The sequence below is a fragment of the Acinetobacter sp. IK40 genome, assembly GCF_035615075.1.
Taxonomy (GTDB): Bacteria; Pseudomonadota; Gammaproteobacteria; order Pseudomonadales; family Moraxellaceae; genus Acinetobacter; species Acinetobacter courvalinii.
Genome location: NZ_JANBOE010000004.1, coordinates 288,358 through 346,028, shown reverse-complemented (window position 1 = coordinate 346,028; position 57,671 = coordinate 288,358). Strand labels below are relative to the sequence as shown.

Here is a 57,671-nt window from a genome sequence, read left to right as displayed (position 1 = left end):
CGTACGCCACTGACCTGTTGTGCATTCAGCGCCAGATCGTCGCCCAAGACACCCGCAGTTTTTTTGGCTGCCATTTTGCTCATTACAGCAACATCATCCAGAATCGTCGCAATATCATCCAGTAATAATAATAAACCACTCGCCATTTTTAATTCCTCATTTGTATTTATGTCGCTATTGTAGATTCCCTCAATATATTCACAATATTATTTTTCAGAAAAAGTTTCAGCAATCGCTGACGAAAAAAAATTATTTCCCGTACAATAATATCAATCTTATATTTATTAAATCACTGAATCTTGGAACATATCATGAGTAATATTGATCAACGTCCAATCATTTTGACAGGCGACCGTCCGACTGGGCAACTTCATCTTGGACACTTTGTCGGTTCATTACGTTCTCGTGTAGGTCTACAAGACAGTCATCATCAACATCTATTATTGGCTGATGCTCAGGCCATGACAGACAATGCCGATAACCCGGATAAAGTTCGCAACAATATTCTTCAAGTGGCACTAGATTATTTGGCAGTCGGCATTGATCCAAGCAAAACCACAATTTGTGTACAGTCATGCTTACCTGCGCTAAACGAATTGACCATGCTGTACCTCAACTACGTGACAGTGGCACGTTTAGAACGTAACCCGACCATTAAATCCGAGATCCAGATGCGTGGATTTGAGCGTGATATTCCAGCGGGCTTCCTGTGCTACCCGATTGCGCAAGCAGCAGACATCACGGCATTTAAAGCCACCGTTGTTCCTGTCGGCGAAGATCAGATTCCAATGATCGAGCAAACCAACGAAGTGGTTCGTCGTGTTAACCGTCAAATCGGTCATGACCTGTTACCAGAATGTAAAGCGCTGTTATCCAACATGGCACGTTTACCTGGTTTTGACGGTAAAGCAAAAATGTCTAAATCACTAGGCAATACCATTGTGCTGAATGCTTCTGACAAAGACATCAAGAAAGCGGTTAATGCCATGTATACCGATCCGAATCACTTACGGATTGAAGATCCAGGTCAGGTTGAAGGCAATATCGTATTCACTTATTTAGATGCTTTTGATCCAAATAAAGAAGAAGTGGAAGAATTAAAAGCGCATTATCGTCGTGGTGGTCTCGGTGATGGTACAGTGAAAAAACGTCTGGAAGGCGTACTTAAAGAACTGATTACACCAATCCGTGAACGTCGTGCCGAGTTAGAAAAAGATCCGGATTACATTATGGATGTGCTTAAACAAGGCACTGAAAAATGCCGGATTATCACTCAACAGACCTTAGATGAAGTCAAAGATGGCTTAGGATTATTTAAATTCTAATTTATGTTCTTATTCACATAAAAAGCCCGATTTCGGGCTTTTTTTAATATAAACGTTTGATTTAAGTTTGATTTTAGAACTTCCCGATAAAATATAAAACTAACACTTTTTGTCACTTATTAACATGTATTAACAGTTGTTAACATGAATACCGATGAACTTGGTCGGGATTTTAAATAAGATTGCGTTGTAGATTAGCAAACACTAATCTCATGACATTTCTCCTTTCAACCGAAACTGTTTTAAACAGATTCGTTGTTCAACGCAATGACAACCCCAATCATTGCGTTTTTTTTCGCCTGTCATAATCTGAACAATTTAAGTTGAAATTCAACTGTATTAGTTTTATTCTTATAACTGTTTTATTTTTATAAAAAATTTATTAATTATCTCTAAAAGAAATAAGAGAAACGCTGATGATCTGGGATTTATTAACACATCCTTCTAATCTTATTTTTAGCATTGCCTTAATGCTATGTCTATTTATCGGTGTACTCGAATTCATCTTGCTATTATTTGGCGGTAGTTCCAGCTTTCTGGAACAGTTTCTTCCTGATAGCCTGACTGATATTGACCATGCCGATGTTTCACTGGAACAGTCAGGAAATCTGTTTACCCAGCTTTTAGAATGGCTTTATCTGGGCAAAGTCCCATTACTGATCTGGTTAATTATTTTCTTAACCCTGTATGCATTAACAGGCTTGATTATTCAGGATGTTTTTTTCCAGTTTACAGAACAATATGTATCGGCATGGATCATTGCGCCTGCCTGCCTGTTTTTGGCAATGCCACTGGTACGTTATAGCGCGGCATTGATTGCCAAGATTATTCCCAAAGATGAAACCACCGCCATTCGGCATGATGACCTGATTGGCCGTACCGCCCACATTATTTTAGGGGAAGCCAGACCAAACTCCCCTGCTCAGGCCAAAGTCAAAGACCAGTTTGGCCAGATGCATTACGTCTTGGTTGAACCCGAATTTGATATGGTCTTCCATCAAGGTCAGGACGTTATTTTAACGCAAAGAACCAAAATTGGCTTCCAAGCGATTGTTGCTTAGTTTTTATATTTATTACATGAGGGTGTTTAAATGTTGAGTTCAGCATTGACTGAAATTCTAATTATTACAGGTGTTATTTTTGCCGCACTGATTTTTATTGGTATTGTCATCGCGCGTCTTTATACCCGTTCCAGCAAAGAAGTCTCTTTCGTGCGTACCGGTTTTGGTGGTGAAAAAGTCATTTTAAATGGAGGCGCTATCGTGCTTCCTGTTTTACATGAAATTATCCCGGTCAACATGAACACCTTACGCTTAGAAGTAAAGCGTGCCGCGGATCAGGCATTGATTACCCGTGACCGTATGCGTGTCGATGTCATGGCGGAATTTTATGTGCGTGTTAAACCGATTGCAGAATCTATTGTAACCGCGGCACAAACCTTAGGCCGTAAAACCATGTCTCCACCAGAGTTAAAAGATCTGGTTGAAGGTAAGTTCGTCGATTCACTACGTGCGGTGGCCGCTGAAATGGCCATGGAAGAGTTGCATGAGAAGCGTGTCGACTTTGTGCAAAAAGTTCAGCAAGTGGTTTCGGAAGATTTATCCAAGAATGGTCTGGAACTTGAAACCGTGTCTTTAACAGGTCTCGATCAAACCAGCTTTAAATTTTTTAATCCGCAAAATGCCTTCGATGCAGAAGGTTTAACCAAGCTGACTGAAACCATTGAAGACCGCCGTAAAAAGCGTAATGACATTGAGCAAGATGCTGACTTGGCGATCCGTGCCAAAAATCTTGAAGCTGAACGTGCCCGTCTTGGCATTTCACGTGAAGAAGAATATGCCAAGCTAGAACAGGAACGTGAAATTTCCATCCGTAAAGCCGAACAATTGGCTGAGATTGCCTCACAGGAAGCAGGCAAAAAACGTGAAGCTGAAGAAGCACGTATTGCGGCTGAACGTGAAGTCGAAATTAAACGGATTGCTTCTGCACGTGATGTCGAAAACGAGAATATTCAAAAAGCGCAATTAATCCAGAAAGCGCAGGTTGAACAGAAGAAAACCATTGAGCTGGCTGAACAGGATCGTGCCATTGCCATTGCGGAAAAATCCCGTGCCGAATCAGAAGCTAAGGCGCAGGCGGATAAAGCCCGTGCTGAAGCGGTAAAAGCAGAAGAAGAAGTTGTCACTGTCCGTGAAACCCAACGCGCTGAACGTCAAAAGGCAGTTGAACTGGTTGCAGCCAAACAGACTGCCGAGAAAGAAGCGATTGCCATTACCGTTGCTGCGGATGCGGGTAAAAAAGCCGCTGCCGATGAAGCAGAAGCCGTGCGTATTGCCGCAGAAGCGGATGCTGAGAAAATCCGCTTAAAAGCCAAAGGTGAAGCAGATGCGAAAGTGTTGCTGGCTCAAGCCCTAGAGAAACAATATCAAGTCGATGCAGAAGGTGCGCGTGCAGTCAATGAAGCAGCCAACACCCTTTCTGCTGAACAGGTTGAGATGCAGGTGCGTCTGGCCTTATTGAAGCATTTACCAGAAATTATCCGTGAAAGCGTGAAACCGATGGAAAATATTGATGACATCAAGATCTTGCAAGTCAATGGTTTAAATGGCTTCGCTGGCGCTTCTGCAACTTCCGGTGAAGGGGTTGAAAACGGTTCAACCTCATTATCAGATCAGGTGGTAAATAGTGCTTTACGCTACCGTTCACAAGCACCCTTAATTGATAGCCTGATGAATGAACTGGGCCTGCAAGGGGGCGACATCAATGGTTTGACCCAAGGTCTGAATAAACCCAAAGCAGAATAAGTCTGATATGAAATAAAAAAGAGCCTGCTGCAGGCTCTTTTTTTATGGAATTGGTTACTTATATACCACCGTCACTGTGGCTTGTGCATTGACGCTTCCCGCAACGGCGGCAACATTATCTTTCTTATAATATTTTGCATAGAAATTTTTGGTTAAAGCCGGATTTGCTCCAGCTCCCAGCGTTCCGAACAGATATTCAGTATTATAGCTTATCGCATTATTATTCGATGCATCATATATTCGTATACCGACATTACTGGTGGCTGCATTACTATTGTTCAATACGGTGGTGTTATTGCCAACATTAGAATTGTCACTCATGGCAAAATAAAGTGCAGTACTGGCAAGCCCTGAACTGCATGTCGCCGTGATTGAAAAAGGAGTTTTCCCCCCTGCTTCGGTGCCAGTGGTGGGCAAAGCACTGGTGGCAATGGTCGGCAAAGTCACAATCGGATTGTTTAAACTGCAGGTCTTGGTATTCGCCGGGGTCAGGGTCAGTTGTACAAAACCGGACTGACTATCCTGATAACGGTTTGTTCCTTCGGTCAGATCCAGATAGACCTTGCCTAAATCAAGCTGCACCGCTGCTGTACTCTCCGTCAAGGCCGCAGTGAAATAGAACTTGAGATTGACAATATTGACACCTTGCGTGGCGGACTCGCCTGTGGCATTGCTATATAAACTAATGGTTTTGGCTAAAGCTAAGACTGGCTTCCCCGCCTTGGTATCCTGAACCTGAAACGTCACATAGCCATATTGATTGAAATAAGGACTGCTACTGTTGACGATCTTGTAATAGGTCGTACCGGCATAACTCACCGACTGATCAAAGTTGACATGACTGCCTACTGTGGTAAAAGAAGAAGTTTTTCGGTCTGCAAAATTATCAGGAACCTTATTCGAACAATTCACCAAAGAGTAAGCAGGAATAGAAGTCACAAAATTCGTAGCCAAGGTCCAGTTAGAGGTTGAACCGGTGATACTACTGGTATTCATCGCCAAAGGCTGAGTTGGATTAGAAGTACACACGCCGTTATCCGTAGCAAAAGCATGTTGCCCCTGAGCAATACCTAAAACAGTAAATAAGAGCGTAAATCCATATTTTTTGAGCATGTTATTTACACTCCACATCGATCATCTGAATACGATTCACTTGCTTCTTTTTCGGAAGCAGTTTTTCTGGTGCATCAATACGGCAAGCATAGGATTCATTCATGCCCCATTGCACATAGAGATCTTGTTTTAATAATTGCGCTTTTTCTATAAATAGCTGATTTGACTGGCCAAACATGCCTGCTACTTGCCCCGCCTGATTCACTGCCTGCACCCCGATCGGAATCTGCTGATGTTCACCCTTAACTTGTACATTTAATAAAATATTTGAGCTTTGCTCGACATCAAATTTGATCAAGGTTGAACTATAACGGCGTGGAATGACTTCCGCCTGATTCGCAGTTAAATTCACATCCAGAGGCAAATGCTTGGTATCTAAACGGATGGTGTTGGCTTCATAAGGAGAAACATTGGCATAAATTGCATTGCCCCAATAGTCAACTTTACTACCCCAGGCATTCACGACATCAGCGCCATGCGCACCCTTTGCATGAACAATGGTAAACGTGTCCGATAAATTATTGGTTGCGGTAATTCCATAAGGATGAGCGACAACCGCACCTTTGGCACTGAAACCATATTGGGTCTGGTCATTACTCCAGCCTGTTACCACGCCTAGTTGTACTTGAGCTAAGCTGTAATTGATATTGGCTGAAACAGCAGAATTATTTTTTCCATTGTTCCAGTTCTGGGTCGTGGTTAAGCCATAATTGAATTGATTGTTTTCCCCTAATGTTCCAGTGAAACCCACATTCGCTGTGGTTGGATGGCCGACGTTATCTGCATATTGAATATTAGAATACAGATTGGCCTGCTTTTTACGCCACTCTAAAGGTAAAGACAAGCTCAGATAAACCTTATTTTCTTTTCCAGCATCATTTAACTGATTATTATTTTGACTATAACCGATAGAATAGCTCAATTTATTCCAGCGATTACTATAGTTAATACTATATTGCACATAGTCTTTATTGGTATTCCAGTATTTATTTTGGGTGGCATTTAAATAAACAGAGCCCAAACCCTCTTTAAAATTTTGATAAAGTGAAATGTTAAATTGCTGTTTTAATAAATAGGTAAGAAAAAGACTATCGATTTCAGCTTGATTCAAATCATTAAAATTTCGTAAAGACATGGTATTACTTAATGTCATGTATTCACGATCTTGATATTGTGCTGAAACGTTCAGAAAAGTATTCAGCGGACTATAGCTATATTGATAAGCAGCTTTATATTTCCATCCGGCATAATCATTTTTTGCTAAGCTCGCATTTGTTTTTTCCGCATCAAATCTTAGTCCGCCCAGCCTTGTATTTTGCCCAAAACCGAATAAGTAGCTTTGAAAATCATGACTAAGATTGCTGCCAAGATATAAGCTGGAATAATTGCTTAGGCCATATTCGGCACTGAGCTGACCCAGATAATCATCCGATGTTTTATTGTTGATTTTGTATTGACCTGAGGCAAGGTTGTAATTTAACTGCCCCATTCGCACCAAGTTCATATTTCCTTGCATCGGCACAATGAAGCTATGTTTTTCTCCACCATTTTCAGTAACCTGAACCGTTAAATCACCATTATTATTAACCGCTGTGAGATCATTAAACTCAAACTCACCTGCAGGTACGGTACGTTCGTAAATTTTCCGGCCATTCTGAAACACAGAAACCAAGGCATTGGTGTTGGCCAAACCACGGATCAAAGGTGCATAGCTGCGCTGCGACATCGGCAGCATACTAATATCGGAAGCAAGCTGTAAGCCGCGTATTTGCGCCGAGTCAATTGCATAAGTCTGGGTATTAAAGTCCCCCATCTCTAGCCGTGCTTTCAGCGCAGGAATATCTGTAGACAATACATTCAGATAAGATTGATAACCGCCGAGTTGCGTTCCATCTGAGTCAAAACTTCCCGCATGACGAAAGTTAAAACGACTGAAGTTAAATCCACCGGTTAAATTCAGATAATTGCTGCTGACTTGTTCTCGCTGGTTTAATTTACTGGTGTAACGGTTAAAATCGTAACCGAGATAAGCAGCAGTCACCCCCTGCTCAAATCGTTCAGGTGCAATATAACCTTCTGGTCGCTGATTAATGATGGCTAAAGGTAAAGAAATATCCAGAGTTAATGCCGACATATCCAGATCATAGTAGGCATCCGGATTCAGCTCTTTAATGGTCAAGCATGGCTTTTTAGGTAGTTTTTCCAAGACTTCTGGACGTAGATCCAGTCGTTTCAACAATTGCTCATCAATACATAGCACTGCCGTCAGCTCGGCATTCAAATGATCGAATTTAAGTGTAAGTTGCCCCAATGAGCGATGATGATTAATACTGGTATTGAGTGAGTACACACCCGCAGCAACGCCATTGGTCTGGCGGAATGAAGTTAGATCAATGTCCTGATTGCGTCCGCCAAACAATGCACGTGCATCAAAGGTATAAATCCGGTTATTTGATCCATCTCTCGCTTGCAATTTCTGATTTATATTTTCATTTTCTGCTGCATAAGTAGAGTGCATGCATAAAATAATAACGCTATAACTGAATGCATGCTTCATTTATTCTGCGCCATTGATGACAGCTTGATAAGCCTGATTTCCACCATAATCATTAATTAGTAAATAGCTAATATGCTGAGGCTTAAATTGAATTCCAGGTTTAAAACATTCAGTAGAATAAGGTGCAACCATTAATGGATCAGCATAAACAACATTTTCTTTATCCGGATTCAAACTGACATTATAAAAATTTACATAATAAGGAGATGGGTTATTCACCGTCACGCTTTTATTAGTTTCATTATATTTAAAGGTAACACTGGAAAATGCTTTTTCCTGTGAGATTTTTAAATTGACAGGACGATAAAATAGTTTAATACGTGAACGAATCGACACCTGTAATTTATTTTTTTCTGCTGTCTCAACCTGCTCAGATGCAGGCATATCCAAAATATTAAACCAATATAAGCTTTCTCTATCCTGAGGCAAAGCTGAGGTATCTTTCGCAATTAAGCGAAGCATTTGACCTTTATTTGAAGCAATTTGGGCCAAAGGAGGCGTTAAGATAAATGGAATCTTATCCGCCTCTGGTATCTGATGCGGGTCACCATTGTCTAACCATGCCTGAATTAATGCAGGACGATCGTCAGGATTGTTCAATTGAACAGTGACCGTATTCTGGTTGGAAGGAAAAATAATACGCGTCCCTGTAATCGTCACTCCTGCAAATGTTGCAGTAGAGATTGAACTGAGCATTGCAATGCGAAAGGCAATCGATGAGATACGCATATTGTTATATTTCCCCTGAACCAACCAAAATGAAACTACAATTATTTATAAATAATGCTGTAGCTTACTGATGACGTTACTGCACCAGCAGTTGTTGCAGCTGTTGCGAAATAACGGGCAAAGTAATTGAAGTCATTGCTATTTGTACCAGCAGAAACACCTACACTGCTTGACTGAGCTGGTGCTGGCGCATTTACATCAATAACAGTCTGGTTATTCGTCAACAACTGGATATCTACCAGTGTTGCCCCGCTTGTAGCTGTATTAATTAAACGACCTGCTGCATTGACTTTAGCCACTTCTGATTCGAAGTAAGGCGTTGCATTTAAGCTGCTTGCTGTACAACCAGCACCCGATAAGTTGATTTTAAATGCAGTGGTACCCGCCGTTGCATTTGCAGCGCCCAAAGCAGCGGTATTCACAGTTGGTAAAGTTACAGATGCAGATGCATTGCCACTTCCAGCAACGTTAGCACTACAAGTTCCAGCAACAAGCTGACCAGTAAAAGTGATCACGCCAGTTGCAGCAAAAGTCGTAGATGTTGCGCATACAGCCAGGAGAGCAAGCCCTAAACTTAATTTTTTCATTTGAGAGTATCCATAAAAATTTGATTGATTTTTCATTACTTAGCTTCACCCCAAATTGTTTAAAATCTTTGTAAAAAAGCTATGCAATTCAGAAACAATAATATACACAAAAACAACATTTTCAATAAAAATTTGCAAACCAAGTCACACTTTCACATGTTAATACACAATAATACGAGTTTTGTATTTTTCATGATTTAAAACATAAACTTAAAAATACCAGAGATTAAAATGACTCTTTTTTATACTTTTCCTTTTTGGTCAGAAGGTGAATATTTTTGTCACTTTGGTACAAGTTATTGAAATTTAAACAACTCATCTAAATTTTGAAAATGTATAAAAAATAGACAGTCGTTTAATGTTTTAGGTGTATATTCCGGCTGCAATGCTAAATTTTAAGTTTTATTGAGGATCAGTTTTTATGGTCAAACCCACTTATATTTATAGAACCCACCCCGATTTTCAGGCAATAAAAAACCCCAATGTCGCCATTGGGGTTTTTTAAAGATTAAAATCTAACGTATTACGCTAAACCTTTCTCTTTTAAAACTTGCAACATAGTAGAACCAAGCTCAGCTGGGCTACGCGTGTAAGCCATTCCCGCGCGTTCAAATGCAGCGAATTTCTCTTCAGCAGTACCTTGACCACCAGAAATGATCGCACCAGCGTGACCCATACGTTTACCTTTAGGCGCAGTTACACCAGCGATGTAACCGACTACAGGCTTAGTCACGTTAGATTTGATGAATTCAGCAGCTTCTTCTTCCGCTGTACCACCGATCTCACCGATCATGATGATTGCATCAGTATCTGGATCGTCTTGGAACAATTGAAGCGCTTCGATCTGGTTCATACCTGGGATTGGGTCACCACCAATACCGATACAAGTAGACTGACCTAAACCAAGCTTAGTTGTTTGAGCAACAGCTTCATAAGTCAATGTACCTGAACGTGAGATGATACCAATACGACCTGGTTGGTGAATGTGACCAGGCATAATACCGATCTTACATTCGCCTGGAGTGATCACGCCTGGGCAGTTAGGACCAACTAAACGCGTACCGTTACCGTTAGTTTCTAAGTAGCGTTTTGCTTTAAGCATGTCGATTGTTGGAACACCTTCAGTGATCACAACGATCAGGCCAACACCTGAATCAACCGCTTCAACGATTGAGTCTAAAACGAATGGAGCTGGTACATAGATTACAGATGCATCTGCATTTGTTTCACGTACCGCTTCTTTCATTGTGTTGAATACTGGTAGATCAAGGTGAGTTGTACCACCTTTACCTGGAGTAACACCACCAACAACTTTTGTACCGTAGTCTAAAGCTTGTGCAGAGTGGAAAGTACCGTTTTTACCAGTAAAACCTTGTACCAATACTTTAGTGTCTTTATTAATTAATACGCTCATGATTGATACTCCTTACGCTTTAACTGCAGCTACAACTTTTTCTGCGGCATCAGATAAACCGTTCGCAGAAATTAATTTCAAACCAGATTCATCAAGTAATTTAGCACCTAACTCAGCGTTGTTACCTTCTAAACGAACAACAACTGGAACAGTTACGTTTACTTCTTGAACCGCTGCAATAATTGCTTCAGCAATCATGTCACAACGTACGATACCACCGAAGATGTTGATTAAAACACCTTGTACAGACGTATCAGCAAGGATGATTTTGAACGCTTCGATTACGCGCTCTTTGGTTGCACCGCCACCAACGTCAAGGAAGTTTGCAGGCTGACCACCATAAAGTTTAATGATGTCCATTGTTGCCATTGCAAGACCAGCACCGTTCACCATACAACCGATGTTACCTTCTAAAGCAACATAGTTAAGATCAAATTCAGATGCTTTTAATTCACGCTCGTTTTCTTGAGTTTTATCACGTAAAGCAGCAACTTTAGGTAAACGGTAAAGCGCGTTAGAGTCGATACCTACTTTCGCATCAACACATAAAATATCGCCATTTTCACGAACTGAAAGTGGGTTAATTTCAAATAATGCAAAGTCATTTTCTACAAATGCTTGGTAAGCAGCGCCCATAATTTTTACAAATTGGCTCACTTGCTTGTCTTTCAAACCTAAAGCAAACGCAACTTCACGTGCTTGGAATGGTTGTAAGCCAACTAAAGGATCAACTTCAACTTTGATAATTTTTTCAGGCGTTTCTTCCGCAACTTTCTCGATTTCTACACCACCTTCGGTAGAAGCCATGAAAGTAATACGACGGCTAGAACGGTCTACAACCGCGCCCAAGTAAAGCTCACGCTCAACTGGGTAAACGTCTTCAGCAACGATAATGCTGTTTACTGGTTGACCATTTGCATCAGTTTGATACGTTACAAGACGAGTACCAATGATGTTGTTAGCAAATTCGATAACATCTTCTTTAGATTTTGCAACTTTAACGCCGCCAGCCTTACCACGACCACCAGCATGAACTTGCGCTTTCATTACCGCGAATTTACCACCAAGCTGTTCAAATGCAGCAACTGCTTCGTCTGCATTTGTTGCCAAGATACCTTCTTGTACTGGCATGCCATATTCTTTCAATAATGCTTTAGCTTGATACTCATGTAAGTTCATTTAGTTACCTACTATGTTGTTTGTGTGATACAGCCAGATCTTCTTAAAATCAGGCTGCTACATATTGAATAAATGATTGCCTGAAGCAGGCAATCATCATCATTCAAAAAAGTGTGGCGAACCACACTTTATGTTTTATTTACGCTTGCGTTGAATCGCGTGGATTGCACGACCGTCAACAGAAAGCGCTGCTTCATGTACAACTTCAGAGAAAGTTGGGTGACCGAAAGTCATCAATTGCAAGTCTTCAACCGAAGAAACGAATTCAAGCGCGATCATACCTTGGTGTACGATGTCAGATGCATTAGGACCCACAACGTGCATACCTAAAAGACGATCTGTTTTCGCATCAGCAACGAATTTCACAAAACCAGCAGTATCACCAGCAGCCAATGCACGACCATTCACCGCAAACGGGAATTGACCAGCTTTAACTTCATGACCTTTTTCAGCGGCTTGTTCTTCAGTTAAACCGACCCAAGCTGCTTCTGGATGCGTATAGATCACGCTGATGATGGTGTCGTAGTTCACTTGAGCAGCATGACCGTGGATACGTTCAACTGCCATTACGCCTTCTTCCATTGCTTTATGTGCAAGCATTGGACCGCGTACCAAGTCACCAATCGCATAAACACCTTCAACAGATGTTTGGCATTGATCATTGACATCAACCAAACCACGTTCAGTGAGTTTAATACCAGAATCTTCTGCCAATAAACCTTCTGCATAGGCTTTACGGCCTACACAAACGATTAACTTGTCAAAAACTTGTTCTTTGTCTTCGCCAGCTTGGTTATATTTAACCGTTACTTCGCGACCATTGGTTTCAGCACCAGAAACTTTTGCACCAATACGGATATCTAAACCTTGTTTTTTCAAGATTTTTTGATATTCCTTCGCCAATGCTTTGTCTGCCATTGGTAAGAAAGCATCTAATGCTTCAAACACAACAACTTCTGAACCAAGACGACGCCATACTGAACCAAGCTCTAGACCGATCACACCGGCACCGATCACACCAAGACGCTTAGGAACTTCTGGGAATTTTAATGCACCAGTAGAGTCAACAATCAGGTCTTCATCAACAGGAGCAACTGGAATATTGACAGGTACAGAACCCGTTGCAAGGATCACATACTTCGGTTCTAAAACCTGTACATCACCTTCAAACGGTGTGAATTCTACTTTTTTACCTGCAAGTAATTTACCCGTACCTTGTAACCACTCGATACCATTACCTTTCAGTAATTGAGCAACACCACCGGTCAATTGATCTACAACTTTATCTTTACGTGCCAACAAAGTGTCTAAATCAAATTTAACTTCACCCGTGGTAATACCGTGTTCAGCAAGTTCGTGAACAGTGGCTTCATAACGGTGAGAAGAGTCAAGCAATGCTTTAGAAGGGATACAACCCACGTTTAAACAGGTACCACCTAAAGATGGTTTACCATTGTGAATACGTTTTTCGATACAAGCAACTTTGAAACCAAGTTGAGCTGCACGAATTGCCGCTTCATAACCACCAGGTCCACCGCCAATAACAACAAGATCAAACTGTTGAGACATCTTTATCTCCAATGAATCTCCCCTATCTTCTTTTATCAGAGAAGAAATTTCACAAACCCAGAAACTCATCAGACTTGTGAAAGTCCCTCTTGTAATTCAAGAGGGACTTAGGGGGATTTTTAAATAAAAAATTATAGGTCAAGAATGAGTTTAGCTGGCTCTTCTAACAATTCTTTGATTGTTACCAAGAAACCTACCGCTTCTTTACCATCGATTAAACGGTGGTCATAAGAAAGCGCTAAATACATCATTGGCAAGATTTCAACTTGACCATTCACCGCCATAGGACGCTCTTGGATTTTATGCATACCCAAGATTGCAGTTTGTGGCTGGTTTAAAATAGGTGTTGAAAGCAATGAACCGAAAGTACCACCGTTGGTGATTGTGAACGTACCACCAGTCATGTCTTCGATGCCTAACTTACCGTCACGTGCTTTAAATGCATAGTCACGGATACCGTTTTCAACTTCTGCATAGTTCATACGGTCAGTATCACGAAGTACAGGAACAACCAGACCACGGTCAGAAGAAACAGCTACACCGATGTCATAGAAACCGTGATAAACGATATCGTCGCCATCAATAGATGCGTTTACAGCTGGGTAGCGTTTTAATGCTTCAGTTGCCGCTTTAACGAAGAAAGACATAAAGCCTAAACGAGCACCATGACGTTTTTCGAAAGCATCTTTATATTGCTTACGCATTTCCATGATTGGCTTCATGTTCACTTCGTTGAACGTAGTTAACATTGCAGTTTGTTGTGTAGCCGCCAATAAACGCTCAGCAACACGCTTACGTAAACGTGTCATTGGAACACGTTTCTCGATACGCTCGCCTACAGCAACGCTTAATGGTTGAACTGATGCAGCTGGCTTATGGTTCGCAACATCTTCTTTAGTGATGCGACCACCACGGCCTGTACCTTGAACGTCAGCAGCATTGATACCAGTTTCAGACAATGCTTTACGTACTGCAGGTGCCTGGTTTTGATCAACCGGTTGAGTTGATGCAGCAGCCGCAGGTGCAGATGCAGCAGGCGCCGCTTCTGCTGGTGCAGCAGCTTCAGGAGCAGCCGCAGAAACAGCACCAGCTTCGAATTGAGCAATCACTTCGTCAGAAAGAACGGTATCGCCTTCATCTTTGATGATTGCAACAAGGCTACCATCAGCTGGAGCAACCACTTCTAAAACAACTTTATCGGTTTCAATGTCACAGATCACTTCATCACGTGATACAGGTTCACCTACTTTCTTGTGCCAAGTTGCGATCGTACCGTCAGCAACTGACTCTGGAAATACCGGTGCTTTAATTTCGGTTGCCATTATTTAGAATCTCCTGATTGTTCAACTTCAATAGCAAGTGCGTCATTGATGAGCTGAGCTTGTTGTTTTGCATGCAAGTATGGCGAGCCACAAGCAGGTGCGGCAGATGCTTCACGACCAGCATAGCTAATACGGATTTGTTTACCAGATTTAAGAACGTCTTCATACAAGCGAGGAACGATGAATAACCAAGCGCCTTGGTTCTTCGGCTCTTCTTGTGCCCAAACAAGTTCTTGAATGTTTGGATACTCAGCCATAACTTCAGCCAAGCGTTGTTCTGGGTATGGATACAATTGTTCGATACGAACGATCGCAACATGGTTAAGACCAAGTTCACGACGTTTTTCAAGCAAGTCGTAATAAACCTTACCACCACAAAGCACTAAGCGAGTTACGTCTGCTTTATTGATTTGATCAATTTCATCGATCACGGTTTGGAATGAACCGTTTGCCAATTCATCAAGTGTTGAAGTCGCAAGTTTATGACGTAGTAATGATTTTGGTGACATTACAATCATTGGCTTACGAATCGGACGAACTGCCTGACGACGTAACGCATGGAAAATTTGCGCAGGAGTCGTTGGGGTCATTACCTGCATGTTGTCTTCAGCACAAAGCTGCAAGAAACGCTCTAAACGTGCAGATGAATGCTCTGGACCTTGACCTTCATAACCGTGTGGCAACAACATGGTAAGACCACAAACACGCTCCCACTTGGTTTCACCCGAAGCGATAAACTGGTCAATTACAACTTGCGCACAGTTTGCGAAGTCACCGAACTGCGCTTCCCAAACGATCAAGCTTTTCGGCAAAGTGGTTGAGTAACCGTATTCAAATGCCAGTACAGCTTCTTCAGACAATAAAGAGTCATAAACCGCAGTACGTGGCTGATTCTCTTTGATATGGCAAAGCGGAATATAAACTGAACCATCTACCTGATTGTGCAATTTCGCATGACGGTGCGAGAATGTACCACGACCTACGTCTTCACCGGTGATACGTACCAAGAAGCCATCATCAAGCAAAGTTGCATAAGCTAAGGTTTCAGCCGCACCCCAGTTCAATGGCATTTCGCCTGTTTGCATTTTCGCACGGTCATCGATGACTTTTTGAACTTGACGCTGTAATACAAAACCTTCCGGCAATGTATTCATCTTCTGACCAAGCTCTTTCAAACGGTCAATGCTGAATGTTGTATCCCAGATGTCTGTGTATTCATGGCCCAAGTATGGCGTCCAATCCACAAACATTTTTTTGTTCGGCTCACGAACCAGTGCATTGGCAACGTGGTTACCCGCTTCCAGATCAGAACGGTAGTCTTCAACCATGGCATCAGCACTTGCACGGTCAAGAATTTTTTCCTGAACCAGCTGATCAGCATACAAAGTACGAGTTGTTGCTTTCTTGCTGATGACTTGATACATCAATGGTTGTGTTGCAGATGGCTCATCCGCCTCGTTGTGACCGCGACGGCGGTAGCAGAACAAGTCCAGAATGACATCTTTACGGAATTCATGACGGAAGTCATGTGCAATTTGAGTGGCAAAAATAACCGCTTCAGGATCATCACCGTTTACATGGAAAATCGGTGACTGAATCATTTTCGCAACGTCAGTACAGTATTCGGTAGAACGTGTATCACGTGGATCAGAAGTCGTGAAGCCCACTTGGTTATTGATCACGATATGGACTGTACCGCCCACTGTGTAACCACGGGTTTGTGACATCTGGAAAGTTTCCTGATTCACACCTTGACCTGCAAACGCAGCATCACCATGAACGATAACAGGAAGAACGTCATCACCGCCAATGTCTTTACGACGTACTTGACGCGCACGAACAGAACCTTCAACCACTGGACCAACGATTTCCAAGTGCGATGGGTTAAACGCCAATGCCAAGTGAACTTCGCCGCCTGGTGTCATGACGTTTGAAGAGAAGCCTTGGTGATACTTCACATCACCTGAACCTTTTTTATGCAGGCTCTTGCCTTCGAACTCACCGAAAAGATCAGCCGGGTTTTTACCCATGATGTTGACAAGCAGGTTGAGACGACCACGGTGTGGCATACCAATCACAACTTCTTTACAACCGACGCTACCAGCACGTTGAATGATTTCGTTCATCATTGGAATAAAAGACTCACCGCCTTCTACACCAAAACGTTTTGCACCAACGAATTTATTACCGAGATACTTTTCCAGGCCTTCAGCAGCAGTTAAACGCTCTAGGAAACCTTTTTTCTGATCATTGGTATAGTTGAATTTGCCGCGAACACTTTCCAGACGCTGTTGAATCCAACGCTTTTCTTTAGTGTCAACGATATGCATATATTCTGCACCAATTGAACCGCAGTACGTTGCTTCCATGGCTTCAACCATTTCAGACAAGGTTGCTTCTGCTTTTCCAATGGCGAGGTTGCCTGTATTAAATACAGTATCAAGATCAGATTTGGTTAAACCGTGAGCAGATAAATCGAGGTCAGGAACGTCTTCGCGTTTCGCAAGACCTAATGGATCGAGTTTAGCTTTTTGATGACCACGGTTACGGTAAGCAGCGATGAGTTGTAATACACCAATTTGACGACGCTCATGTTCTGTACTTACAGTGCTTTGAACAACAGGTTGAACTCGGCTTGCATTACGGCCCAGAAGGAGGAATTGCTCGCGCACACTGCCGTGTGGTTGATCACCTTTAGGGTATTTATCGAAATATTCACGCCAATCCTCTGACACTGAGGTTGGAGAAGTTAGGTACTGTTCGTATAGCTCTTCAATATACGCTGCACTATCAGCGGAAAGTTCAGTGTCAAGACGCAATGCGTCAGCAACTTCTTGCATTTTTGGACCCATTTCCTATTGCAAAAAATAATACAGGCTGCCTTTTAAGCACACCCATGATTCATAGTGCCAAATTGGTAACACGACACTACTACCCAAGGTAATCCAACCCTGAGACATTATTACTACACATCAGGAGTAATCCCTGTGATGTAACAAATGAGCCATGCACCTTCAATTCAAGGCACATAACTCATTCTTCATACTCGATGAAATCGAGCAATTTTTTGCAAATCATTTTAGAAAAATTAACTAAATTTTTAACTTTTCTAAATTGACTTTTTTACTAAAACCTGTACAAATCTTGAAGGCTTTCTTAATTGATAAGCCCAAGAATCTGCTTATTTTTTGATTCCAGTTGTGGCAGAAATCCTAACATGTTCTCAAGCTTGGATTGATTTTTTTGACACATACCACCTATAAAGCAGCGAAATACACATATCAAATTATATTCTAATATACCGCCCTTTTGATAAAAGTTGCACTCCAATCGATCAAAAATAAACATTCTCTACAAATATTGCACAAAGCGCATCCAGTTTGATTAAAAATAAATCAACCTAGTCACCATATCGATTTTGATGATTTTAATTAGCAACAAAATCCATAAATATTTGAGGCTAAATTTCTCAAATTCAAGTCAGGTTTTACTCAGGCAGTTACTTTTCAACCAGTCGTTAAGCTTTCGCAAAATAAAAAAAGAAGCCCCTTGCGGGGCCCCTTTCTGGCTTAGAAAAAACGAATTAACCCGCTTGATCTAATAACATGTTACGAATGTGACCAATTGCCTTTGTCGGGTTCAAACCTTTAGGACATACAGATACACAGTTCATGATCCCTTTACAACGGAACAAAGAGAACGGATCGTCTAAACGAGCCAAACGCTCTTGTGTTGCTGTATCACGAGAGTCAATGATAAAGCGATACGCATTTAACAATGCAGATGGTCCAAGGAACTTATCAGGGTTCCACCAGAATGATGGGCATGAAGTTGAACAACATGCACAAAGAATACATTCATATAGGCCATCTAAGTGTTCACGCTCTTCTTGAGACTGTAAACGTTCTTTTGCCGGCGCTGGCTGGTTATTGATCAAGAACGGCTGAATCTTGTCATATTGGTCATAGAACTGGTTCATGTCTACAACCAAGTCTTTTACCACAGGTAAACCTGGTAAAGGACGGATTACAATCTTCTCTGGCAAGTCGTTCAAGTTCCACAAGCACGCCAAACCGTTTTTACCATTGATGTTCACACCATCCGAACCACAAATACCTTCACGGCAAGAGCGGCGGAATGTTAATGATTCATCCTGCACTTTCAACGCAAGTAACGCGTCAAGCAACATACGGTGCTTGTCGGTTAACTCAAGTTTGAAGGTTTGCATGTACGGCGCTTTATCCTTATCAGGATCATAGCGGTAGATTTCGAATGTACGAGTGCCTCTACTCATCTTGGTTCTCCCGATTAGAATGTACGTGGTTTAGGTTCGATTGCTTCAACCGTTAACGGGCTGAAACGCACTGGCTTATATTCAAGACGGTTGTCTGATGAATACCATAAAGTATGCTTCATCCACTCATCATCACGGCGACCGTAAGAGTAAGTTGGGTGATCCGGTGCTAACTCATAGTCAACCACGGTATGCGCACCACGACATTCTTTACGTGCAGCAGCAGAAATCAGGGTCGCCTTCGCAACTTCATACAAGTTTTCAACTTCTAACGCTTCAACACGTGCAGTGTTAAATACGCGAGACTTGTCTTTTAAATGAATGTTACGTACGCGTGGTTCAATCGCCAGGATTTCTTTCACGCCTTTGTCAAGCAACGCTTGGGTACGGAATACACCTGCGTGATCTTGTACGATGTCACGGATTGCATCAGCAACTTCTTGTGCATTTTCACCAGTCGTTGATTCATCCAGTTTACGTACACGCTCTAAGGTATTAACCAATACATCTGTTGGAAGCGGTGCATAGTCATCGCCATGATGTTTGGTCACGTAATCAATGATGTGTTCGCCCGCCGCTTTACCAAATACCACAAGGTCAAGCAATGAGTTGGTACCTAAACGGTTTGCACCATGTACCGATACGCAAGAACATTCACCAATCGCGTAGAAACCTTTTACCGGCTTCACATAGTCACGCGTACCTTTATAAGAATACTCTTTAGTATCCTTATCGTAGTGCGCAGAGAATTCACCCTCTTCCACACCATGCGGCACAACCACTTGACCATGAATGTTGGTTGGAATACCACCCATTTGATAATGGATTGTTGGTACTACCGGAATCGGTTCTTTGGTACAGTCAACGTTTGCGAACTTCTTACCAATCTCATAAACAGATGGCAGACGTTTCATGATTGTTTCAGCACCTAAATGCGTCATATCTAGCAAGATATAATCCGCTTTAGGACCACAACCACGACCTTCTTTAATTTCCTGGTCCATAGAACGTGATACGAAGTCACGTGGCGCCAAGTCTTTTAAAGTCGGTGCATAACGTTCCATGAATGGTTCGCCGTCTTTGTTACGAAGAATCGCACCTTCACCACGGCAACCTTCGGTTAACAATACACCTGCGCCCGCAACACCCGTTGGGTGGAATTGCCAGAATTCCATATCCTGTAATGGAATACCTGCACGAGCAGCCATACCAAGACCGTCACCAGTATTGATATATGCGTTTGTAGATGCGCGATAAACACGACCCGCACCACCGGTAGCAAATAAGGTTGCTTTAGCTTGGAATACCGCGATGTTACCGGTTTCCTGGTCAATGGCAGTCACACCAAGCACATCACCCGCTTCGTTACGGATCAAGTCTAATGCAATCCACTCAACGTAGAACTGGGTGCCCATTTTCACGTTGCTTTGGTACAAGGTATGCAATAACGCATGACCTGTACGGTCGGCAGCAGCACACGCACGTGGAACCGCTTTTTCACCGTAGTTAGCAGAGTGACCACCGAATGGACGCTGATAGATCGTACCATCTTGGTTACGGTCAAACGGCATACCCAAGTGTTCAAGCTCGTAAACAACTTTTGGCGCTTCACGGGTCATGAACTCGATTGCGTCCTGATCGCCTAACCAGTCAGAACCTTTAACCGTGTCATAGAAGTGATAGTGCCAGTTATCTTCTTGCATGTTACCTAACGACGCACCAATACCACCTTGGGCAGCAACCGTATGCGAACGTGTCGGGAATACTTTGGTCAATACCGCAACTTTTAAACCCGCTTGAGCAAGTTGGTAAGCAGCGCGCATACCAGAACCACCACCACCGACGATAACAGCATCGAAAGTGAGGTTTTGAATATTTGAATAATCTTCTTTAGGGTTAATAGCGCCCATGATCTCTTCCTATCAATTTGCCCAGAAAATCTGGATACCCCAGATTGCGTACACGATCACTGAAATAATGACAGCAGAAGTAAGTACAAGGCGTAAACCTGAAGCTGAAGGACCCATTTGACGAGTCGTTACATAATCAGTAAAGACTTGCCACATACCAATCCAAGCGTGTGCAACCAGCGATAATACTGCTAATAAAGAAAAGATCTTCATTGGCAAAGTCAGCATAAAGCCAGCCCATTGTTCATAACCAAATCCGCTATGGCAAAGGATCCAGCCTAATAAAACAATAGTGTATGCAGCTAACACTACAGCACTGATACGCTGGATATACCAATCGCGTGAACCTGAACCTGTTAAACCTGTAGCACTTTTCATTAGAACATAATCCATACAAAGGCTGCGACGATACCGATCACAGATAAGATCAATGAAACTGTAGCCGCGATACGACCGCTTTGTAATTCTTCAGCGAAACCGAGGTCAGCAAGTAAATGCTTGATTCCTGCGATTAGGTGGAAAATTAATCCAGCTACAAATACCCATACGACAAAACGTACAAGGATATTTCCGAAAACGACATTTTTAACGTAGTCAAATCCTTCTGGTGAAGATAAAGATTTATCCAAAATCCATAAAAGAACAGCGACTAATAAGAAAACGATTACACCTGATAGACGGTGTAGAATTGATGCAATAGCCACGGGTGAGCGTAAATTTACCGCTAACACCTGACCCATGGACAAATTGACAGGTCTGTTGCTTTTCACAGCGGGCATCCTGTAGGTAGAAACTCCATCCGGAGTTTGTTTGAATTAATTCAAAGGAAAGCTGGCATTGTTAGGCAAGCACAGCACATGCCTAACCTATAAACGACATCGAATTATAAAACGTGAAATATCAAAATACAAACAATCAGCTTTCGCTTTAGTCGAAAAAAACTTTAAATAAGAATCATTCACATGCATAATAATGACCAAAAAAACCACATGCTCAGACAAAAAATACTATCTAGTTGTTTTGTAATGATAAAATTAAGATACTATTTTTTATGGATAGTTTCTAATTTAATAAATTCTTTTCTTATATTTTCTCAAAATAATTCGTTTTTAAGTTTTTATTTGTCCAAATAATCACAGTTTATGCATACTTCAAAATAATAGTGCTCATTTATATATTAAATATAATCAATTAATAATCTATTTTTATAAGTGAGACGTAGAAATCGATCAGTCATTTTTCATACAATCAATTGCACCAAAATGAATCAATTATTAGTTTAAAAGTCACGTTTTTAATTGTTTTTTTAATGACCAGTACAGGCTAAGCATAGGGAAACACAGGCTTTTGAAAAGCGATAAGTATTTATTTTATAAGCAGCAAAATATTGCCTCTCTAAAAATTTACTTACAATTGGACTGATGCTTCATTTTTTTTCTGCACCTAAATCTTAATTTGACATATTATACTCGACCGGTGCTGTGATTTTACTCAGTTTTTTCTTCGATACTGAATGACTAATTGACTGTAGCAACGTCATTTTTTATCCCTAAGTATAATTGACAAAATTTTAGTAGCCACTAATCTTATAGCAAATTTTGACACCGTCTGATTCGCACATGACAAGATTAGTATTTCGAGTCAGATAATCATTCACCAGGACAGGAGATCTATTGAATGTCTGCAGCAACTGGCAAAAAAGCCGTATTACAGCTTGATGGCAAAGAAATTGAATTACCAATTTACAGCGGCACATTGGGCCCAGATGTAATTGACGTTAAAGATGTATTAGCATCAGGTCACTTTACTTTCGATCCTGGTTTTATGGCGACAGCGGCTTGCGAATCTAAGATCACATTCATTGATGGTGACAAAGGTGTGTTATTACACCGTGGCTATCCGATTGATCAATTAGCGACTCAAGCAGACTACTTGGAAACTTGTTATTTATTATTAAATGGCGAACTTCCAAATGCTGAACAAAAGACAGAATTTGACGCTAAAGTACGTAACCATACCATGGTTCACGATCAAGTCAGCCGTTTCTTCAATGGTTTCCGTCGTGATGCTCATCCGATGGCGATAATGGTTGGTGTTGTTGGTGCGTTATCTGCGTTCTATCACAATGGTTTAGACATCGAAGATGTAAATCACCGTGAAATTACTGCGATTCGTTTAATCGCAAAAATCCCTACCCTTGCAGCATGGAGCTACAAGTACACTGTAGGTCAACCATTCATTTACCCACGTAATGATCTTGGTTATGCAGAAAACTTCTTACACATGATGTTTGCAACGCCTGCTGACCGTGATTACAAGGTAAATCCTGTTCTGTCACGTGCAATGGATCGTATCTTCACGCTTCATGCTGACCACGAACAAAATGCATCTACTTCTACAGTTCGTCTTGCCGGTTCTACTGGTGCGAATCCGTATGCATGTATCTCTGCTGGTATCTCGGCACTTTGGGGACCTGCTCACGGTGGTGCAAACGAAGCTGTACTTAAGATGCTTGATGAAATTGGTAGCGTAGAAAACGTTGCTGAATTCATGGAAAAAGTGAAGCGTAAAGAAGTTAAACTCATGGGCTTCGGTCACCGTGTTTACAAAAACTTCGACCCACGCGCTAAAGTCATGAAACAGACTTGTGATGAAGTTCTTGAAGCTTTAGGCATCAACGATCCACAATTGCAACTTGCTATGGAACTTGAGCGTATTGCGCTTAGCGATCCGTACTTCGTAGAACGTAAGCTTTACCCGAACGTAGATTTCTACTCAGGTATCATCTTAAAAGCGATTGGTATCCCAACAGAAATGTTTACGGTAATCTTCGCGCTTGCACGTACAGTAGGCTGGATCAGCCACTGGTTAGAAATGCACAGCGGTCCGTACAAAATCGGTCGTCCACGTCAGCTTTACACAGGCTCGACGCAGCGCGACATCAAACGTTAATTCATATTAGCGTTGATAAAAAAGGATGCTTATGCATCCTTTTTTTGTTTTATCCGTTATGCTTGAGAAAAATAACACCTATATATCTTTATATACGTCCCACTAAAACATTGAAGCAATGAACAAAAAGTCCGCTGTTTTATACGAAACAACAATCACAGCATACGAAATGAAGATTCCGTCATTTGTGCTGTTTTTGGCGCTAATCCTTCTGAGCTGGTTATTTTTGGTTTACTGCTTCTACGATTTTAGCCTTTATTATTTTTATCAAATTCTCCCCTTCTTTGCCCAATTGCTTAATATTGCGTTGATGTTGGGTCTATTGCTACCTGTTCTTTATCTATATAACCAGCTTTATCAAAAATATTTAAAACAAACGATTACGTTTAAACTCTATCGGCAAGGTCTCGGTCTAGAAAAATCAGCGCAGACTTATTTTTATCCTTGGCAAGATTTAATTCATATTCAACTGCGACAACATCATGCCCAGATCCATAGCTTAAACCTGCTGACCAAAACAGTACCTTATCGGCAATATTTTTATTTCAATTCATGGATGTGGCCTGCCACTTTAACCCAACAACACAGTGAGTTTTTACAGTTTTGGAAAAAACTGGAAGCTCTCGCTAAACAGCAACAATTACAACGTACCAGCAATGCAAGTATCAACAAGAAAACCCATGTTGACATCATTAGCATAATTGCAGATCAACAGGCGCTAGCCTCTTTTCAGAGAAAACAAAGATGGCTTACAGTTGGATTAATCCTTGTTATTTTAGCCAGTTTTAGCCTTTTTATGGGCTGCCTCCTCTGGCATGAATTTAACGATGGCAGCGTTGATTTGCCTCATCAACAAACCCAGTCAATCTCCGGCACCAATTTCGAAACATTCCAGAATCAGGTCTATATTTTTAAACAAGGCCAAGGCACATTTCTACTTCCCGCTGCGAGTGCCAATCAATTTACAGGCTTGGCTTTAAGTCATCTTGCTGATCGTGCCGATGAGCTGTATAGCAATGTCGGTAAAACACCACAACATGTTTACTGGCAAGACCACATCTTGTCTCAATTAAATCCTGCACAAACAAACTATTTAGGCAATGATTTCACCAAAGATGGTCAACAGGTTTACTTTCAGGATAAGCCCCTAGCCAATGCAAATGCAGCTGGTTTTACTGCGATATTACATCCACAATTTAATGCACTCGGCTATTTCTATGCCAAAGATGATCAACAGGTCTACTACAAAACAAAAACATTAACAGACTTAAATCCGCAACAGAGCCAAGCATTTCCAAATAACAGCCAATATATTCACGATCAACAGGTGGTTTATTATCAAGATAAAAAGCTGGGCAAGTTAAATGCGCAACAGACGCAGATTTTTAGTGGCAGCAACCGTTTTAGTCAAAACCTACATCTAGCAACAGACGGTCGAACTTTTTATTTAAATGAACACCCACTACCTCATATCGCTGAGCATAAGTTTTGGGGAACAACGCCTGTTGATTTATCACACCTGCAACTCATTGGTAGCCAAAGCAGTGAGCCCTATCCAGGAAATTTCAGTTATATTTTTGCAGATCAGCAAAACATTTATATCTATGATGAGTTTTATCAACGATTAAAAGTGCTCTATCATTTTCCTCAACCCATACAACTACAAGCTCTGGAGGATCGACGCTTTAGTGATGGAAAAAACATGTATAGCATCACTGAAAAGATCTACCGATCTAAAGGGCGTTCTTCTGGAACGACGACACATGGTTTTAAAATCAGCTTGATTCGTGAACAAGATCAACAGATCATGGCACAATATTTTTCCCGTAACCCTAGCGCTTTAAAACTATCCAACCTGTTTCATAACAGGGAGATCAACTAATCTCAAAATATGAACAAGATGAGCTAGATGTCTATCAACAAACCTCATGATCAATAAGATTTTCTATAACAAGTGCTTGCTTAAATCTCGTCTTCTTCCAGCTCTAAAGCACGCATTAAAGTATTACTGATGCCATCGGCACGTAACCATGCCAACTCATAACTCGCTTTTGCCAAGGCCAGTACCCGACGTTCAAACTCATCCCAGATCGGTTTTACCTGTGTATCAGCAATCCCAAGCCCACTCTCATGGGCCAAATGTTTATTCTTCTCGCACAGCTTTAAAGCATGATACAGCTTACGACCTGTAGTGGCGCTGTCTAAGACCCGAATTCGCTTATTTTGAATAAAGCCTTCAACATGCTGTACGTTTGCATGCGGCAATAAAGGCACAAGGATCTGATCGAGCTGCGCATCTAAACGCTTCCACACCATCAAACGCTGCTCGGCCGTATAGGTATTCCACTGAATTACCTCGTGATTAAAGCGACGACAACCACGACAGACCAGATCACCAAATACCGTTGAACAGCGCCCTGCACATGGGGTCAATGATGGAATTCGACGATCATTACTCAAAACCAACTCCTATAAAACCATATTTATTTTATGGTTTTCTCGCTTATTTTCAGATTTCACGCTAAGATATGCGCCTTATTTTCCTATCTTAATACATTTGGAGTTATCCATGAACGCTACTGTAGAACAGCTTGCACCTGTAGAACAGCAAGCGACCAATAATTGGGTTGTTGCGGCACTATATCAATTTAAAGAAGTTTCAGATGCAGCAGGTCTGCAACAACGTCTTTTGGACTTGGTGAATCGCATCAATTTATGTGGAACTCTGATTGTTGCTTCTGAAGGAATTAACGGTACGGTTGCAGGTGACCGCGCTGCCATTGATACAATCCATCAATTTCTTTTGGACGAAGGTTTTAACGCAATGGAATATAAAGAGTCTGAAAGCTCTGAAAAACCATTCCGTAAAATGAAAATTAAGCTCAAAAAAGAAATTGTAACTTTAGGTGTTGAAGTAAAGCCACGTGACTTGGTGGGCCACTACCTTGATCCTAAAGAATGGAACGAGCTGATTAGCCGTGATGACGTGATTCTGATTGATACCCGTAATGATTACGAATATAAGGCAGGTACATTCAAGGGTGCGATTGACCCAAAAACAGAAACATTCCGTGAATTCCCGGAATACGTCAAGCAAAATCTTGAACAGCACAAAGACAAAAAAATTGCGATGTTCTGTACCGGTGGGATCCGTTGTGAAAAATCAACTTCTCTCCTGCTTCAAGAAGGTTTCAATGAAGTCTACCACCTGAAAGGCGGTATTCTTAAATACCTCGAAGAAACGCCTGCTGAAGAAAGTATGTGGGAAGGTGAATGCTTTGTATTCGACGGCCGTACTGCTGTTACCCACGGCGTTGAAGAAGGCGAAAACATCAAATGTCACGCTTGTGGCTGGCCACTGACTAAAGTTGAAGCTGAACTGCCAAGTTATGAACATGGTGTGTCTTGTGTTTACTGTATTGATAAAACCAGCGATAAGCAAAAAGCAGGCTTCCGTATGCGCCAGTCACAAATTGCCGCTGCTAAACGCAAGCGTCTGTAAACGACAAAAAAAGATTTCTCCAGGCCATAGTTAAACTATGGCTTTTTTATGGGCTTGATAAAATGATGTAACGTTTCACTGCTTGAGCAATCGCCCCGGCACAACTATGCTAAAAACAACAATCAAATGAATTATATAAAGGCGTTATGGGACTGGAACAATGGGTGCTTTCCATCATGGAAAAACTGGGATATTTAGGTATCGCATTTTTAATGTTTCTGGACAATGTTTTTCCGCCTATTCCTTCAGAAATTATTATGCCTTCAGCGGGCTATACCGCCTCAAAAGGTGAACTGACGCTCATCGGTGTCATCATGGCAGGTAGCACAGGTTCCATACTCGCAGCGATGCTGCTGTACTGGATTGGACGCAAAGTTCCTCAACCTCGTCTGGTCAGGCTTATAGAACGATATGGCAAGTACTTGCGTATTCAGGTTGCCGATTTAGATAAAGCACTGGAGTGGTTCAATAAGCATGGGCATCGTATTGTATTCTTTGGCCGCATGATTCCGGCAGTGCGGTCTTTAATCAGTATTCCTGCGGGCATGAGCCGAATGCCGTTTAGTAAATTCATGCTCTACAGTACAGCTGGGACCGTGATCTGGACCAGTTTTCTGGCTTATTTGGGTTTTCACTTCAGTCAGAATCAGGCATTGATGAGTCTAATTATGCAAAGGATCAGCACTATCATTTTGCTGATTATGATGGTGTATATTGCATGGTGGGCAGTTAAAAAGTTTTATCTCAACAAAAAACCTAGAGCTTAATTCAAACGCCACCAGATTAATCTGATGAATCTAAAACCAAGGGATTGAAGGCCGCCAACCATAACTGGCTGTTGTGCATTTCATCTCTCAGCCAATCTCTCAACAATAACTTTCGGACATCCTCTTCAAAAGGTTGTGCTGATAACAGATAGTAAGACGAACCATCAGCATAGCCAGATGTCATCGGTTCTAGCAGATGATATTTAATTTCCCGTTCTACCATATAAGCCGAAACCACAGTTGCACCCAATCCTGCCAAACAGGCTTCAATACACAAATAAAAATGCTCAAGAGGAGCGGGTTTAAAATGCTTTAATTGTGTTTGATGTTGCTTAAATTGCTGCCATAACTGCGGCCTCGACTTGGAAATAAAGATCTGGTTTTCCGCAAACTGTGTATGCTTTGCTTTTACAGATAACATCTGCTCTTCTGCAATCTTTTCACTATAAATTGCATTCCCCCAATCAAAATCATCTCGCCTCAAGGCCAGATCAATGTGTTGTGTCCTAAAATCCACCTCTCCTCCTGCCGTGAGCAGGCTCACTTCAAAGGCGGGATAAAGCTGTTTAAATTGTGCCAAACGTGGAATCAGCCATTTCATGGCAATCGTCGGTTCACAGGACAACACTAAATTCTTTTTTATTTCAGTTTGCTTAAGCTGCACTAAGCATTGGTCTATCTGTTGAAATACATGCTGACAGCATTCAAACAGCAGCTCGCCTTGCTGGGTTAAGCGTAATTTTCGTGCTTCACGAATAAATAAGGTAAAACCAAGCATCTCTTCCAGGCTTTTAAGCTGCTTACTGACTGCACCTTGTGTCACACATAAATGTTCTGCGGCGCTCGTCATACTTTGATAACGAGCGACATAGTAAAAAAATTTAAGCGAATTCAAAGACAAACGCTCAATCATTCCAAAAACTCATGCATGGACCAGAATAAATTTCGTTTTTAAATATAACAAGAATATGAAAAATATAGAAATTGTTAAAATAATGCGCACAGGAATAGATGAGTGAATGAAATAATTGCGGTTGGCTTGGTCACCTTACTTGCCGTCATGAGTCCAGGTGCAGATTTTGCCCTGGTCAGCCGAAATAGTTATCTCTATGGCCGCCGCTTAGGACTCAGCACAGCTTATGGTATCGCCTGTGGTGTCTGGGTACATGTTGCATACAGTGTGATTGGATTAAATTTTTTACAGCATCACATTCCCGGTTTAATTCAAGTGATCCAATATATTGGAGCGACCTATCTGATTTATATTGGCTATAAAATATTTACCCAAGCAGCAGTGATATTCAAAGAAAGCCATATTGATCTTACTCGCTGGCAAGCATTTAAGCATGGCTTTTTCACCAACAGCCTGAATCCTAAAACCACATTATTCGTCATGAGTATTTATTCTCAACTCATGAACAGTGAAAATAGCAATGCTAAGCTTCTTGGCTATGGTCTTTTTATGTCTGCAAGTCACTTATTATGGTTTTGCCTGATCGCGCTTTTCTGTGCCACACCCAGTATTAGAAATAAAATTCTGTCTCAACAGATTATTATTAATCGTCTGATTGGCATTGTACTCAGCGGATTAGGATGCAGTTTATTTATCGCGACTTTTTAATTAAACACATCATGATGATGGCAGCATAAAATAGTGTTATCTGATTTTAATAATAACAGCCAGCATTAAAAAAACGTCCACTCGGGACGTTTTCATATTTCTTTTGCTAGAGCAGCTTTTTTAAGCTGCTCTGGATGCACCATTACGCTGGCGTATGATACATCAGGTAAAGTTCATTTAAGTTTTCAGGAATTTCTTCTGCCAACTCATCCATCAACTGGCCATTACGGCGGAAAGATTCCATTTGTGGATCTTCTTCATCGATCCCGCTAAAGACCATGATCGGTAAAGTTAAATCAATCAACTGTTCTTCAAACTCAGGTGCAAACCATGCATCTTCATTCAGGAACATTGCATCGACAAAACCCACACTCCAATCGCCCAAGCTTGACTCGACATCCGCTTCTTCGATTTCAAATGGAAACTCGATTCCATTTTCATTGGCTAAATCCTGACGAATCGATTCCAACCAAAGCTTCACCTGCTCAAGCACTTCTGCAGGAAGTTTCTTATGGTTACCTTCGAAAAGTTCATCTAACCAACGATCAAATTGTGGACCAACGGCAATTGCACACAAAAAGCCATGAGTCGCTGCAAAATCTAGACCGTATTCGTTTTGATCACCGTCAAGATAATTACTCAATAAGTCTAAATCTAACGTGCTCATTCTTTGTTTAATCCAATTTTAAAAATACATCGGCAACAGCATAACATTTTCGGGCGTGAAGTCTTAGCAATTTCGCTTAGTCTTCGTCGTCAAGGTCATCATCGTCGAAATCATAGTCAAAATCTTTTAATTCTCGTTCTAAACGACGTTGAGCTAAAAGGTCATCAATTAAACGGCGCTTTTCTAATGATTCTTTAGCGCTGATTTTTCCTGATGACTCATCAAAACCAACATCATCTTCACCGTAGTTATCATCATCTAGTTCAAAATCTGTAGAAGACACTAAGTACCTCTAATGAAAAAATGTTAATGGGTCTAGCCGCTATTTATCGGTCTTGGCCCACCTTGTCAAGTTTTATTTGTTTTTTTTACTATAAAACCGTGTTTTGTACTTTTTTTCGGCAGTTTTTTTGTGTATTTATAATCCAAGGACATCAACAATCAAAAAAGTTCTTTAAACAGGAATTACGCTTGAAAAATTATGACTTAACCCCATATTCAATGAACAAACGTGCAATCCATTCTATTTTTTATTTAGAGCAAACGGATCAAATCCAAAACATTCACCGTGAATTGTGCTATCATGCACGGTTTTTCACCGCCACAGATTCAACAAAAGAGTAAGCAAAGATGAGCGATATGAATTCCCCTACTTCGCAAGTAGCGGCTCTGATTAGCCGAGGCAAAGAGCAAGGTTATTTAACTTACGCTGAGGTTAACGATCATCTACCAGACTCAATTACGGAAAGTGAGCAGATTGAAGACATCATCCAGATGCTTCAAGACGTTGGTATTCCAGTGCATGAACGTGCGCCAGAAACTGATGACACCATGTTTGGTGAATCCACCGAAGCTGCTGACGAAGTTGCCGAAGAAGAAGCTGCTGCCGTATTAGCATCGGTTGAAAGTGAGCCTGGTCGTACCACTGACCCTGTACGTATGTATATGCGTGAAATGGGTACCGTTGAACTTCTTACACGTGAAGGCGAAATTAGCATTGCAAAACGCATCGAAGAAGGTATTCGTGACGTTTTACACTCGATTGCTTACTGGCCAAATGCTGTTGAAGTTGTTTTACAAGAATATAATGATTTTTTAACTGGCGAACGCCGTCTTGCCGATATTCTTTCTGGTTATTTAGACCCGGAAACTGATGAAGATATTCCAGAAGTTCTGGAAGAAGCTGAGATTGAAGAAGAAGCTGAAGAAAAAGATTCTTCATCTAAAGCCAAAGACGTCAAACTTGATGATGATGACGAAGAAGAAGAATCTGAAGGTGATGATGACTCTGAAGGTGATTCAGGTCCAGACCCAGAGGTTGCTAAAGTTCGTTTCTCGGAATTAGAAGCGGCTTGGAATGAAACAAAAACTGTTGTGGCAAAACATGGCCGTAACAGTGAAGAAGCGAAAGCGGCACTCGAAGCACTTGCTGCTGTGTTCATGATGTTCAAATTTACCCCGCGCCTATTCGAAATCATTTCAGAAATGATTCGTGGTACCCATGAACAGATCCGTTCAAATGAACGTGAAATCATGCGTTATGCAGTGCGTCGTGGCCGTATGGACCGTAACCAGTTCCGTACCACCTTCCCTGAGCAAGAATCAAATCCTGCTTGGTTAGATGAACAGATTGCCAAAGCACCTGCCGAAACCAAAGCACATCTGGAAAAAGTACGTCCAGACGTATTGGCATTCCAGCAAAAGATTGCCGATATCGAGAATGATCTTGGCCTAAACGTTAAAGACATCAAAGAGATTTCTAAGCGTATGGCAGTTGGCGAAGCCAAAGCACGCCGTGCCAAGAAAGAGATGGTAGAAGCAAACTTACGTCTGGTGATTTCGATTGCGAAAAAATACACCAACCGTGGCTTACAGTTCCTTGACTTGATCCAGGAAGGTAACATCGGTTTGATGAAAGCCGTAGACAAGTTTGAATACCGTCGTGGTTATAAATTCTCGACCTATGCAACCTGGTGGATTCGTCAGGCGATTACCCGTTCGATTGCGGATCAGGCCCGTACCATTCGTATTCCAGTACACATGATTGAGACAATCAACAAGATCAACCGTGTGTCACGTCAGCTTCTTCAGGAAATGGGTCGTGAACCGACTCCTGAAGAGTTAGGCGAACGTCTGGAAATGGACGAAGTCAAAGTTCGTAAAGTTCTTAAAATCGCGAAAGAACCGATTTCGATGGAAACACCGATCGGTGATGATGAAGATTCGCATCTTGGTGACTTCATTGAGGACTCTAACATCACTTCTCCAGTGGATGCAGCGACCTCAGAAGGCTTAAAAGAAGCGACCCGTGAAGTACTTGAAAACCTGACTGAACGTGAAGCCAAAGTATTGAAAATGCGTTTTGGTATCGATATGCCAACCGACCATACTTTGGAAGAAGTCGGTAAACAGTTTGACGTAACACGTGAACGTATTCGTCAGATTGAAGCGAAAGCGTTACGTAAGCTGCGCCACCCTTCTCGTTCTGAACACTTACGTTCATTCCTGGAAAACGACTAATCTTTTGGGACCTCTTGAGTGAGGGTTAAGGCCCTTCCTCAAGACTTGAAGTTCAACACTTCATCCCCATCTATGTATTAGATCAAAAGCGCCTGCACTGATGCAGGCGTTTCAAATTAAGAGGTTGCTCATGTTAGACCGCACTCCTTCTCGTGAATTACAAGAACATCTTTGGGTCTTCCCAATGGACTATCCAATCAAATTGATTGGTAATGCAGGGGATGAACTTCGAGTCGCTGTTGTTGATATTTTGCAGAAGCACTTCCCTGAATTTGATGGCAACTCAGTAAAAGTTCAGCCTTCACGTACAGGTAAATACCACTCTTTAACGGCTCAGCTACGCTTTGAAGAGCTGGAACAAGTTCATGCACTCTATGCTGACCTTGCAGCCTGTCCTTTAATCAAGACAGCGCTTTAATACAGAAATCCAAAATGCGAAAGTGTTTTGGATTTTTTTACGTTAAAAATAACAGCCTATCTATGCTTAAACGGCTATTTATCTGCTCAAAATCATTCCATAATTAAGCCACTCCCCGATTAAAAGCTGCAAAGGAAATTCTGCTGTAATGAGTGCTGTAAAACCGACCTTAATCATTCGTTGTTTGAATGATCTGCAAGATTACACGACACGTTTTGAAGCCATGAAAGACTTCACAACCCAGCGTGATGAAAACACCCCTGACGAAGTCTGGTTATTACAACATCAGGATGTCTTGACCCAAGGACAAGCAGGTAAGGCAGAACATATTCTGATGCACAGTAATCTTCCGGTCGTTCATACCGATCGCGGCGGTCAGGTCACCTGGCATGGCAAAGGTCAACTGGTGGCCTATTTCCTTCTGGATCTGAATCGCTTGAAGTGGCATGTCCGTACCTTGGTCAGCTTTGCTGAGCAAGCCATGATCGATCTGCTCAAGCAATACAATATTGAAGCTTATGCCAAACCTGATGCACCCGGAGTCTATGTCGATGGACGTAAGATCGGTTCACTGGGCTTTAAGATCCGTCGTGGACGTAGCTATCATGGACTTGCGCTGAATATCGATTGCGACCTTACCGGCTTTCAAACCATTAACCCATGCGGCTATGCAGGTTTAGAAATGGTGCGCTTGCAAGACTTACTGCAAGATTATCCAAGCTTTGAGCAGCTTTGCGATACGTTCATTAGTTACCTAAAAAATACGGATTTCTTTAATGACCTTGTAGTCATATCTGAATAATTTACTTTTCAATCCAATTAAAATAAATTAGAGTAAATACTCTAAATTAGCCGTGCATAATTTTAACAAGGGACGAGCAAGTGATTTCAACCAAAGCAGTGAAGCCCACTTTGCAATTTGCCTATGTCAAACTCATGATGGACGTTGTGGGTCGTGGCCTCGTAATGGCAAGCCAAGTGGATCGTGAAGTTCAAGAGGAAGTGTCCAAGTTTCCTGTTGGTTTTATCCTTTCAATGAATGTTTTTCCAAATGGACCTGCGTTTGTGGCATGTGTGACCGAAGAAAAACAGTTAGAGTTGTTGTCAAACTATAAAGGCAAGCCTGATTTGACCATTACTTTCAAGCATCTGACCCATGCCTTTCTGGTGTTTTCTTTTCAGGAAAGTACGGCACAGGCCTTTGCCAACGACCGTATGATTGCTGATGGTGATGTCTCCAGTGCCATCCGTCTGGTGCGCTGCCTGAATAAAATGGAAGCCTTGATCCTACCAAAACTGATCGCTTCACTGGCAGTCAAACGTTACCCTGCTGAATTGACATTCAAACAAAAATTCACAGGTGCAAAAAATATCTATCTTAAAGTCGCAAAATCTTATCTGAAACGGAGCGCATAACATGGCTAAGCCTTATTACGAGTTTTTCTGTCCTGTAAAAGTCATTGCTGGTAACGCTGCGTTAGAGCACATTCCTTTTGAACTTGCGACTTTAGGCGCAAAACGCCCCATGATCATTACCGACAAAGGCGTGCGTGCCAATGGTTTACTCAGCCCGATCGAGGCGGCTTTTAGCACTACGGATGCGGTGATTGGCGCAATCTTTGATGATGTACCACCCGATTCAAGTCTGGAAGTGGTTCGTTTAGCCGCAGAACTGTATCGCAAGCAAAAATGTGATGCGATTATTGCGATTGGAGGTGGCTCAGTCATCGACACCTCTAAGGCAACCAACATCCTGGTGTCTGAAGGCGGTGATGACCTGTTGCAATATTCAGGTGCACACAACCTGCCTAAACCATTAAAACCTTTCTTCGTGATTCCAACCACCTCAGGTACCGGTTCAGAAGCGACCATGGTGGCGGTAGTTTCGGATACGCAACGCAATGTAAAACTGGCTTTTGCCTCTTACTACCTGATGCCACATGCAGCGATTCTCGATCCACGCATGACCCAGACCTTGCCACCGCATCTGACTGCCATGACGGGTATGGATGCATTGACGCACTGTATTGAAGCATATACCTGCTTGGCAGCCAATCCATTGAGTGATGCCTATGCCAGTGCCGGCATTAAAAAGATCAGTGAAAACCTGTTCAAAGTTTTGGATAACCCAAGCGATGCACAAGGTCGTTTAGAGCTTGCTCAGGCATCTACCATGGCCGGGATTGCCTTCTCGAATTCAATGGTTGGTCTGGTTCATTCACTCGGCCATGCGCTAGGTGCGGTAGCTCACCTGCCCCACGGCCTATGCATGAACCTGTTCTTGCCATATGTGCTTGAATATAACAAAGAAATTAATGGCGACAAGATTGGTGAACTGTTACTGCCACTTGCAGGCGCCGATATTTATGCGCAAACGCCAGCAAGTTTACGTGCCGACAAAGCCATTGCCACTGTACTTGCAATGCGCGACCGCTTATTTAGCCTGACCAAGCTTCCACGTACCTTGCGCGAAACAGGTAAAATTACTGAAGCACAACTGGATGAAGTAGCTGAAAAGGCGTTAAATGATGGTTCTATCATCTACAATCCAAAAGAAGCCAACCTGCAAGATATCCGTGCAATCTTGCAAAAATCATGGTAATTCATTGAATTAATTAATTTTAAACAAAATAAAGCCTCATCATTGAGGCTTTATTTTATTTTGGTGAATCGATATTCATCTTTTTGTTTACCCTTTTGGCAAAAAAGTTGCTAAAAAAATTGTAAAAGTACTGCCAATTTATAGCGTTTTACGATAGATTGGCGCACTTCGTTTTTTCTGTAGGGGGGATCATTTCGTCTCAAATGATCCTTAAACCATAGCTGATCCTTGATCAACGATTATGAGGATAACGCCGTTGACAAATATCTCTGGGACTCCATCGGTAGCTAAGCTGCAAAAGACACTTGGTCTTTGGCATATTATTATTATTGGTTTAGCTTACATCCAACCCATGACGTTGTTTGACACTTTCGGACTGGTTTCCGAAGAAAGTCATCACCATGTTCCCACCTCTTATATTGTTGCCCTGATTGCAATCTTATTTACTTCAATCAGTTATGGTCACATGATCCGTCGATACCCTTCATCAGGATCGGCTTATACCTATGCACAAAAATCAATTCATCCCAATGTAGGTTTCATGGTGGGTTGGTCATCCTGGCTGGATTATTTACTCTCGCCGATGGTCAATATTATCTTGGCGGTGATTTATCTGGAAGCCTTGTTCCCAACAGTAAATCACTGGGTCTGGGTGGTTGTCCTCACAGCATTCATGACAGGGATCAACTTGCGTGGTGCCCGTTTTGTTGCCAACTTCAATAGCTGGATTGTACTGGTGCAGCTGATTGTGATTGGTACCTTTACCTATCTGGTTTATGACAAATTACAGATGGGGATTAATGCAGACGGCGCGATTACGGCTGAAACCCGTTATCAGTTGTGGAGTCTGGAACCGTTCTGGAATGAACTCACGTCAGTGGGTGCATTAATCACAGGTGCGACCCTGCTCTGCTTCTCATTTACAGGTTTTGACTCACTCAGCTCTTTGGCAGAAGAAACCAAAGATACAGAAAAGACCTTACCGAAAGCGATTTTCCTGACGGCATTATTTGCTGGTGTTATTTTCATTATTAGCACCTACTTTATGCAGATTTACTTCCCGAATGATCCAAAGTCGTATTTCACCAATATTGCTGAAACTCAACCCGAGATTCTGCTTTTGGTCGGCGGTTCATTATTCCAGTCTTACGTATTGGCTTTTGCCATTGTAACGGTCATGGCTTCCGGGATTTCTGCACATGCAGGCGTTTCTCGCCTGATGTACGTGATGGGTCGTGATGGCGTAATCAATAAGAAGATTTTCGGTCATATCAGTCCAAAAACCTTTACCCCGTCGTATAACATTATCATTGTCGGTTTAGTCGCATTGACTGCGGGCTTTATGGATCTGGATATTGTGATTTCAATGATTAGCTTTGGTGCACTGACAGCATTTACCTTTGTAAACCTGTCTGTGATTTCTCGTTATGCCTTACGAGATGGTCGCACTAAAACACTAAAAGACATTATCAGCTTTGTGGTTATTCCTTTATTCGGCTTTATCAGCATCTTTGCGATGTGGCTTGAAATTGAAGAATCGGCATTGAAGTTCGGTTTATGGTGGGCCATGTTTGGTATTTTATACTTGGGTTATAAAACCAAGGGCTTTAAATACAACGCACCACAACATAATGAATTTGATGATAAACATTAATTCTCATCACATTAAAATAAAAAAGGCGCTTAATGCGTCTTTTTTATTATCTTTCATTTTAACCATGCAACTTTTCAACAATTGCTTTCACACGTTGAGCGTAAAGCTTCGCGGTCTCTAAATCACCTGTTGGAATCTCATCCACACTGGCATCTGACGGTGACTGAACCAGCAGACCAACTGAACCACCCAAATTATTAATATCTTCACGTTTAGCCGCTTTGGTATTGGCAGGTAATAAACCCAAGCTCACCCAAATACCACCATGCTGTGATGCCAAGGTTTGCAACTGAATCAAGGTCACTTGCTTGTCACCATTCAGACTTGCACTGTTGGTAAAACCTGCAAACACCTTATCCTGCCAGCCGCGGGTAAACCAGATTTTTGAAGAAGCATCGGCAAATTTCTTAAACTGCCACGGTGTTGCTGCCATATAAGTGGGCGCACCAAACACAATACCTTGCGCATTATTGAGGGTTTGCCAATCCTGTTCAGTAATCTCGCCATTCTGATCAATTTCAATCAAAGCCGCATCAATTGCACCCGCAAAAGTTTCAGCAACCACTTTGGTATGACCATAGCCCGAGAAGTAAACAACTGCAATTTGTGTCATGAGAGTATCCAAAATTTTTCAAAAGTTCGATTTAATGATATATTTTAGAAACTAGGTGTCAATTAGTTACCAACTGGTAACTACTGACATTCGATTGAGAAAATGAGGGTTATCGCTATGAATCAGGCATTAAAATACGATATTTATCAACAGCATTGCCCTGCCCGTTTATTTTTCGAAAAAATTGCAGACAAATGGGTACTGATGATTATCAATGTGCTGGCACGAGAGACTCAGCATTTCAATTTATTGAAAAAAAGCATTCAGGGTATTTCACCCAAGGTCTTGTCGCAGAAGCTAAAAATGCTGGAACGAGATGGATTTATCCAGCGTCAGGTGCAGAATACCGCCCCGATTCGAGTGGATTATTCACTTACTCCACTCGGTTTGGAAGTGGCAGAAATGGCATATCAACTCAAAGATTGGGCTGAGAGTAATATCGAACAGGTCATCTACGCTCAACAGCGTTTTGATGCGATACAGCAATAAGAAATCCAATAAAAATGAGGGATAGGCGATGATTGCACAACCTTTAATTGCAGTGAGCGATGTCGAAAAAACTAGCCTGTGGTACCAGACGATGCTTGGCTTGGAAAGCGGTCATGGCGGTAAAGAATATGAACAGTTGCTGTTTGAGCAACGGATGGTGCTGCAACTGCACCAATGGCAAGCGCATGAACATCCACATATCGGAGATCCGAAACGAGTGATCGGTAACGGTGTGTTATTGTGGTTTGAAAGCAATCGATTTGATGAGATTGTACTAAAACTACAAACCCATCAAGTCGAAATTCTGGAAGGCCCTAAATACAATCCCAATGCGCATCATCGGGAGATCTGGTTTAAAGACCTCAATGGATATACGCTGGTTGTGGCAAGCCCATATGGCGATCTTTGATTAGAGTTGTTTAAAGCCTTGTTGTCGCCATGCTTCATATACAATGACAGCGGTCGCATTGGAAAGATTCAAGCTTCTTGAGTTTTCCGCCATTGGCAAACGAATCCACTGCTCTTGCGGAAACATCATACGTACCTGCTCAGGCAGGCCACGGGTTTCAGGCCCCATCAACAAGGCCACGGGACGATTCAAATCGACGGTATGCGGTGTTGCACTGCCTTTAGTGGTAAGTGGAAAAACATGCTCAACCCCTTTCGCCTTTAAATCGGCAAGACAGAGTTCGATATTGTCCCAAATTTGCATTCGTGCCCATTCATGGTAATCCAAACCTGCACGTTTTAACTTTTTATCATCCAGCTCAAAACCCAAAGGTTTTACCAAATGTAGTTGCGCACCGGTATTGGCACATAGACGAATGATATTACCTGTATTCGCTGGAATCTCAGGCTCGTATAGGACGACATGAATCACAAATTTTCTCTACTTTTCATAATCCCTCCTAGCCTCCCTTTGAAAAAGGGAGGAACTCCCCTCTTTTTTAAAGAGGGGAGGAGCGGTTATAGCTCCGCAAGGAGGGATTCTATTGCCATTTTAACTGTTCACGTAAACTGACCACTTCACCAATAATGGTTAAAGTCGGTGCTACGATCTGATTGTCAGATACTTTGGTTGCGATATCCGCCAGAGTACCCACCACCACTTTTTGCTCCGGCGTGGTGCCTTTGGAAATCAAGGCCACTGGCATGCTTGGACGCTGACCATGTGCAATTAATTGCTCGCAAATACGTTCCAGACCGACCAGGCCCATATATAGCACCAAGGTCTGGTTTTCATAGACCAGTTCATTCCAAGGCAGCTCAGGTGAGCCTTCTTTTAAATGTCCTGTCAGGAACCGTACACTTTGCGCATAATCACGATGGGTCAGAGGAATACCTGCATACGCTGAACAGCCGGAAGCTGCGGTAATGCCCGGAACAACTTGGAAAGTCACATTGGCTTCCACCAATTCCTGAATTTCCTCTCCACCACGCCCAAAGATAAAGGGATCGCCGCCTTTTAAACGACAAACACGTTTACCTTGTTGCGCATATTCCACCAGTAAGGCATTGATGCCATCTTGTGGAACAGAATGGTTAGAACGCGCTTTACCGACATAAATCTTTTCAGCGTCACGGCGGCACAAGTCCAGAATCGGTGCTGAGACTAAGCGATCGTAAATCACCACATCCGCTTGTTGCATTAAGTGCAATGCTTTTAAAGTCAGCAGTTCTGGATCGCCCGGCCCCGCGCCGACCAAATACACCTCACCTTTCGGTGCGGTCCATTCTGTTAAAGCCTGCTCAATCAAATTATTGGCTACAGCAATATTGTCATTAAAAACCTGTTCTTTCAGCGGACTGGCATACAGGTTTTCCCAGAAGATACGACGCTCATCCGGATTGGCAATTTTGGCTTTGACTTGCTTACGCCACTGGCCTGAAAACTCAGCCAGCTTACCCATGCCATGCGGCACAATGGTTTCGATCTGCGTACGTAACTGTCTGGATAAAACCGGGGATGCACCATTGGAAGCGACCGAAATCACCAAGGGCGAACGATCAATAATCGCAGGTACCATAAAACGGCAATGCGGAATATCATCGACACTATTCACCAGCAGATTACGCTGTTCACACTGTTCAAATACTGCTTTATTGACATCAGGCTGATCTGTCGCTGCAATCACCAAGCGATAAGGCGTAGCCAGAACATTTTCAGAGAAAGGCGATTGAATATATTGCCCTGTCGATTGCTCAACAAGCTGATGTAATTCAGGAATGATGTCAGGTGCAATGACATCAACAATTGCACCTGCTTTGACTAACAAGTTTGCTTTGCGGTAGGCAATATGCCCACCACCCACAATCAGACAATGTTGCTGCTGCAACTTTAAAGAGATTGGGAAAATTTCCACGTCACGCCTCTATATTTTCAATCTGATTGAGCTCAAGCAAAAACTATGCACAAATTCGATGCAAAGTTTAGTCGATGTAGCTAACACCGCCCATATATGGACGTAAAACTTCTGGAATCTCGATTGAACCATCAGCGCGTTGATAGTTTTCCATCACCGCAAGCAAGGTACGACCCACCGCTAAACCAGAACCATTCAAGGTATGCACCAATTCGATCTTCTTCTGATCAACACGGTAGCGTGCTTTCATACGACGTGCTTGGAAATCGCCCACATTTGAGCAGCTTGAAATTTCACGATAGGTATCTTGGCTCGGCACCCAGACTTCTAGGTCATACGTTTTAACTGCGCCAAAGCCCATGTCACCACCACAGAGCAAAATCTTACGGTACGGTAAACCCAATGCCTGCAAAATACCCTCTGCGTGTGCAGTCAATTCTTCAAGTGCCTGCATAGAGTGCTCTGGTTTTACGATTTGCACCATTTCGACCTTGTCGAATTGGTGTTGGCGAATCAAACCACGGGTATCACGACCATAAGAACCTGCTTCACTGCGGAAACATGGAGTGTGTGCAGAATATTTCAGTGGTAAACGATCCGCATCAATAATTTCGTCACGAACGAAGTTGGTCACTGGCACTTCAGCGGTTGGAATTAGGTAATACTCTTTTTCACCTTGTAGCTTAAATAAGTCTTCTTCAAACTTAGGCAGTTGACCTGTACCACGCAAGCTGTCTGCATTGACTAAATACGGTACATAAGCTTCGGTATAACCGTTTTTGAGGGTATGTGTATCGAGCATGAACTGGGTCAAAGCACGTTGTAAACGCGCCAAAGGTCCTTTCAATACGCTGAAACGTGAACCTGTTAATTTGGTCGCTGTTTCAAACTCCAGACCACCCATCATTTCACCCAGGTCGGTATGATCTTTGATTTCAAAATCAAACTGGCGTGGTGTGCCCCATTTCAGGATTTCAAGGTTATCGCTCTCGTCTTTACCAAAGGGAACCGACTCATCTGGCAAGTTTGGAATGGCCAGAGATTTTTGCTCTAGCTCAGCTTGTAACTCAGCCAAAGCCACTTCAGCAGCTTTGATCTCATCACCAATGGCCGCCATACGTGCCATGATCTCAGAAGCATCTCCACCCGATTTTTTGATTTGACCGACTTGTTTAGCACCAGCATTACGCTCTGCTTGTAAGTTTTCAGCTTTGGATTGCAAATCTTTACGGCGAGCTTCTAAATCAGCCCACTCTTGTACATTTAACTGAATACCACGTTTTGCCAAAGCAGCATTCACTGCTTCAATATTATTTCTGAGTAACTTTGGGTCGATCATAATCAATCATGAATAGAGGAAAAAACTGGCTATAGTGTAAGGCTTAAACCTAAAAAAATACAGCGCTTGTACAGCCTCTACACACGATATGTAGAGGCTGTACTCAAACTAGCCTGCATCTTTTGGCAAGCTCGGCAAGTATTCGGCTTTGACAAACTCCTTCGCCGCATAATATGGCAAGGTCAGTTCGCTCATTCCTTCTGCATAAGAAGCCAGCTCATACAATGGATAAACAAAGACGATGCCGTTTACGCCATAGTAATAATTATCACTGACCTGTAATTGGTCTTTCTTGATGTTATGTTGTTCTAACCAGTTTTGATTTGCAGCATACAGTTCATCACGAAGTTTATTATTCATCTCCGGTTTAAGCAGTTCGCTCACGGTAATGTGCTTCTTGTTCTTCAAGTCGAAGTTGACAAACTCCTGATGTGACATGCCATGTGCCGCACCTGTTGAGTATGAATAGCTCTGAATGGCAAAGGTGGCAAGGTTATAATTTTGCCCTACAAAACGGACAGAGGTACTACTCTCATTCTGTACCATTCCATCAGCGGGAGCTTTAACCTCTTGGTCAGCCAGATTTGCGAACGCATTCGGCTCAGCCTTTTTCATCCGGTTCATGAAATAGTCATCTATCCAGGTCTGGTTGGTGTGTACCGTTTGCAAGTCATAGGTGGTACAGCCATCTTCCAGACACACTTTTTGTTTTGGAATTTTAACCGCGGTAACGGTGGCATGAATGAGCGGAATATCGCTGGTTTTTTCTGTCGGGGTAGCCGCTTCTTTTTTCGGCTGACACCCGGCTAATGCGACAACCGTCAGGATAGGAAGAATGGGAAGAAATTTTGATAATTGTGAAGTATTCATCGTCCTACACGTCTCTGATGTTTTTCTTCACTATACAAAGCCTTGCCCGTAGATGAAATTAAGAAATGTATCTATAAACGGTTCAATAAAAAAAGCCGCATCATCTGCGGCTTTTTATCTCATCAGGACTTACTGATCAATAATATCGGTCCCTTTAGGCGGTGTAAAATTAAACACCGATGCTGGAATCGACGGATTCACTTTAAGATTATTGAAACGTACATAGGTGGTTTGGCCCAAAGAGTCCTGCAAGATCATCAAGTTCGGTGCTTTATTGGCGCCAAAACTAATAGTGAGACTTTGGAAGGCACCATCTTGCTGTTTCGGATACAAGGTGTAATACAGTTTGCTACGGTCCGGTTGGGTCACACGATAAGACTGCATGATCTGGTTGGTATTGCCCGATAACAATAATGCAGGGGTATTGGCAATTTGATCATCCAGACTTTGACGGACGGCTTGCTGTAAATCAGGATCATAGATCCATACCACCTTACCTGTAGTCACGATCGTTTGCTTGGCCGGACTGGTGGTTTCCCAATAGAATTTTCCTGGACGTTCAACCTTCATCGTTCCCTTAAAGGTCTGATTCATATGTTGAGCGGTCAAACTTTTTTTCTGTGCGGTTTTATTGCTGTTGCTACTTGCAACTTTTGTGGTTTGTTCAAAATCTGCGGTGAATCGTTGCAAGCCAGATAACTGCTGAACCAGACTGTTTGTTGCTTGCTGAGCCGATGCAGCGACAGGTGCAGCAAAGACCTGACTACTCACAACCGGAGCAAGTGTGATTGCACTTAATGTTGCAGCATAAGCCATTTTTTTTACGAAATTCATAAAAACAACCTTCTATCAGATTTCTACTGTTATGCCGACATCTTACTGTTTTTGATCATTAAAAAAATGAAGAAAAGCACAGGTTTTGTGTAGTTCGTGTCGCAAAGTTCTGCATTATGTATGAAGTTACGACCTTTATGTAGAGATTGTAAGAGTAAAAAATCAACTTTTTACTGATTCACTCATTCTCAAGTCAATGTCTGGTGAAAGAAAATTATTGATCCGTTTTTATCTAGACGAATCAGTAGCGTTTGCTAAGCTAAAGCCAAGCATATTGAACAGAATCCACCATGAAAAGCCTGGCCTTTATCCACCGTAATGACACGCATTTTGCCATTGGTGACTTTTATCCGGCATTGTCGGTATTTTCTTATCAGGAACTGGGCAACACCACCTCACCCTTTTTACTGCTGGATCATCTGGGGCCTGGACGACTGGCACCGAAAAGCCCAAAAAAAGGCGTGAATGAACATCCGCATCGCGGCTTTGAAACAGTGACCTTTGTGTTTGCAGGTGAATTACAGCATCAGGATTCTGCCGGCCATGGCGGCATTATGACATCAGGCGATGTGCAATGGATGACTGCCGCCTCAGGTATTCAACATACGGAACATTTTAGCCCTGCCTTTCGTGAGCGCGGCGGGTATTTTGAAATGCTGCAATTGTGGGTCAATCTTCCCGCAAAAGACAAGATGGCAGCTCCGCACTATCAAAGCTTGCAGAGTCATAGCATCCCTACAGTACAACTGGAACATGAAGCGGGTTATGTGCGTATCGTGGCTGGTCAGTTCCGCAATATTCAGGGCATTGCCCACACTTATAGCCCAATGAATGTTTTAGATGTCCATCTAAATAAACAACAGCAACTTATCCTGCCTGCCCATCATGGTGACACGACTTTAATTTATTTACGCAAAGGCAAACTGCAGTTCGCTGCGGATGAAGAGATTCTGGAAGAGCAAGCCTTGGCGGTGATGTCCAGCTTTGATACCGATGTTGCGATCACCGCCTTAGAAAACTGTGATCTGTTATTTTTATCGGCACCTCCCTTGCAGGAACCGATCAATGGACATGGCTTTTTTGTGATGAACAGTTATGAGGAAATTTTACAGGCCTATGAAGACTTAAAAACCGGAAACTTTGGAAAAGCTTCGGACTAAACCACAATTCAAAATTTATCCGCATAAAAAAACCCGCTCAACGCGGGTTTTCTCGAACTATTAAAACTTAAGCTTCAACAGTTACATAGCGACGGCCAAACTGACCTTTCACTTCAAATTTTACTACGCCGTCAGCAGTAGCAAATAAAGTATGGTCACGGCCCATACCAACATTTGCACCAGCGTGGAACTCAGTACCACGTTGACGAACGATGATGTTACCAGCAGTTACAGTTTGACCACCGTAAACTTTAACACCCAACATCTTAGGATTCGAATCACGACCGTTCTTCGTCGATCCACCGGCTTTTTTAGTTGCCATGTCTATTTACTCCTCGTGTTAGCCTGCGATACCAGTAATTTTCAACTCGGTAAACCATTGACGGTGACCTTGTTGCTTACGGTAGTGTTTACGACGACGCATTTTGATGATGCGGATTTTGTCGTGACGACCATGGCCAACTACTTCTGCAGTTACTTTTGCGCCAGCTACAACTGGAGCACCGATTTGAATGTTGTCACCGTTAACAACCATTAATACGTCATCAAACGTAATAGTCGCGCCAGTTTCAGCTTTCAATAATTCTACTTTAAGGGTTTCACCCTCAACAACACGGTGCTGTTTACCACCGCTTTGGATTACTGCGTACATAATGTACTCCAACTTGCCCGTGTCGTCGTGCCGATAAAGGGACATATCGATCTTAAGACGAACGCCACTGGGGTTATACAAGGGGACAAATTTTAAGTGAAAATTGCTCAAACAACAAGTAATTTTGCATAAATGCCCGTATATCGATAACTTGCTTGGAATTTTTAGTAAAATCAATTAGATTGTGGGCGCACTTTTTTGATTGATTCGCGTCAAGATTTGCAATACATTTTCAAAAACAAATTGTGACAATAACAAACTGTATTTTGTACTGTGGTGAGTAAAGTAATAACGCTTGGTGGGAACAGCCCTTTTTCTGTCTAATTTAAGAGCAAAGAGTTCATGATCGCGTTTTAAATAGCGGATTACACCGTCTGCATAACAGTTTAGTCACAGATTAATTGCTACACTTGGCAACATTACCCACCTATACGAGGTTTTTCTTCATATGGTTATCGATTTTAAGCAAGACATTCTCTCCCCTGTTGCGACAGATTTTGCTGCGATGGATCGCCTCATCAATGAAGGAATTAGCTCAAAAGTCGGTTTGGTGATGAGTGTCAGCAAGCATGTGGTCGAAGCCGGTGGCAAACGCATGCGTCCGATTATGTGCCTACTTGCAGCCCGCGCCTGCGGTTTGGCCGATATGCAACAGGCCCAGCATCTGGCGGCCGTGATTGAAATGCTGCACACCGCTACACTGGTACATGATGATGTGGTCGATGAATCGAGCTTGCGCCGTGGTCGTCCAACCGCAAATGCAACCTGGAACAACCAGACTGCAGTTCTGGTCGGTGATTTCCTGATCTCACGTGCGTTTGATCTGTTGGTTGACCTGAATAACATGACCTTATTGAAAGATTTTTCAACCGGAACTTGTGAAATCGCGGAAGGTGAAGTCCTGCAACTGCAATCACAGCATCAGCCGGATACCACCGAAGAAACCTATCTCAGCATTATTCACGGCAAAACATCACGTTTATTCGAACTTGCGACTGAAGGTGCGGCAATTTTAGCGGGAGCAGAAGAGTACCAGGAACCGTTACGTCGCTTCGCCGGCCATTTTGGCAATGCCTTTCAGATTATCGATGATATTCTGGATTACACCTCCGATGCAGAAACATTAGGTAAAAATATCGGTGATGATTTAATGGAAGGTAAACCGACTTTACCGTTAATTTCAGCATTAGCTCATTCAACTGGTGATGATCATGCGATTATTCGTCGCAGTATTGCAACAGGTGGTGTTGAGCAACTGGACAAGGTGATTGAGATTGTTCATCACTCTGGTGGCCTGGAATATTGTCAAAAACGTGCTCAGCAGGAAACAGATGCGGCTTTGGAAGCATTAAAAGCGCTGCCTGATAATGAATATCGCCAAGCACTGATCAATTTGACGCTCATGGCTTTACATCGACTACAATAATTTTTCTGACTGCTTATGCATTTAACTTTATCTGATCTTTTTTTAAATATGCAGGAACAGCTTGACCAACCTCAAGCTGTTCTTGATGAAAATCTCCTGATTGAACTGGTCAATCGTATCCGCCCTAAAAATCCAAACGATGCGGATGAAGTCAAACAACGTATTCACGCCCTGATCAGAATCTTATTACTCACCCCAACCTCTGCCATTCTGCTACAAAACTTTTTACTCAAACTGATTAGCCAATATAAACAGATTAGTTTATATGCCGATAGCGGCATTCTTTCGCTGGATGGTTTCTGGAATCAGTTAGGACAGCGCTTAGGGGCACATTTCCTGCCGCTGGTCGAGGATGGTCAACAACTGAAAACCCTGATTGGAAAAGTCTTTCATCAGGAAAATGATTATGAATGGCTTGATCTGATCGATAATCAGGACTGGACGACCTTATTTAACCTCTTGGCTGAAAGTCAAAGCAATACCCTCGAGAAACAGGTTTCCAAAAACGAACTGATCAAGGCAATTACGGTTTTATCTTACCGGATTAGCGGAATTGGCCTGTATCCTGAGTTTATTAATGCTCAGCCAGATATTATCGAATACGAATCGCCTTTTCTGGTTCAGAACCGCGATATCATTGAGTTCATTGAGAAATATAAAAAACAGATTGAAGATCAGGATGCGGTTGTGGTTTTGCCCCCACCCGATGCCTCACAAGCCTTTGTAATGCTGGACCAGTGTCGTGATGTGGTACTTAAAATACGTCGTGCCACCAAACGGATCGGGGTTAGTATCAGTCTGACCTATCTGCTATCGTTACTGGAGCAGTCTCTGGACCGGATTGAACTGTTGCTGACACTCTTGGCCAGTAAAACCGAAGCGCGTTATACCGCACTGGGCGAATTGATCATCGATTTGACCAAAGCGCATTATGACAGTAAAAGTGTTCGTCATTTACTTAACTCGACCAGTGAACTGATCGCCCTTCAGGTGACTGAAAATGCCAGTAGAACGGGTGAGCATTATGTAAGTACCGACAAGGCTGGCTTCTTTGGCATGTATAAGGCAGCGGCTGGCGCAGGTGTGATTATTGCCATCATGGCAAGTCTCAAGATTTTAACTGCACGTTTAGTGCTTGCGCCATTAATGCAAGCCTTTTTGTTCAGTATGAATTACTCGCTGGGCTTTTTACTGATTCACGTATTGCACTTTACAGTGGCGACCAAACAGCCAGCCATGACAGCGGCTGCACTTGCAACCACGGTACAGCAACAGAAAGGCAGTAAAACCGCTCAGATTGCTGAGCTGGCCGCTTTGATTATTAATATTATCCGGACCCAGTTTATTGCGATTCTGGGGAATATTTCGATTGCGATTCCGACGGCGGCGCTGATTACCTTTTTGTGGCAATACAATCTGGGAGAACCGCTGCTTAACCACGCCAAATCGGCAAAAATTCTGCATAGTCTCAACCCCTTCACTTCTTTAGCGGTGCCTCATGCCGCAATTGCCGGCGTCTGTCTGTTTTTATCCGGGCTGATTGCCGGCTATTTTGATAATCTGGCCGTCTATCGTAAGGTAGGGCCGCGTCTAAGACAGCATCCACGTCTCAAGCGCTGGATGGGACAAAAACGTCTGGATAAATTTGCAAGCTATATTGAGACCAATCTCGGTGCTTTGGCTGGTAATTTCCTGTTCGGGATTATGCTGGGAAGTATGGGTACGATTGGATTCATTCTGGGTTTACCTTTGGATATCCGTCATATTGCCTTTGCCTCGGCGAACTTTATCCAGGGTCTAATGACTATTGGTAATCCGGATATCGGTCTGATTATCGTGTCGTTCCTCGGCGTCCTGCTCATTGGTCTCACCAACTTGTTTGTCAGCTTTACCTTGACCATTATTGTGGCTTTGCGTGCTCGCCGGGTTCGTTTTTCACAATGGAAACCTTTGGCCAAATTAGTGATGACCCACTTCCTGACCCGACCAAGCGATTTTTTCTGGCCGCCAAAGCAACCGGTTGAAGTGGAAGAGCAGCCTAAAAATGCCTCATCATCTCATTAACTTCGTACAGAAAAGTCAGCAAACTACAAGTCTAACATTTGAACTATTTTTGGATATAATCAACCCGCCAGAAATAGTTTCAATAGATCGGTTGCCCCTTTCTATGCTGTGCTTGGTGCAACAAGTGATCGCTAATCTGAACTGGATTTTTTAGTTAAACTTAAAAAAACGGGCACAGCTGATGCGGTGAATTTATGACTTTATTTTTACAGATGTTCTGTCAGAAACTTGATGGATTGATGCATTCTAAACATCTGGAAAAGTGATTACAGCGCATGAATACCACATTAAACACTTAAAAGCCAAAATGAGATATGCATCAAATTTTGTTATGTTTTTTTACTGAACCTTAAAAAAACTTCAAAATGAAATTATCATAAAATTTCAAGACTTGACCTAAAGTGTACTCGCGAGTACACTTTCAAACACTCAACAACCCTGAACAACGGTTAAGCAAATAATGAGTAGCGCATGCCGTACCTATTGCTTTGTATTGGTTGCTTTTTTTTAGGACTCGGTGCGATTGGATTCATGAATGCCAACGCATCAACTTTAGACCTTTTTAGTGTTCAAGCTTTTTTTGAGCACCGTTCATTTACGCTTAACCATGTGACAGTTCTGCTCTCCCGTCTGGGTGGCATGCCTTTTTTATTATTTTTAACTTCTATTTTGTGTGTGTACCAAAGCTGGATTAAAAATTATAGGAATGTGTCCTTTATCGCTTTAAGCGTGAGTGGCAGTATTGTGATTGGTTGGCTTCTGAAATGGAGCATTGATCGGCCAAGACCAATGGAGTTTTATCACTTGGTTCAAAGTTATGGCGCATCCTTCCCAAGTGCCCATAGCCTTTATGCTGCAACCCTGGCGAGTATCATCATGTTGTTATGCCAACAACATAAATATCGCACCAGTGTCATTTTAGTATCTACTTTATGGTTTATTTTCATGGGGATATCTAGAGTTTATGCGGGGGTTCACTACCCGACCGACGTTCTTGCCGGTTGGGGAATTGGGTTGATTTGGACTGCGTTGCTTTGGTTTGGGCTGTATCAAAGCACTTTCAGCAACAATTTGTTTTTAGATAAAAAATCTAAATTGAGGTGGAATAATGATGTCGGCTAAGCTTTGGGCTCCTGCCCTCACTGCTTGCGCATTAGCAACAAGCATTGCGCTTGTTGGTTGTAGCAAAGATCCTAAAGATGCACAGCAAGCTGCTGCTGCTCAAAAAATGCCACCTGCTGAAGTAGGTGTCATTGTTGCTCAACCACAAAGCGTTGAACAGAACGTCGAACTGTCAGGCCGAACCTCTGCGTATCAAGTTTCAGAAGTTCGTCCGCAAACAGGCGGCGTGATTTTAAAACGATTATTTGCTGAAGGTAGCTACGTTCAGGCGGGTCAAGCACTCTATCAAATTGATGCAAATACCAACCGTGCGACTGCAGACAATGCACGTGCGGCGTTATTACGTCAACAAGCGAACCTGAATGCTTTACGCGTAAAAGAAGGCCGTTATCGTCAACTTGTAGGAACCAATGCGGTTTCTAAACAAGAGTATGACGATATCAATGCTCAGGTCAAACTGGCTGAAGCAGATGTTGCAGCGTCTCAAGCCGCATTGAAAAATGCTGAAATTACCTTGGGCTACTCAACTGTGCGTGCGCCAATTTCTGGTCAGTCTAGCCGTTCTTCGGTGACACCAGGTGCATTGGTGACTGCAAACCAGGCCGATCCATTGGTGACCATTCAACAACTTGATCCGATCTATGTGGATATTAACCAATCAAGTGCCGAGTTATTGCGTCTGCGTCAACAACTGAGCAAAGGCAGCTTGAATAACAGTAACAATACCCGTGTCAAAATCACGCTTGAAGATGGGTCGGAATACCCTGTCGAAGGCCAGCTGGCATTCTCTGATGCAAGTGTCAATCCGGATACAGGTACCGTGACTTTACGTGCGGTGTTCTCGAATCCAAACCATTTGTTATTACCAGGCATGTATGCAACTGCCAAGATTTCGCAAGGGATTTTGCCTAATGCTTACCTGATTCCACAAGCAGCGGTATCTCGTTTACCGACAGGACAAGCCATTGCAATGGTTGTCAATGCCAAAGGTGTGATTGAAACCCGTCCGGTCACCACTGCTGGTGTCAAAGGTCAGGACTGGATTATAACGAATGGCCTACAGGCTGGTGATAAAGTTGTTGTTGACGGTGTGGCTAAGGTCAAAGAAGGACAGGAAGTGTCTGTAAAACCTTATCAACCAAAAGCAGCTGAAGGTCAGAATGCAGCGCCAAAAGCAGCTGAACAGCAAAAGCAAGCCAACTCACCAAAAGCTGAACAAAAAGCAACTTCAGAAGCTTAAGGGGTAGATTGCATGGCTCAATTTTTTATCCATCGCCCAATTTTCGCTTGGGTGATTGCACTGGTCATTATGTTGGCGGGGATTATCACGCTGACAAAAATGCCAGTTGCACAATATCCGACAATTGCCCCCCCCACGGTCACGATTTCTGCGACTTATCCTGGGGCTTCTGCTCAAACTGTTGAAAATACCGTTACCCAGATCATTGAACAACAAATGAATGGTCTGGATGGGTTACGTTACATTTCATCGAACAGTGCGGGTAATGGTCAAGCATCCATTAACTTGAACTTCGAACAAGGTATCGATCCGGATATCGCACAGGTTCAGGTACAAAATAAATTGCAATCGGCAACAGCGCTGTTACCTGCTGACGTACAACGTCAGGGTGTAAAAGTCACCAAGTCTGGCGCCAGCTTCTTGCAGGTTATCGCGTTCTATTCGCCAGATAACAGCCTGTCTGCATCGGACATTAAAGACTATGTAAACTCAAACATTTCTGAACCGCTAAGCCGTGTTGCAGGTGTGGGTGAACTACAGGTGTTTGGTGGTTCGTATGCGATGCGTGTCTGGTTAGATCCGGCAAAACTGACCAGCTTTAACCTGACACCAAACGATGTGGCAACCGCAATTCGTGCACAAAACTCGCAAGTTGCAGTCGGTCAGCTCGGTGGTGCGCCATCAACAGCAGGCCAAGTCCTGAATGCGACGGTAAATGCACAAAGCATGTTGCAAACCCCTGAGCAATTTAAAAACATCTTCCTGAAAAACTCGTCAGATGGTGCACAGGTTCGTTTGGGTGATGTTGCTCGTGTAGAATTGGGCTCTGATAACTATCAGTTCGACTCGAAATTTAATGGTAACCCTGCGGGTGGTGTTGCAATCAAACTTGCAACCGGTGCCAACGCACTTGATACAGCAGCAGCGGTTGAAAAACGTTTATCCGAGTTACGTCATAACTATCCAAGCGGTTTAAAAGACAAGCTTGCGTATGACACCACTCCGTTTATTCGTCTATCAATTGAGAGTGTTGTCCACACGCTGATTGAAGCAGTGGTCTTGGTATTTATCGTGATGTTCCTGTTCTTGCAGAACTGGCGCGCGACGATTATTCCAACTCTGGCGGTACCAGTCGTTGTACTGGGTACATTTGCCGTGATTAATATCTTCGGTTTCTCGATTAACACCTTGACCATGTTCGCCATGGTACTGGCCATCGGTCTTCTGGTCGATGATGCCATCGTTGTGGTCGAGAACGTTGAACGGGTAATGCAGGAAGAACATCTGGAACCTGTGCCTGCGACTGAGAAGTCAATGAGTCAGATTTCTGGTGCGCTGGTGGGTATTACCAGTGTATTAACCGCGGTATTCGTACCGATGGCATTCTTTAGCGGAACCACCGGGGTAATTTACCGTCAGTTCTCCATCACCTTGGTTACGGCGATGATCCTTTCTTTGATCGTGGCATTAACCTTTACCCCTGCCCTGTGTGCGACCCTGTTAAAGCAACATGATCCAAACAAAGAACAAAGCAATAACATTTTTGCGCGCTTCTTCCGCTGGTTTAACCGTAGCTTCGAAAAAGTTGCAGTGAAATACCAAGGTGGTGTCAATCGCATGACTCACCACAAGTTATTCTCTGGTGTGCTTTATATTGCGGTGATCGCAGCTTTGGTCGGCATCTACAAAATGTTGCCATCTTCATTCTTGCCAGAAGAAGACCAGGGTGTGGTCATGACCTTAGTGCAGTTACCACCGAGCGCAAGCTTGGAGCGTACCGATAAAGTCATTGATACCATGACGGGCTACTTCCTGAACAAGGAAAAAGAAAACGTCGATTCGATCTTTACTGTGGCTGGTTTCTCATTCACAGGGGTCGGTCAAAACGCGGGTCTGGCCTTCATCAAGTTAAAAGACTGGAGCGAGCGTACAACGCCTGAATCACAGATCGGTGCCATTATTCAACGTGGTATGGCATTGAACATGATTGTGAAAGATGCATCGTACATCATGCCGTTACAGTTACCTGCAATGCCTGAATTGGGTGTCGCGTCTGGTTTCGATATCCAGTTGAAAGATGTAAGCGGTCAAGGTCATGAGAAACTGATTGCGGCACGTAATGCCGTATTAGGTATGGCATCACAAGACAAACGTCTTGCCGGTGTACGTCCGAATGGTCAGGAAGATACACCACAGTACCAGATCACCATTGATCAGGCGCAAGCAGGTGCAATGGGTGTGAGCCTTGCAGATATTAACAGCACCATGAGCATGGCTTGGGGTGGTTCATATATCAATGACTTCGTTGACCGTGGTCGTGTGAAGAAAGTTTATATTCAGGGTGAAGCGAATACACGCATGATGCCTGAAGACCTAAACAAGTGGTATGTACGTAATAACAAGGGTGAAATGGTTCCATTCTCTGGTTTTGCCAAGGGTGAATGGACTTACGGTTCTCCTCGTCTAGAGCGTTATAACGGCGTATCATCGGTGAACATCCAGGGTACCCCTGCACCGGGCGTCAGCTCTGGTGATGCAATGATCGCCATGGAAGAAATCATTGGTAAGTTACCATCAATGGGCTTAACCGGTTTCGACTATGAGTGGAGTGGTTTATCTCTGGAAGAACGTGATTCTGGTAGCCAGACAGCGCCATTATTGGTTCTTTCATTATTGATCGTCTTCCTGTGTCTTGCTGCACTTTATGAAAGCTGGTCAGTCCCTGTGTCGGTATTACTGGTTGTACCTTTAGGTATCGTCGGTGCATTTACACTGACCTGGTTAGGTATGATCATTAAAGGAGATCCAAACTTATCCTTTAACATCTACTTCCAGGTGGCAATTGTTGCGGTGATTGGTCTTTCAGCGAAGAACGCCATTCTGATTGTCGAATTCGCCAAAGAATTGCAAGAACAAGGTGAAGACCTGTTTGAAGCAACCTTACATGCAGCAAAAATGCGTTTACGCCCAATCGTCATGACTACACTGGCTTTCGGTTTCGGTGTACTGCCACTTGCCCTTGCAAGCGGTGCCGGTGCGGGTAGCCAACACTCGGTCGGTTATGGTGTACTGGGTGGTGTAATTTCTTCAACACTTTTAGGTATCTTCTTCATCCCTGTATTCTTCGTGTGGATTCGTAGTATCTTTAAGTACAAACCTAAAACTTTAAATACTCAGGAGCATTGATCGTGATGCAAACTGTATGGTCTATTTCCAGTCGTGGCATTGCAATCTCTGCACTCGCGCTGTCTTTGGCTGCCTGCCAAAGCATGCGCGGGCCAGAGCCTGTGGTAAGCTCAGATATTCCTGAAAGCTACGCGTCGTATGGCAATGCTTCTGGAACATCAATCGCGGAACAAGGTTACAAAGATTTCTTTGCTGACCAGCGCTTACTGCAAGTGATTGATATGGCGCTTGCCAATAACCGTGATTTACGTACGGCTACTTTGAATATTCAAAAAGCTCAGCAGCAATACCAGATCTCGGAAAACAACCAGTTGCCAACCATTGGCGCAAGTGGTAGTGCCGTTCGTCAGGTTACCCCTAGCCGTGATCCGGGCAACCCCTATTCAACCTATCAGGTTGGTTTGGGTCTGACGTCTTATGAGCTGGATTTCTGGGGTCGTGTACGCAGCCTGAAAGATGCAGCCCTGGATAGCTATCTCGCGACGCAAAGTTCACGTGATGCCACGCAAATCAGCTTAATTGGTCAGGTCACTCAGGCTTGGTTAAATTACTCGTTTGCAAGTGCACAACTTAAACTTGCCGATCAGACGCTAAAAGCGCAACAAGACTCGTTCAACCTGAACAAAAAACGTTTTGATGTCGGTATTGATAGTGAAATTCCTGTACGTCAGGCACAGATTTCAGTAGAAACAGCACGTAATGATGTGGCCAACTACAAAACCCAGATTGCTCAGGCACAAAACCTGTTGAACTTACTGGTGGGCCAGCAGGTTCCTCAGAATCTGTTGCCGCAACAGCAAGTTGCACGTATCACCCGACAAGGTGTATTAAGTGCCGGTTTACCAAGTGACTTATTGAACAACCGTCCGGATGTCAAAGCCTCTGAATACCAGTTAAGTGCTGCGGGTGCGAATATTGGTGCTGCCAAAGCACAATTGTTCCCAACCATTAGCCTGACCGGTTCTGCGGGTTATGCATCGACTGACTTGAGTGATTTATTCAAATCAGCCAATGGATTATGGTCAATTGGTCCAAGCCTGAATATCCCGATCTTTGACTGGGGTACACGTAAGGCCAACATCAAAATCTCTGAAACAGATCAGAAAATTGCATTGGCTAACTATGAGAAGTCAGTCCAGTCAGCTTTCCGTGAAGTGAATGATGCCTTGGCAACACGTGCCAACATTGGCGATCGTTTAACTGCGCAACGCCGTTTGGTTGATGCGACTAATACGACCTATAAACTTTCAAATGCCCGCTTCCGTGCCGGTATTGATAGTTACCTGACCGTGTTGGATGCTCAGCGTTCTGCTTACTCAGCGGAACAAGGCTTGTTGTTATTGCAACAGGCTGACCTGAACAATCAGGTTGAGCTCTATAAAACACTGGGTGGCGGCCTAAAAGCCTCAACCAGCGAGACAGTTACGCACCAGCCTTCAAGCTCACAACAGCACTACGCAAAATAATTTGATTTTGCAGACAAAAAAGCTCACTTCGGTGAGCTTTTTTATTGCAACAATTGCGAATATTTCTTATCTTCAAACATTGAAAGATTGATGATTTAGAAGAAGACGATGTTACTGAGCAGTTTAGAATCCGTACCCGGCCATGAAATTTTACGTCAGCTTGATGTGGTTTATGGCAGCACCGTCCGCAGTAAGCATGTCGGACGTGACCTGATGGCGGGTTTAAAGAATATTGTCGGCGGTGAACTGACAGGCTATACCGAACTACTCGAAGAGTCACGCCAAGAAGCCACTCAACGGATGATTGATAAGGCAAAAGCTTTAGGTGCCAATGCCATTGTGGGCATCCGTTTCTCGACCTCAAATATTGCCCAAGGTGCATCTGAGCTGTTTGTTTATGGTACAGCGGTGGTGGTGCAGCCTGTTGCGCCTCAACTTCCTGATCCATTCGGCGCATAGGCAAGCATATGGAAGGATTAATTTTTCAGATTGTCCTGTTTCTGATCCTGTTTACTGCGGGTTGGGGCTTTGGTCGCCATATCGAGCAAAAACACTTACGTGAACTGGATCAGAAAGAACAACAGTTCGCCCATATCCGGATCGATACAAATCGCTTTGTACACCCCACAGCACCCGGGCAAATGATCAGCAGTAATGTGGTGATCTCTCACGATTATTTTAAATATGTACTGGCCTCCATTCGCAACTTCTTTGGTGGACGTCTGGTCAGCTATGAAAGTGTGGTGGAACGTGCGCGTCGTGAAGCTGTGGTTCGCCTGAAGCAAGAAGCGCATGCCATGGGCGCTAAACAGATTATGGGGGTTCGTCTCAGTACCACAGAACTGGGAATGCAAGGTGGCATGGTTGAAGTGTTTGCTTATGGAACGGCAATCATCGAATAAGCTGTTCTAGTCGCATATTTTCAAGCCGCAACAGACATATCGAATACAATAAAAATGCCTCATGACTTGAGGCATTTTTTATGACTAGGATTTTCAAGTTAATGAAATAAAACGATCGCCTTTTGTAAGGTAAAACAAATGCCTGCCAGTAAAGGCAGACCAACCACCAGCCAGGCCAGTACCACGGTAATTGTCCTGGAAGGTGCATGTACTACACCATGATTCAGACTGGAATCTTGCGGTAATTTCTCATGAGCCAAGGCCTTCTCGGCAGCCAATTCAGCTTCGGTCATGTATTGATCTTCATCAACCGGCTTGACCATTAAATTGAGGACAAACCCAATGGCTAGCATAGCCGCTAAAATATACATGGTCGTATCATACGATTGCGCTTGAGCCACGCCATGCGCCAGTTGATAATCTCGAATATTGGTAATCA

At 42.9% G+C, this 57,671-nt stretch carries 52 protein-coding genes (2 of these 52 only partly in view); 25 read left to right on the top strand and 27 right to left on the bottom strand.

The window, feature by feature from the left end; genetic code table 11:
- Nucleotides 1-146, bottom strand: partial view of a DUF808 domain-containing protein gene (locus MSG93_RS09875; protein WP_005288467.1) — the 5' end (the start) only. The gene continues 778 nt to the left of window position 1, outside the view; the window shows 146 of its 924 coding nt (coding positions 1-146); it begins with the start codon at nucleotides 144-146; its stop codon lies off the left edge, out of view.
- 165 nt (nucleotides 147-311) lie between these two features.
- Between MSG93_RS09875 and trpS the strand changes: the two genes are divergently transcribed.
- From trpS to MSG93_RS09860, 3 genes are all read left to right on the top strand, one after another.
- The gene (trpS, locus tag MSG93_RS09870) at nucleotides 312-1,325 is read left to right on the top strand and encodes a tryptophan--tRNA ligase (protein ID WP_005227112.1); all 1,014 of its coding nucleotides are present in this window, start codon (nucleotides 312-314) and stop codon (nucleotides 1,323-1,325) included.
- Between the two features lie 416 nt (nucleotides 1,326-1,741).
- On the top strand, nucleotides 1,742-2,386 hold the full coding sequence (locus MSG93_RS09865; protein ID WP_005288468.1) for a YqiJ family protein: 645 nt from the start codon (nucleotides 1,742-1,744) through the stop codon (nucleotides 2,384-2,386).
- A 30-nt stretch (nucleotides 2,387-2,416) separates the two neighbouring features.
- Nucleotides 2,417-4,129, top strand: coding sequence for a flotillin family protein (locus MSG93_RS09860; protein ID WP_324621576.1), 1,713 nt, complete (start codon nucleotides 2,417-2,419; stop codon nucleotides 4,127-4,129).
- A gap of 54 nt (nucleotides 4,130-4,183) precedes the next feature.
- Here MSG93_RS09860 and MSG93_RS09855 read toward each other — a convergent pair whose 3' ends face one another.
- From MSG93_RS09855 to sdhC, 13 genes are all read right to left on the bottom strand, one after another.
- A complete protein-coding gene (locus tag MSG93_RS09855) occupies nucleotides 4,184-5,242 on the bottom strand; it encodes a fimbrial protein (RefSeq protein ID WP_202740961.1) in 1,059 nt (352 codons plus the stop codon).
- Nucleotide 5,243: 1 nt separating this feature from the next.
- Nucleotides 5,244-7,799 (bottom strand): fimbria/pilus outer membrane usher protein, encoded by a 2,556-nt coding sequence (locus MSG93_RS09850; protein WP_324621575.1) that lies wholly within the window; start codon nucleotides 7,797-7,799, stop codon nucleotides 5,244-5,246.
- Nucleotides 7,800-8,528 (bottom strand): molecular chaperone, encoded by a 729-nt coding sequence (locus tag MSG93_RS09845; protein WP_324621574.1) that lies wholly within the window; start codon nucleotides 8,526-8,528, stop codon nucleotides 7,800-7,802. It lies immediately after the preceding gene.
- Nucleotides 8,529-8,569: 41 nt separating this feature from the next.
- Nucleotides 8,570-9,115 carry a fimbrial protein gene (locus MSG93_RS09840; RefSeq protein WP_324621573.1) on the bottom strand — a complete coding sequence of 182 codons (546 nt, stop codon included), beginning with the start codon at nucleotides 9,113-9,115 and terminating at the stop codon, nucleotides 8,570-8,572.
- A 523-nt stretch (nucleotides 9,116-9,638) separates the two neighbouring features.
- A complete protein-coding gene (gene sucD / locus MSG93_RS09835; RefSeq protein ID WP_003655479.1) occupies nucleotides 9,639-10,529 on the bottom strand; it encodes a succinate--CoA ligase subunit alpha in 891 nt (296 codons plus the stop codon).
- Between the two features lie 12 nt (nucleotides 10,530-10,541).
- A complete protein-coding gene (gene sucC / locus MSG93_RS09830) occupies nucleotides 10,542-11,708 on the bottom strand; it encodes an ADP-forming succinate--CoA ligase subunit beta (protein WP_005227098.1) in 1,167 nt (388 codons plus the stop codon).
- Between the two features lie 135 nt (nucleotides 11,709-11,843).
- Nucleotides 11,844-13,277 (bottom strand): dihydrolipoyl dehydrogenase, encoded by a 1,434-nt coding sequence (gene lpdA / locus MSG93_RS09825; protein WP_004652192.1) that lies wholly within the window; start codon nucleotides 13,275-13,277, stop codon nucleotides 11,844-11,846.
- 131 nt (nucleotides 13,278-13,408) lie between these two features.
- Nucleotides 13,409-14,599, bottom strand: coding sequence for a 2-oxoglutarate dehydrogenase complex dihydrolipoyllysine-residue succinyltransferase (odhB, locus tag MSG93_RS09820; protein ID WP_005227096.1), 1,191 nt, complete (start codon nucleotides 14,597-14,599; stop codon nucleotides 13,409-13,411).
- Nucleotides 14,599-17,439, bottom strand: coding sequence for a 2-oxoglutarate dehydrogenase E1 component (locus MSG93_RS09815; protein ID WP_324621572.1), 2,841 nt, complete (start codon nucleotides 17,437-17,439; stop codon nucleotides 14,599-14,601). Before MSG93_RS09815 ends, odhB begins: the two co-directional genes overlap by 1 nt.
- 743 nt (nucleotides 17,440-18,182) lie before the next feature.
- A complete protein-coding gene (locus MSG93_RS09805; protein WP_005227092.1) occupies nucleotides 18,183-18,893 on the bottom strand; it encodes a succinate dehydrogenase iron-sulfur subunit in 711 nt (236 codons plus the stop codon).
- Between the two features lie 14 nt (nucleotides 18,894-18,907).
- The gene (gene sdhA / locus MSG93_RS09800) at nucleotides 18,908-20,803 is read right to left on the bottom strand and encodes a succinate dehydrogenase flavoprotein subunit (RefSeq protein ID WP_005227091.1); all 1,896 of its coding nucleotides are present in this window, start codon (nucleotides 20,801-20,803) and stop codon (nucleotides 18,908-18,910) included.
- A 12-nt stretch (nucleotides 20,804-20,815) separates the two neighbouring features.
- On the bottom strand, nucleotides 20,816-21,181 hold the full coding sequence (gene sdhD / locus MSG93_RS09795; protein ID WP_005227090.1) for a succinate dehydrogenase, hydrophobic membrane anchor protein: 366 nt from the start codon (nucleotides 21,179-21,181) through the stop codon (nucleotides 20,816-20,818).
- Entirely contained in the window at nucleotides 21,181-21,582 is a 402-nt protein-coding gene (gene sdhC, locus MSG93_RS09790; RefSeq protein WP_050441709.1) for a succinate dehydrogenase, cytochrome b556 subunit, read from the bottom strand. The genes sdhD and sdhC overlap by 1 nt, the downstream gene beginning before the upstream one ends.
- 898 nt (nucleotides 21,583-22,480) lie before the next feature.
- Here sdhC and gltA point away from each other — a divergent pair.
- A complete protein-coding gene (gltA, locus tag MSG93_RS09785; RefSeq protein ID WP_005227086.1) occupies nucleotides 22,481-23,755 on the top strand; it encodes a citrate synthase in 1,275 nt (424 codons plus the stop codon).
- Nucleotides 23,756-23,873: 118 nt separating this feature from the next.
- Nucleotides 23,874-25,637 (top strand): DKNYY domain-containing protein, encoded by a 1,764-nt coding sequence (locus tag MSG93_RS09780; RefSeq protein ID WP_324621571.1) that lies wholly within the window; start codon nucleotides 23,874-23,876, stop codon nucleotides 25,635-25,637.
- An 80-nt stretch (nucleotides 25,638-25,717) separates the two neighbouring features.
- Here the strand turns inward: MSG93_RS09780 and MSG93_RS09775 are convergent, their stop codons facing one another.
- Nucleotides 25,718-26,215, bottom strand: a complete 498-nt coding sequence (locus MSG93_RS09775) for a DUF1289 domain-containing protein (protein ID WP_202740957.1) — start codon at nucleotides 26,213-26,215, stop codon at nucleotides 25,718-25,720.
- Between the two features lie 109 nt (nucleotides 26,216-26,324).
- Here MSG93_RS09775 and MSG93_RS09770 point away from each other — a divergent pair, with 109 nt between their 5' ends.
- Together MSG93_RS09770 and MSG93_RS09765 are read left to right on the top strand one after the other, a co-directional pair.
- Nucleotides 26,325-27,257, top strand: a complete 933-nt coding sequence (locus MSG93_RS09770) for a rhodanese-related sulfurtransferase (protein ID WP_005288517.1) — start codon at nucleotides 26,325-26,327, stop codon at nucleotides 27,255-27,257.
- Nucleotides 27,258-27,403: 146 nt separating this feature from the next.
- The gene (locus tag MSG93_RS09765) at nucleotides 27,404-28,024 is read left to right on the top strand and encodes a DedA family protein (protein ID WP_324621570.1); all 621 of its coding nucleotides are present in this window, start codon (nucleotides 27,404-27,406) and stop codon (nucleotides 28,022-28,024) included.
- 16 nt (nucleotides 28,025-28,040) lie between these two features.
- Here the strand turns inward: MSG93_RS09765 and MSG93_RS09760 are convergent, their stop codons facing one another.
- Nucleotides 28,041-28,937 (bottom strand): LysR family transcriptional regulator, encoded by an 897-nt coding sequence (locus MSG93_RS09760; protein ID WP_324621569.1) that lies wholly within the window; start codon nucleotides 28,935-28,937, stop codon nucleotides 28,041-28,043.
- A gap of 102 nt (nucleotides 28,938-29,039) precedes the next feature.
- Between MSG93_RS09760 and MSG93_RS09755 the strand changes: the two genes are divergently transcribed.
- Nucleotides 29,040-29,645, top strand: coding sequence for a LysE family translocator (locus tag MSG93_RS09755; RefSeq protein WP_032874954.1), 606 nt, complete (start codon nucleotides 29,040-29,042; stop codon nucleotides 29,643-29,645).
- 142 nt (nucleotides 29,646-29,787) lie between these two features.
- On the opposite strand, the gene MSG93_RS09750 is transcribed toward MSG93_RS09755, so the two are convergent.
- Both MSG93_RS09750 and MSG93_RS09745 read right to left on the bottom strand, forming a co-directional pair.
- Complete coding sequence (locus tag MSG93_RS09750; protein WP_005227080.1) at nucleotides 29,788-30,312, bottom strand: YecA family protein; 525 nt, start codon at nucleotides 30,310-30,312, stop codon at nucleotides 29,788-29,790.
- A 76-nt stretch (nucleotides 30,313-30,388) separates the two neighbouring features.
- The gene (locus MSG93_RS09745; protein ID WP_004775189.1) at nucleotides 30,389-30,595 is read right to left on the bottom strand and encodes a PA3496 family putative envelope integrity protein; all 207 of its coding nucleotides are present in this window, start codon (nucleotides 30,593-30,595) and stop codon (nucleotides 30,389-30,391) included.
- 347 nt (nucleotides 30,596-30,942) lie between these two features.
- On the opposite strand from MSG93_RS09745, the gene rpoD reads away from it, so the two are divergent.
- From rpoD to MSG93_RS09715, 6 genes are all read left to right on the top strand, one after another.
- Nucleotides 30,943-32,832, top strand: a complete 1,890-nt coding sequence (gene rpoD, locus MSG93_RS09740) for an RNA polymerase sigma factor RpoD (RefSeq protein ID WP_324621568.1) — start codon at nucleotides 30,943-30,945, stop codon at nucleotides 32,830-32,832.
- 130 nt (nucleotides 32,833-32,962) lie between these two features.
- The gene (locus tag MSG93_RS09735; RefSeq protein WP_004775193.1) at nucleotides 32,963-33,250 is read left to right on the top strand and encodes a YbeD family protein; all 288 of its coding nucleotides are present in this window, start codon (nucleotides 32,963-32,965) and stop codon (nucleotides 33,248-33,250) included.
- Between the two features lie 148 nt (nucleotides 33,251-33,398).
- Nucleotides 33,399-34,052, top strand: coding sequence for a lipoyl(octanoyl) transferase LipB (gene lipB / locus MSG93_RS09730; protein ID WP_324621567.1), 654 nt, complete (start codon nucleotides 33,399-33,401; stop codon nucleotides 34,050-34,052).
- Nucleotides 34,053-34,132: 80 nt separating this feature from the next.
- Nucleotides 34,133-34,666 (top strand): hypothetical protein, encoded by a 534-nt coding sequence (locus MSG93_RS09725; RefSeq protein ID WP_324621566.1) that lies wholly within the window; start codon nucleotides 34,133-34,135, stop codon nucleotides 34,664-34,666.
- A 1-nt stretch (nucleotide 34,667) separates the two neighbouring features.
- Nucleotides 34,668-35,852: an iron-containing alcohol dehydrogenase gene (locus MSG93_RS09720; RefSeq protein ID WP_324621565.1), complete on the top strand. Its 1,185-nt coding sequence runs from the start codon at nucleotides 34,668-34,670 to the stop codon at nucleotides 35,850-35,852.
- 256 nt (nucleotides 35,853-36,108) lie between these two features.
- Nucleotides 36,109-37,506 carry an APC family permease gene (locus tag MSG93_RS09715; protein ID WP_324621564.1) on the top strand — a complete coding sequence of 466 codons (1,398 nt, stop codon included), beginning with the start codon at nucleotides 36,109-36,111 and terminating at the stop codon, nucleotides 37,504-37,506.
- A gap of 58 nt (nucleotides 37,507-37,564) precedes the next feature.
- On the opposite strand, the gene MSG93_RS09710 is transcribed toward MSG93_RS09715, so the two are convergent.
- Nucleotides 37,565-38,119 carry a flavodoxin family protein gene (locus MSG93_RS09710; protein ID WP_324621563.1) on the bottom strand — a complete coding sequence of 185 codons (555 nt, stop codon included), beginning with the start codon at nucleotides 38,117-38,119 and terminating at the stop codon, nucleotides 37,565-37,567.
- Nucleotides 38,120-38,236: 117 nt separating this feature from the next.
- On the opposite strand from MSG93_RS09710, the gene MSG93_RS09705 reads away from it, so the two are divergent.
- Nucleotides 38,237-38,608 (top strand): helix-turn-helix domain-containing protein, encoded by a 372-nt coding sequence (locus MSG93_RS09705; protein WP_324621562.1) that lies wholly within the window; start codon nucleotides 38,237-38,239, stop codon nucleotides 38,606-38,608.
- Nucleotides 38,609-38,636: 28 nt separating this feature from the next.
- Nucleotides 38,637-39,017 (top strand): VOC family protein, encoded by a 381-nt coding sequence (locus tag MSG93_RS09700; protein ID WP_324621561.1) that lies wholly within the window; start codon nucleotides 38,637-38,639, stop codon nucleotides 39,015-39,017.
- On the opposite strand, the gene MSG93_RS09695 is transcribed toward MSG93_RS09700, so the two are convergent.
- The 5 genes from MSG93_RS09695 to lolA form a co-directional block, all read right to left on the bottom strand.
- Nucleotides 39,018-39,488: a tRNA (cytidine(34)-2'-O)-methyltransferase gene (locus MSG93_RS09695; protein WP_032874968.1), complete on the bottom strand. Its 471-nt coding sequence runs from the start codon at nucleotides 39,486-39,488 to the stop codon at nucleotides 39,018-39,020.
- A gap of 109 nt (nucleotides 39,489-39,597) precedes the next feature.
- Nucleotides 39,598-40,971 carry a siroheme synthase CysG gene (cysG, locus tag MSG93_RS09690; RefSeq protein ID WP_324621560.1) on the bottom strand — a complete coding sequence of 458 codons (1,374 nt, stop codon included), beginning with the start codon at nucleotides 40,969-40,971 and terminating at the stop codon, nucleotides 39,598-39,600.
- Between the two features lie 67 nt (nucleotides 40,972-41,038).
- Nucleotides 41,039-42,310: a serine--tRNA ligase gene (serS, locus tag MSG93_RS09685; protein ID WP_004652225.1), complete on the bottom strand. Its 1,272-nt coding sequence runs from the start codon at nucleotides 42,308-42,310 to the stop codon at nucleotides 41,039-41,041.
- A gap of 108 nt (nucleotides 42,311-42,418) precedes the next feature.
- Nucleotides 42,419-43,180: an RsiV family protein gene (locus MSG93_RS09680; protein ID WP_324621559.1), complete on the bottom strand. Its 762-nt coding sequence runs from the start codon at nucleotides 43,178-43,180 to the stop codon at nucleotides 42,419-42,421.
- 129 nt (nucleotides 43,181-43,309) lie between these two features.
- Nucleotides 43,310-44,014 (bottom strand): outer membrane lipoprotein chaperone LolA, encoded by a 705-nt coding sequence (gene lolA, locus MSG93_RS09675; protein WP_005227063.1) that lies wholly within the window; start codon nucleotides 44,012-44,014, stop codon nucleotides 43,310-43,312.
- Between the two features lie 290 nt (nucleotides 44,015-44,304).
- On the opposite strand from lolA, the gene MSG93_RS09670 reads away from it, so the two are divergent.
- Nucleotides 44,305-45,174, top strand: a complete 870-nt coding sequence (locus MSG93_RS09670) for a pirin family protein (RefSeq protein WP_324621558.1) — start codon at nucleotides 44,305-44,307, stop codon at nucleotides 45,172-45,174.
- A 67-nt stretch (nucleotides 45,175-45,241) separates the two neighbouring features.
- Here MSG93_RS09670 and rpmA read toward each other — a convergent pair whose 3' ends face one another.
- Both rpmA and rplU read right to left on the bottom strand, forming a co-directional pair.
- Complete coding sequence (rpmA, locus tag MSG93_RS09665; RefSeq protein ID WP_004640422.1) at nucleotides 45,242-45,496, bottom strand: 50S ribosomal protein L27; 255 nt, start codon at nucleotides 45,494-45,496, stop codon at nucleotides 45,242-45,244.
- An 18-nt stretch (nucleotides 45,497-45,514) separates the two neighbouring features.
- The gene (gene rplU, locus MSG93_RS09660; protein WP_004652230.1) at nucleotides 45,515-45,826 is read right to left on the bottom strand and encodes a 50S ribosomal protein L21; all 312 of its coding nucleotides are present in this window, start codon (nucleotides 45,824-45,826) and stop codon (nucleotides 45,515-45,517) included.
- Nucleotides 45,827-46,274: 448 nt separating this feature from the next.
- Between rplU and sdsA the strand changes: the two genes are divergently transcribed.
- The 8 genes from sdsA (at nucleotide 46,275) to MSG93_RS09620 (ending at nucleotide 57,232) form a co-directional block, all read left to right on the top strand.
- Nucleotides 46,275-47,252, top strand: a complete 978-nt coding sequence (gene sdsA, locus MSG93_RS09655; protein WP_324621557.1) for an All-trans-nonaprenyl-diphosphate synthase — start codon at nucleotides 46,275-46,277, stop codon at nucleotides 47,250-47,252.
- A 15-nt stretch (nucleotides 47,253-47,267) separates the two neighbouring features.
- A complete protein-coding gene (locus MSG93_RS09650) occupies nucleotides 47,268-49,316 on the top strand; it encodes a site-specific recombinase (protein ID WP_324621556.1) in 2,049 nt (682 codons plus the stop codon).
- 471 nt (nucleotides 49,317-49,787) lie between these two features.
- Nucleotides 49,788-50,438, top strand: coding sequence for a phosphatase PAP2 family protein (locus MSG93_RS09645; RefSeq protein ID WP_324621555.1), 651 nt, complete (start codon nucleotides 49,788-49,790; stop codon nucleotides 50,436-50,438).
- Nucleotides 50,425-51,678, top strand: a complete 1,254-nt coding sequence (locus tag MSG93_RS09640) for an efflux RND transporter periplasmic adaptor subunit (protein ID WP_005227058.1) — start codon at nucleotides 50,425-50,427, stop codon at nucleotides 51,676-51,678. The genes MSG93_RS09645 and MSG93_RS09640 overlap by 14 nt, the downstream gene beginning before the upstream one ends.
- Before the next feature lie 12 nt (nucleotides 51,679-51,690).
- Nucleotides 51,691-54,864, top strand: coding sequence for an efflux RND transporter permease subunit (locus MSG93_RS09635; RefSeq protein ID WP_324621554.1), 3,174 nt, complete (start codon nucleotides 51,691-51,693; stop codon nucleotides 54,862-54,864).
- A gap of 5 nt (nucleotides 54,865-54,869) precedes the next feature.
- A complete protein-coding gene (adeK, locus tag MSG93_RS09630; protein ID WP_005227056.1) occupies nucleotides 54,870-56,330 on the top strand; it encodes a multidrug efflux RND transporter AdeIJK outer membrane channel subunit AdeK in 1,461 nt (486 codons plus the stop codon).
- A gap of 108 nt (nucleotides 56,331-56,438) precedes the next feature.
- On the top strand, nucleotides 56,439-56,789 hold the full coding sequence (locus MSG93_RS09625) for a YbjQ family protein (protein WP_199949455.1): 351 nt from the start codon (nucleotides 56,439-56,441) through the stop codon (nucleotides 56,787-56,789).
- 8 nt (nucleotides 56,790-56,797) lie between these two features.
- Nucleotides 56,798-57,232: a YbjQ family protein gene (locus tag MSG93_RS09620; RefSeq protein ID WP_324621553.1), complete on the top strand. Its 435-nt coding sequence runs from the start codon at nucleotides 56,798-56,800 to the stop codon at nucleotides 57,230-57,232.
- Between the two features lie 98 nt (nucleotides 57,233-57,330).
- On the opposite strand, the gene MSG93_RS09615 is transcribed toward MSG93_RS09620, so the two are convergent.
- Nucleotides 57,331-57,671, bottom strand: the final stretch of a protein-coding gene (locus MSG93_RS09615) for an OFA family MFS transporter (RefSeq protein ID WP_324621552.1). 1,288 nt of this gene lie beyond the right edge of the window; only the last 341 of its 1,629 coding nucleotides appear in the window; the start codon falls outside the window, past its right edge; it ends in the stop codon at nucleotides 57,331-57,333.

Coding starts and splice junctions, on each gene's coding strand:
- trpS (WP_005227112.1), top strand. CDS start 312: ATGAGTAATATTGATCAACGTCCAATCATTTTGACAGGCGACCGTCCG.
- MSG93_RS09865 (WP_005288468.1), top strand. CDS start 1,742: ATGATCTGGGATTTATTAACACATCCTTCTAATCTTATTTTTAGCATT.
- MSG93_RS09860 (WP_324621576.1), top strand. CDS start 2,417: ATGTTGAGTTCAGCATTGACTGAAATTCTAATTATTACAGGTGTTATT.
- MSG93_RS09855 (WP_202740961.1), bottom strand. CDS start 5,242: ATGCTCAAAAAATATGGATTTACGCTCTTATTTACTGTTTTAGGTATT.
- MSG93_RS09850 (WP_324621575.1), bottom strand. CDS start 7,799: ATGAAGCATGCATTCAGTTATAGCGTTATTATTTTATGCATGCACTCT.
- MSG93_RS09845 (WP_324621574.1), bottom strand. CDS start 8,528: ATGCGTATCTCATCGATTGCCTTTCGCATTGCAATGCTCAGTTCAATC.
- MSG93_RS09840 (WP_324621573.1), bottom strand. CDS start 9,115: ATGAAAAAATTAAGTTTAGGGCTTGCTCTCCTGGCTGTATGCGCAACA.
- sucD (WP_003655479.1), bottom strand. CDS start 10,529: ATGAGCGTATTAATTAATAAAGACACTAAAGTATTGGTACAAGGTTTT.
- sucC (WP_005227098.1), bottom strand. CDS start 11,708: ATGAACTTACATGAGTATCAAGCTAAAGCATTATTGAAAGAATATGGC.
- lpdA (WP_004652192.1), bottom strand. CDS start 13,277: ATGTCTCAACAGTTTGATCTTGTTGTTATTGGCGGTGGACCTGGTGGT.
- odhB (WP_005227096.1), bottom strand. CDS start 14,599: ATGGCAACCGAAATTAAAGCACCGGTATTTCCAGAGTCAGTTGCTGAC.
- MSG93_RS09815 (WP_324621572.1), bottom strand. CDS start 17,439: ATGCAAGAAGTTGCTGACGCATTGCGTCTTGACACTGAACTTTCCGCT.
- MSG93_RS09805 (WP_005227092.1), bottom strand. CDS start 18,893: ATGAGTAGAGGCACTCGTACATTCGAAATCTACCGCTATGATCCTGAT.
- sdhA (WP_005227091.1), bottom strand. CDS start 20,803: ATGGGCGCTATTAACCCTAAAGAAGATTATTCAAATATTCAAAACCTC.
- sdhD (WP_005227090.1), bottom strand. CDS start 21,181: ATGAAAAGTGCTACAGGTTTAACAGGTTCAGGTTCACGCGATTGGTAT.
- sdhC (WP_050441709.1), bottom strand. CDS start 21,582: ATGCCCGCTGTGAAAAGCAACAGACCTGTCAATTTGTCCATGGGTCAG.
- gltA (WP_005227086.1), top strand. CDS start 22,481: ATGTCTGCAGCAACTGGCAAAAAAGCCGTATTACAGCTTGATGGCAAA.
- MSG93_RS09780 (WP_324621571.1), top strand. CDS start 23,874: ATGAACAAAAAGTCCGCTGTTTTATACGAAACAACAATCACAGCATAC.
- MSG93_RS09770 (WP_005288517.1), top strand. CDS start 26,325: ATGAACGCTACTGTAGAACAGCTTGCACCTGTAGAACAGCAAGCGACC.
- MSG93_RS09765 (WP_324621570.1), top strand. CDS start 27,404: ATGGGACTGGAACAATGGGTGCTTTCCATCATGGAAAAACTGGGATAT.
- MSG93_RS09760 (WP_324621569.1), bottom strand. CDS start 28,937: ATGATTGAGCGTTTGTCTTTGAATTCGCTTAAATTTTTTTACTATGTC.
- MSG93_RS09750 (WP_005227080.1), bottom strand. CDS start 30,312: ATGAGCACGTTAGATTTAGACTTATTGAGTAATTATCTTGACGGTGAT.
- rpoD (WP_324621568.1), top strand. CDS start 30,943: ATGAGCGATATGAATTCCCCTACTTCGCAAGTAGCGGCTCTGATTAGC.
- MSG93_RS09735 (WP_004775193.1), top strand. CDS start 32,963: ATGTTAGACCGCACTCCTTCTCGTGAATTACAAGAACATCTTTGGGTC.
- lipB (WP_324621567.1), top strand. CDS start 33,399: ATGAGTGCTGTAAAACCGACCTTAATCATTCGTTGTTTGAATGATCTG.
- MSG93_RS09720 (WP_324621565.1), top strand. CDS start 34,668: ATGGCTAAGCCTTATTACGAGTTTTTCTGTCCTGTAAAAGTCATTGCT.
- MSG93_RS09710 (WP_324621563.1), bottom strand. CDS start 38,119: ATGACACAAATTGCAGTTGTTTACTTCTCGGGCTATGGTCATACCAAA.
- MSG93_RS09705 (WP_324621562.1), top strand. CDS start 38,237: ATGAATCAGGCATTAAAATACGATATTTATCAACAGCATTGCCCTGCC.
- MSG93_RS09700 (WP_324621561.1), top strand. CDS start 38,637: ATGATTGCACAACCTTTAATTGCAGTGAGCGATGTCGAAAAAACTAGC.
- serS (WP_004652225.1), bottom strand. CDS start 42,310: ATGATCGACCCAAAGTTACTCAGAAATAATATTGAAGCAGTGAATGCT.
- MSG93_RS09680 (WP_324621559.1), bottom strand. CDS start 43,180: ATGAATACTTCACAATTATCAAAATTTCTTCCCATTCTTCCTATCCTG.
- lolA (WP_005227063.1), bottom strand. CDS start 44,014: ATGAATTTCGTAAAAAAAATGGCTTATGCTGCAACATTAAGTGCAATC.
- MSG93_RS09670 (WP_324621558.1), top strand. CDS start 44,305: ATGAAAAGCCTGGCCTTTATCCACCGTAATGACACGCATTTTGCCATT.
- rpmA (WP_004640422.1), bottom strand. CDS start 45,496: ATGGCAACTAAAAAAGCCGGTGGATCGACGAAGAACGGTCGTGATTCG.
- rplU (WP_004652230.1), bottom strand. CDS start 45,826: ATGTACGCAGTAATCCAAAGCGGTGGTAAACAGCACCGTGTTGTTGAG.
- sdsA (WP_324621557.1), top strand. CDS start 46,275: ATGGTTATCGATTTTAAGCAAGACATTCTCTCCCCTGTTGCGACAGAT.
- MSG93_RS09650 (WP_324621556.1), top strand. CDS start 47,268: ATGCATTTAACTTTATCTGATCTTTTTTTAAATATGCAGGAACAGCTT.
- MSG93_RS09645 (WP_324621555.1), top strand. CDS start 49,788: ATGCCGTACCTATTGCTTTGTATTGGTTGCTTTTTTTTAGGACTCGGT.
- MSG93_RS09640 (WP_005227058.1), top strand. CDS start 50,425: ATGATGTCGGCTAAGCTTTGGGCTCCTGCCCTCACTGCTTGCGCATTA.
- MSG93_RS09635 (WP_324621554.1), top strand. CDS start 51,691: ATGGCTCAATTTTTTATCCATCGCCCAATTTTCGCTTGGGTGATTGCA.
- adeK (WP_005227056.1), top strand. CDS start 54,870: ATGCAAACTGTATGGTCTATTTCCAGTCGTGGCATTGCAATCTCTGCA.
- MSG93_RS09625 (WP_199949455.1), top strand. CDS start 56,439: ATGTTACTGAGCAGTTTAGAATCCGTACCCGGCCATGAAATTTTACGT.
- MSG93_RS09620 (WP_324621553.1), top strand. CDS start 56,798: ATGGAAGGATTAATTTTTCAGATTGTCCTGTTTCTGATCCTGTTTACT.